Annotated in this window: 61 protein-coding genes, 1 tRNA gene and 1 pseudogene; 61 read left to right on the top strand and 2 right to left on the bottom strand. The window is 60.4% G+C overall.

Features of this window, described 5'->3' with window-relative positions; genetic code table 11:
* Positions 1 to 14 precede the first annotated feature (14 nt).
* From rpsJ to HMPREF7215_RS08335, 61 genes are all read left to right on the top strand, one after another.
* Positions 15 to 320, top strand: coding sequence for a 30S ribosomal protein S10 (gene rpsJ / locus HMPREF7215_RS08635; protein WP_009165425.1), 306 nt, complete (start codon positions 15 to 17; stop codon positions 318 to 320).
* A gap of 87 nt (positions 321 to 407) precedes the next feature.
* On the top strand, positions 408 to 1,034 hold the full coding sequence (rplC, locus tag HMPREF7215_RS08630; protein WP_009165424.1) for a 50S ribosomal protein L3: 627 nt from the start codon (positions 408 to 410) through the stop codon (positions 1,032 to 1,034).
* Between the two features lie 20 nt (positions 1,035 to 1,054).
* Positions 1,055 to 1,678, top strand: a complete 624-nt coding sequence (rplD, locus tag HMPREF7215_RS08625; RefSeq protein ID WP_009165423.1) for a 50S ribosomal protein L4 — start codon at positions 1,055 to 1,057, stop codon at positions 1,676 to 1,678.
* Positions 1,675 to 1,971, top strand: a complete 297-nt coding sequence (gene rplW / locus HMPREF7215_RS08620) for a 50S ribosomal protein L23 (RefSeq protein ID WP_009165422.1) — start codon at positions 1,675 to 1,677, stop codon at positions 1,969 to 1,971. The genes rplD and rplW overlap by 4 nt, the downstream gene beginning before the upstream one ends.
* Before the next feature lie 21 nt (positions 1,972 to 1,992).
* Positions 1,993 to 2,823 carry a 50S ribosomal protein L2 gene (rplB, locus tag HMPREF7215_RS08615; protein ID WP_009165421.1) on the top strand — a complete coding sequence of 277 codons (831 nt, stop codon included), beginning with the start codon at positions 1,993 to 1,995 and terminating at the stop codon, positions 2,821 to 2,823.
* 20 nt (positions 2,824 to 2,843) lie between these two features.
* The gene (gene rpsS / locus HMPREF7215_RS08610; protein ID WP_050768901.1) at positions 2,844 to 3,158 is read left to right on the top strand and encodes a 30S ribosomal protein S19; all 315 of its coding nucleotides are present in this window, start codon (positions 2,844 to 2,846) and stop codon (positions 3,156 to 3,158) included.
* 14 nt (positions 3,159 to 3,172) lie between these two features.
* A complete protein-coding gene (gene rplV, locus HMPREF7215_RS08605; RefSeq protein WP_009165420.1) occupies positions 3,173 to 3,502 on the top strand; it encodes a 50S ribosomal protein L22 in 330 nt (109 codons plus the stop codon).
* 14 nt (positions 3,503 to 3,516) lie between these two features.
* A complete protein-coding gene (gene rpsC, locus HMPREF7215_RS08600) occupies positions 3,517 to 4,206 on the top strand; it encodes a 30S ribosomal protein S3 (RefSeq protein ID WP_009165419.1) in 690 nt (229 codons plus the stop codon).
* The gene (gene rplP, locus HMPREF7215_RS08595) at positions 4,207 to 4,629 is read left to right on the top strand and encodes a 50S ribosomal protein L16 (protein ID WP_009165418.1); all 423 of its coding nucleotides are present in this window, start codon (positions 4,207 to 4,209) and stop codon (positions 4,627 to 4,629) included.
* Between the two features lie 2 nt (positions 4,630 to 4,631).
* Positions 4,632 to 4,847, top strand: coding sequence for a 50S ribosomal protein L29 (gene rpmC / locus HMPREF7215_RS08590; RefSeq protein WP_009165417.1), 216 nt, complete (start codon positions 4,632 to 4,634; stop codon positions 4,845 to 4,847).
* A 6-nt stretch (positions 4,848 to 4,853) separates the two neighbouring features.
* The gene (gene rpsQ, locus HMPREF7215_RS08585; protein WP_009165416.1) at positions 4,854 to 5,144 is read left to right on the top strand and encodes a 30S ribosomal protein S17; all 291 of its coding nucleotides are present in this window, start codon (positions 4,854 to 4,856) and stop codon (positions 5,142 to 5,144) included.
* A gap of 3 nt (positions 5,145 to 5,147) precedes the next feature.
* Complete coding sequence (gene rplN / locus HMPREF7215_RS08580; RefSeq protein ID WP_009165415.1) at positions 5,148 to 5,516, top strand: 50S ribosomal protein L14; 369 nt, start codon at positions 5,148 to 5,150, stop codon at positions 5,514 to 5,516.
* A gap of 12 nt (positions 5,517 to 5,528) precedes the next feature.
* Positions 5,529 to 5,858, top strand: a complete 330-nt coding sequence (gene rplX, locus HMPREF7215_RS08575; protein WP_083798306.1) for a 50S ribosomal protein L24 — start codon at positions 5,529 to 5,531, stop codon at positions 5,856 to 5,858.
* Positions 5,859 to 5,873: 15 nt separating this feature from the next.
* A complete protein-coding gene (rplE, locus tag HMPREF7215_RS08570; RefSeq protein ID WP_009165413.1) occupies positions 5,874 to 6,422 on the top strand; it encodes a 50S ribosomal protein L5 in 549 nt (182 codons plus the stop codon).
* 11 nt (positions 6,423 to 6,433) lie between these two features.
* A complete protein-coding gene (locus tag HMPREF7215_RS08565; RefSeq protein WP_009165412.1) occupies positions 6,434 to 6,619 on the top strand; it encodes a type Z 30S ribosomal protein S14 in 186 nt (61 codons plus the stop codon).
* Between the two features lie 28 nt (positions 6,620 to 6,647).
* Positions 6,648 to 7,052, top strand: a complete 405-nt coding sequence (gene rpsH, locus HMPREF7215_RS08560; RefSeq protein ID WP_009165411.1) for a 30S ribosomal protein S8 — start codon at positions 6,648 to 6,650, stop codon at positions 7,050 to 7,052.
* 14 nt (positions 7,053 to 7,066) lie between these two features.
* On the top strand, positions 7,067 to 7,606 hold the full coding sequence (gene rplF, locus HMPREF7215_RS08555) for a 50S ribosomal protein L6 (RefSeq protein ID WP_009165410.1): 540 nt from the start codon (positions 7,067 to 7,069) through the stop codon (positions 7,604 to 7,606).
* 16 nt (positions 7,607 to 7,622) lie between these two features.
* A complete protein-coding gene (gene rplR, locus HMPREF7215_RS08550; protein WP_009165409.1) occupies positions 7,623 to 7,994 on the top strand; it encodes a 50S ribosomal protein L18 in 372 nt (123 codons plus the stop codon).
* 12 nt (positions 7,995 to 8,006) lie between these two features.
* Complete coding sequence (gene rpsE, locus HMPREF7215_RS08545) at positions 8,007 to 8,510, top strand: 30S ribosomal protein S5 (RefSeq protein ID WP_009165408.1); 504 nt, start codon at positions 8,007 to 8,009, stop codon at positions 8,508 to 8,510.
* Positions 8,511 to 8,523: 13 nt separating this feature from the next.
* Positions 8,524 to 8,709: a 50S ribosomal protein L30 gene (gene rpmD, locus HMPREF7215_RS08540; protein WP_009165407.1), complete on the top strand. Its 186-nt coding sequence runs from the start codon at positions 8,524 to 8,526 to the stop codon at positions 8,707 to 8,709.
* A 13-nt stretch (positions 8,710 to 8,722) separates the two neighbouring features.
* Positions 8,723 to 9,169: a 50S ribosomal protein L15 gene (gene rplO / locus HMPREF7215_RS08535; protein WP_009165406.1), complete on the top strand. Its 447-nt coding sequence runs from the start codon at positions 8,723 to 8,725 to the stop codon at positions 9,167 to 9,169.
* Position 9,170: 1 nt separating this feature from the next.
* The gene (gene secY, locus HMPREF7215_RS08530; RefSeq protein ID WP_009165405.1) at positions 9,171 to 10,457 is read left to right on the top strand and encodes a preprotein translocase subunit SecY; all 1,287 of its coding nucleotides are present in this window, start codon (positions 9,171 to 9,173) and stop codon (positions 10,455 to 10,457) included.
* A gap of 12 nt (positions 10,458 to 10,469) precedes the next feature.
* On the top strand, positions 10,470 to 11,120 hold the full coding sequence (locus tag HMPREF7215_RS08525; protein ID WP_009165404.1) for an adenylate kinase: 651 nt from the start codon (positions 10,470 to 10,472) through the stop codon (positions 11,118 to 11,120).
* A complete protein-coding gene (gene map, locus HMPREF7215_RS08520) occupies positions 11,117 to 11,887 on the top strand; it encodes a type I methionyl aminopeptidase (RefSeq protein WP_009165403.1) in 771 nt (256 codons plus the stop codon). The genes HMPREF7215_RS08525 and map overlap by 4 nt, the downstream gene beginning before the upstream one ends.
* Before the next feature lie 31 nt (positions 11,888 to 11,918).
* Entirely contained in the window at positions 11,919 to 12,140 is a 222-nt protein-coding gene (gene infA / locus HMPREF7215_RS08515; protein WP_009165402.1) for a translation initiation factor IF-1, read from the top strand.
* A 65-nt stretch (positions 12,141 to 12,205) separates the two neighbouring features.
* A complete protein-coding gene (gene rpmJ / locus HMPREF7215_RS12880) occupies positions 12,206 to 12,331 on the top strand; it encodes a 50S ribosomal protein L36 (protein ID WP_009165401.1) in 126 nt (41 codons plus the stop codon).
* Between the two features lie 5 nt (positions 12,332 to 12,336).
* Positions 12,337 to 12,717 carry a 30S ribosomal protein S13 gene (rpsM, locus tag HMPREF7215_RS08510; RefSeq protein WP_009165400.1) on the top strand — a complete coding sequence of 127 codons (381 nt, stop codon included), beginning with the start codon at positions 12,337 to 12,339 and terminating at the stop codon, positions 12,715 to 12,717.
* 18 nt (positions 12,718 to 12,735) lie between these two features.
* Positions 12,736 to 13,119, top strand: coding sequence for a 30S ribosomal protein S11 (gene rpsK / locus HMPREF7215_RS08505; RefSeq protein ID WP_009165399.1), 384 nt, complete (start codon positions 12,736 to 12,738; stop codon positions 13,117 to 13,119).
* A 92-nt stretch (positions 13,120 to 13,211) separates the two neighbouring features.
* Entirely contained in the window at positions 13,212 to 14,219 is a 1,008-nt protein-coding gene (locus HMPREF7215_RS08500; protein ID WP_040551000.1) for a DNA-directed RNA polymerase subunit alpha, read from the top strand.
* A gap of 6 nt (positions 14,220 to 14,225) precedes the next feature.
* Positions 14,226 to 14,579, top strand: coding sequence for a 50S ribosomal protein L17 (rplQ, locus tag HMPREF7215_RS08495; RefSeq protein WP_009165397.1), 354 nt, complete (start codon positions 14,226 to 14,228; stop codon positions 14,577 to 14,579).
* A gap of 27 nt (positions 14,580 to 14,606) precedes the next feature.
* Positions 14,607 to 15,434: an energy-coupling factor transporter ATPase gene (locus tag HMPREF7215_RS08490; protein ID WP_009165396.1), complete on the top strand. Its 828-nt coding sequence runs from the start codon at positions 14,607 to 14,609 to the stop codon at positions 15,432 to 15,434.
* Positions 15,410 to 16,270, top strand: coding sequence for an ATP-binding cassette domain-containing protein (locus tag HMPREF7215_RS08485; protein ID WP_009165395.1), 861 nt, complete (start codon positions 15,410 to 15,412; stop codon positions 16,268 to 16,270). Before HMPREF7215_RS08490 ends, HMPREF7215_RS08485 begins: the two co-directional genes overlap by 25 nt.
* Complete coding sequence (locus tag HMPREF7215_RS08480; RefSeq protein WP_009165394.1) at positions 16,267 to 17,076, top strand: energy-coupling factor transporter transmembrane component T family protein; 810 nt, start codon at positions 16,267 to 16,269, stop codon at positions 17,074 to 17,076. The genes HMPREF7215_RS08485 and HMPREF7215_RS08480 overlap by 4 nt, the downstream gene beginning before the upstream one ends.
* On the top strand, positions 17,076 to 17,819 hold the full coding sequence (gene truA, locus HMPREF7215_RS08475) for a tRNA pseudouridine(38-40) synthase TruA (RefSeq protein ID WP_009165393.1): 744 nt from the start codon (positions 17,076 to 17,078) through the stop codon (positions 17,817 to 17,819). Before HMPREF7215_RS08480 ends, truA begins: the two co-directional genes overlap by 1 nt.
* 92 nt (positions 17,820 to 17,911) lie before the next feature.
* On the top strand, positions 17,912 to 18,955 hold the full coding sequence (gene mreB, locus HMPREF7215_RS08470; protein WP_009165392.1) for a rod shape-determining protein: 1,044 nt from the start codon (positions 17,912 to 17,914) through the stop codon (positions 18,953 to 18,955).
* Between the two features lie 5 nt (positions 18,956 to 18,960).
* Positions 18,961 to 19,467: a YkgJ family cysteine cluster protein gene (locus HMPREF7215_RS08465; protein WP_050768900.1), complete on the top strand. Its 507-nt coding sequence runs from the start codon at positions 18,961 to 18,963 to the stop codon at positions 19,465 to 19,467.
* Positions 19,467 to 20,702, top strand: coding sequence for a DUF3084 domain-containing protein (locus HMPREF7215_RS08460; protein ID WP_009165390.1), 1,236 nt, complete (start codon positions 19,467 to 19,469; stop codon positions 20,700 to 20,702). The genes HMPREF7215_RS08465 and HMPREF7215_RS08460 overlap by 1 nt, the downstream gene beginning before the upstream one ends.
* Positions 20,699 to 21,379, top strand: coding sequence for a ComF family protein (locus HMPREF7215_RS08455; RefSeq protein ID WP_009165389.1), 681 nt, complete (start codon positions 20,699 to 20,701; stop codon positions 21,377 to 21,379). Before HMPREF7215_RS08460 ends, HMPREF7215_RS08455 begins: the two co-directional genes overlap by 4 nt.
* Before the next feature lie 394 nt (positions 21,380 to 21,773).
* Positions 21,774 to 23,069 carry an L-cysteine desulfidase family protein gene (locus HMPREF7215_RS08450; protein ID WP_009165388.1) on the top strand — a complete coding sequence of 432 codons (1,296 nt, stop codon included), beginning with the start codon at positions 21,774 to 21,776 and terminating at the stop codon, positions 23,067 to 23,069.
* 345 nt (positions 23,070 to 23,414) lie between these two features.
* Positions 23,415 to 24,737: an argininosuccinate lyase gene (gene argH, locus HMPREF7215_RS08445; RefSeq protein ID WP_009165385.1), complete on the top strand. Its 1,323-nt coding sequence runs from the start codon at positions 23,415 to 23,417 to the stop codon at positions 24,735 to 24,737.
* Positions 24,734 to 25,468, top strand: coding sequence for an aspartate/glutamate racemase family protein (locus HMPREF7215_RS08440; protein WP_009165384.1), 735 nt, complete (start codon positions 24,734 to 24,736; stop codon positions 25,466 to 25,468). The genes argH and HMPREF7215_RS08440 overlap by 4 nt, the downstream gene beginning before the upstream one ends.
* 28 nt (positions 25,469 to 25,496) lie before the next feature.
* Positions 25,497 to 27,014, top strand: coding sequence for a transporter substrate-binding domain-containing protein (locus HMPREF7215_RS08435; RefSeq protein ID WP_009165383.1), 1,518 nt, complete (start codon positions 25,497 to 25,499; stop codon positions 27,012 to 27,014).
* Between the two features lie 125 nt (positions 27,015 to 27,139).
* Positions 27,140 to 27,910: an amino acid ABC transporter permease gene (locus HMPREF7215_RS08425; protein ID WP_083798304.1), complete on the top strand. Its 771-nt coding sequence runs from the start codon at positions 27,140 to 27,142 to the stop codon at positions 27,908 to 27,910.
* A complete protein-coding gene (locus tag HMPREF7215_RS08420) occupies positions 27,897 to 28,619 on the top strand; it encodes an amino acid ABC transporter ATP-binding protein (RefSeq protein WP_009165381.1) in 723 nt (240 codons plus the stop codon). Before HMPREF7215_RS08425 ends, HMPREF7215_RS08420 begins: the two co-directional genes overlap by 14 nt.
* A gap of 24 nt (positions 28,620 to 28,643) precedes the next feature.
* Complete coding sequence (locus HMPREF7215_RS08415; RefSeq protein WP_009165380.1) at positions 28,644 to 29,513, top strand: polysaccharide deacetylase family protein; 870 nt, start codon at positions 28,644 to 28,646, stop codon at positions 29,511 to 29,513.
* On the top strand, positions 29,506 to 30,342 hold the full coding sequence (locus HMPREF7215_RS08410) for a polysaccharide deacetylase family protein (protein ID WP_009165379.1): 837 nt from the start codon (positions 29,506 to 29,508) through the stop codon (positions 30,340 to 30,342). The genes HMPREF7215_RS08415 and HMPREF7215_RS08410 overlap by 8 nt, the downstream gene beginning before the upstream one ends.
* A gap of 152 nt (positions 30,343 to 30,494) precedes the next feature.
* Positions 30,495 to 30,582: transfer RNA gene (locus HMPREF7215_RS08405), tRNA-Ser, on the top strand.
* A gap of 466 nt (positions 30,583 to 31,048) precedes the next feature.
* Positions 31,049 to 32,182 (top strand): acyl-CoA dehydrogenase family protein, encoded by a 1,134-nt coding sequence (locus HMPREF7215_RS08400; protein ID WP_009165378.1) that lies wholly within the window; start codon positions 31,049 to 31,051, stop codon positions 32,180 to 32,182.
* A 28-nt stretch (positions 32,183 to 32,210) separates the two neighbouring features.
* On the top strand, positions 32,211 to 32,996 hold the full coding sequence (locus HMPREF7215_RS08395) for an electron transfer flavoprotein subunit beta/FixA family protein (protein ID WP_009165377.1): 786 nt from the start codon (positions 32,211 to 32,213) through the stop codon (positions 32,994 to 32,996).
* 13 nt (positions 32,997 to 33,009) lie between these two features.
* Positions 33,010 to 34,008, top strand: coding sequence for an electron transfer flavoprotein subunit alpha/FixB family protein (locus HMPREF7215_RS08390; RefSeq protein ID WP_009165376.1), 999 nt, complete (start codon positions 33,010 to 33,012; stop codon positions 34,006 to 34,008).
* A 58-nt stretch (positions 34,009 to 34,066) separates the two neighbouring features.
* A complete protein-coding gene (locus HMPREF7215_RS08385) occupies positions 34,067 to 35,323 on the top strand; it encodes a CaiB/BaiF CoA transferase family protein (RefSeq protein ID WP_009165375.1) in 1,257 nt (418 codons plus the stop codon).
* A gap of 486 nt (positions 35,324 to 35,809) precedes the next feature.
* The gene (locus HMPREF7215_RS08380) at positions 35,810 to 37,246 is read left to right on the top strand and encodes an FTR1 family iron permease (RefSeq protein ID WP_009165373.1); all 1,437 of its coding nucleotides are present in this window, start codon (positions 35,810 to 35,812) and stop codon (positions 37,244 to 37,246) included.
* Between the two features lie 72 nt (positions 37,247 to 37,318).
* Positions 37,319 to 37,915 carry an iron transporter gene (locus tag HMPREF7215_RS08375; RefSeq protein ID WP_009165372.1) on the top strand — a complete coding sequence of 199 codons (597 nt, stop codon included), beginning with the start codon at positions 37,319 to 37,321 and terminating at the stop codon, positions 37,913 to 37,915.
* Between the two features lie 68 nt (positions 37,916 to 37,983).
* Positions 37,984 to 39,291 (top strand): Fe-S-containing protein, encoded by a 1,308-nt coding sequence (locus HMPREF7215_RS08370; RefSeq protein WP_009165371.1) that lies wholly within the window; start codon positions 37,984 to 37,986, stop codon positions 39,289 to 39,291.
* Positions 39,292 to 39,306: 15 nt separating this feature from the next.
* Positions 39,307 to 40,593 (top strand): ABC transporter permease, encoded by a 1,287-nt coding sequence (locus tag HMPREF7215_RS08365; protein WP_009165370.1) that lies wholly within the window; start codon positions 39,307 to 39,309, stop codon positions 40,591 to 40,593.
* Positions 40,583 to 41,791 carry an ABC transporter permease gene (locus HMPREF7215_RS08360; protein ID WP_009165369.1) on the top strand — a complete coding sequence of 403 codons (1,209 nt, stop codon included), beginning with the start codon at positions 40,583 to 40,585 and terminating at the stop codon, positions 41,789 to 41,791. The genes HMPREF7215_RS08365 and HMPREF7215_RS08360 overlap by 11 nt, the downstream gene beginning before the upstream one ends.
* 2 nt (positions 41,792 to 41,793) lie before the next feature.
* On the top strand, positions 41,794 to 42,486 hold the full coding sequence (locus tag HMPREF7215_RS08355; protein ID WP_009165368.1) for an ABC transporter ATP-binding protein: 693 nt from the start codon (positions 41,794 to 41,796) through the stop codon (positions 42,484 to 42,486).
* A gap of 13 nt (positions 42,487 to 42,499) precedes the next feature.
* Positions 42,500 to 42,913: an FMN-binding protein gene (locus tag HMPREF7215_RS08350; RefSeq protein ID WP_009165367.1), complete on the top strand. Its 414-nt coding sequence runs from the start codon at positions 42,500 to 42,502 to the stop codon at positions 42,911 to 42,913.
* Between the two features lie 12 nt (positions 42,914 to 42,925).
* Positions 42,926 to 43,351 carry a DUF4418 family protein gene (locus tag HMPREF7215_RS08345; RefSeq protein ID WP_050768899.1) on the top strand — a complete coding sequence of 142 codons (426 nt, stop codon included), beginning with the start codon at positions 42,926 to 42,928 and terminating at the stop codon, positions 43,349 to 43,351.
* Between the two features lies 1 nt (position 43,352).
* Positions 43,353 to 44,561, top strand: coding sequence for an ABC transporter permease (locus tag HMPREF7215_RS08340; protein ID WP_009165365.1), 1,209 nt, complete (start codon positions 43,353 to 43,355; stop codon positions 44,559 to 44,561).
* A gap of 1 nt (position 44,562) precedes the next feature.
* The gene (locus tag HMPREF7215_RS08335; protein WP_009165364.1) at positions 44,563 to 45,249 is read left to right on the top strand and encodes an ABC transporter ATP-binding protein; all 687 of its coding nucleotides are present in this window, start codon (positions 44,563 to 44,565) and stop codon (positions 45,247 to 45,249) included.
* 107 nt (positions 45,250 to 45,356) lie between these two features.
* Here the strand turns inward: HMPREF7215_RS08335 and HMPREF7215_RS08330 are convergent, their stop codons facing one another.
* The gene (locus HMPREF7215_RS08330) at positions 45,357 to 46,061 is read right to left on the bottom strand and encodes a 2Fe-2S iron-sulfur cluster-binding protein (RefSeq protein ID WP_009165363.1); all 705 of its coding nucleotides are present in this window, start codon (positions 46,059 to 46,061) and stop codon (positions 45,357 to 45,359) included.
* Positions 46,058 to 46,354, bottom strand: a pseudogene (locus HMPREF7215_RS08325) (hypothetical protein); the annotation flags it as partial. The pseudogene HMPREF7215_RS08325 and the gene HMPREF7215_RS08330, both read right to left, overlap by 4 nt.

The following is a 46,354-nucleotide window of genomic DNA, read 5'->3' as shown; positions in this document are numbered from 1 at the left end:
GCGGAGGCCGCGTCGTGTCCAAAAAAATCAGAATTCGTCTCAAAGCGTTCGATCACCGCGTGCTCGATACCTCCGCCGCCCAAATCGCTGAAACCGCGGCGCGCAGCGGCGCCAAGGTCGCCGGTCCGATCCCGCTTCCTACGGAGATCAACAAGTTCTGCATCCTTACATCCCCTCATGTCAACAAGGATGCCCGTGAGCACTATGAAATGAGAACCCACAAGCGTCTCATCGACATCCTCGATCCGACGCAGAAGACGATGGAAGCATTAATGCAGCTGAATCTTCCCTCTGGTGTCGATATCCAGATCAAGCTCTAACCGAGCGGGAAGCTCTGAGCCAATAAAGCTGAATCTCCCCCCCCCCTTCTGGTGGGGGAGCTCTGAGCAAAGGAGAGTGTAGGTAGTATGAGTCTTGGTATTCTTGGACAAAAGCTGGGCATGACCCGCGTATTCAATGAGGCGGGGCAGTCCGTCCCGGTGACTGTGATCGCTGCTGGTCCTTGTCCTGTGGTCGATGTCCGTACCCCGGAGAAAAACGGTTATAGTGCCATTCTTCTTGGGTTGGGCGAACGGAAGCCTCGCAAGGTGACCAAGCCGCTTCAGGGGATGTATGATCGTTGCGGCGTAAGGCCATGCCGTTGGCTACGCGAGTTCCGCATTGAGAATTCCGCCGAGTATAAAGCTGGCCAAATTGTTGACGTGGCCGTCTTTGCCGAGGGCGAGACGGTCAGCGTCACTGGAACCAGCAAAGGGAAGGGATTCGCTGGCGTTATGAAGCGCTGGAACTTTGGCGGTCTTCAGGCGAGCCATGGCGTGTCCGTGTCGCATCGTAAGCCGGCCTCAAGCGGGGCCAGCAGCTATCCGAGCCATATTTTCAAGGGCAAGGCGATGCCCGGGCATCTCGGCAACGAGCGCGTTACCATCAAGAATCTGACCGTCGTCGCAGTTGATAAGGAGAACAACCTCCTTCTCATCAAGGGTGCGGTTCCTGGCGCCAAAAACGGTCTCGTCCTGATTCACAAGCAGGGCTAGACTGAAGGAGGATCAACGAAATGCCTGTTATCAAGATTATGAATATCAGCGGAGAAGTCGTCGGGGAGAAAACACTTTCTGACGAAGTCTTCGGCGCTTCTGTTCATGTTTCTGCGATGCATCAGGTTGTAGTCGCCCAGTTGGCTCATGCCAGACAAGGGACGGCCAGTACGAAGATGCGCGGCGAAGTTCGCGGCGGCGGCAAGAAACCTTGGAAACAGAAGCATACCGGTCGCGCGCGCGCGGGGAGCAGCCGTTCGCCTCTCTGGGTCGGCGGCGGTGTGGTTCACGGCCCCAAGCCTCGTTCCTACGACCTGAAGGTCAATAAAAAGGTCCGTGCCTTGGCAATGCGCAGTGCTCTTTCCATGAGAGTGATTGAGCAGTCGCTCTGTGCGGTGGAGAACTTTGGTTTTGAGGCCCCTTCCACGAAGAAGATGAAAGGTTTCATCGACTCTCTGAAAGCCAAAAAGATCCTGTTCCTGCTTGACCAGAGAGATGAAAATGTTGTCAGATCCGCCAGCAACATTCCTGGCGCTAAGGTCCTTCATGTTGACAGCATCAACGTACTTGACCTGGTTCATCATGATCATGTCGTGGCCACGCCGGCGGTTCTTGAAAAGCTTGAGGAGGTGTACGCTCGATGAATCTTGTAGCTCATGACATCATCATCCGTCCTGTGGTTACCGAGAAGAGCAGCCGCTTAATGGAAATGAACAAGTACACCTTCGAAGTTCATCCTATGGCCAACAAAATTGAGATTCGCAAGGCCGTCGAGGTTGTCTTCAAGGTTAAAGTCAAGAGCGTCCATACGGTGAAGGTCCATTCCAAGCCCAAACGTATGGGAGCATTTCTCGGCAAGAGCCGCGCGTGGAAAAAGGCCATTATCACGTTAGCCGAGGGAGAGCGCATCCAGTTCTTCGAAGGCGCTGGCGCCTAGCGATTGGAGGAAATCTGAAAAATGGCAATCAAGGAATTCAATCCCTACACCGCCAGTAGACGTCATATGACGATCCTGAGCCGTGAAGACATCACGAAGCAGAAGCCTGAGCGTTCACTGCTTGCTGGAAGAAAGAAGAGAACCGGTGGTCGCAACAACTATGGGCGGAGAACCATGCGTTTCATCGGTGGCGGTCACATTCGCCGTCTGCGCATCGTCGATTTCAAACGCGATAAGATTGGCATCCCCGGTCGCGTTGCGGCAATCGAATATGATCCCAACCGCTCTGCTCGTCTGGCGTTGATTTTTTATGTCGACGGCGAGAAGCGCTATATCCTCTGCCCTGATCAGCTTCATGTCGGCGATACGATCATGGCCGGTCCCGAGGCGGATATCCGCCCCGGCAACGCTAAAAAGTTCAAAAACATTCCTGACGGCACCTTGGTTCACAACATCGAACTCGAACCCGGCCGCGGCGCGAAGCTGGTCCGCTCTGCCGGCGTCAGCGCTCAGCTGATGGCTCGAGAAGGAAAGTTTGCGTTCGTGCGCATGCCTAGCGGTGAGCTTCGCAAGTTCCTGCTCGAATGCACCGCCACCATTGGCGTGGTTGGCAACGGCGAACACGAGAACATCTCGCTCGGCAAGGCCGGCAAGACTCGCTGGTTGGGACGCAAGGGACGCATTCGCGCTATGATTCAGAACCCCGTCGACCATCCCATGGGCGGTGGAGAAGGCACCACGAAATCGCATCATCATCCCTGTTCGCCTTGGGGTACCCCTGCGAAGGGCTATCGTACTCGTGTGCGTAAGCCTTCTGACAAGTTCATTGTCAGACGTCGTTACGCCAAGTAGTAGGGTAAGGAGGACAAAATATGGCACGTTCTGCTAAAAAAGGGCCCTACGTCGAGGCGAGACTCCTCAAGAGGGTCGAGGAACTGAACGGGAGCGGCACCAAGAAGGTTCTCAAAACTTGGTCGCGCGCTTCCATGATCGTTCCGCCTATGGTTGGTCATACAATTGCCGTTCATAACGGCCGTACCCATGTTCCTGTCTACATCAGCGAGAACATGATCGGTCACAAGCTGGGTGAGTTCGCGCTGACCCGTCGTTTTACCGGTCACAGCGGTCAGGAGCGCTCAGTTCCGACAGCGGCGGCGGCACCTAAGGCTGCTCCGGCGGCTAAGTAAAGGGGGACGTTGACGTGCAGGCTTATGCAGTTGCCAAGGCGGTTCGCATTTCGCCTTATAAAGTTCGTCAGGTACTGCCTTTGATTCGCGGCAAGAAAGTTGGAGATGCCATGATGGTTCTCCGCTACACCCCGAAGAAAGCTGCCCGACTGGTGGAGAAGGTGCTGAAGAGCGCCGTCGCCAACGCTGAATTCAACTTCGGCATGGATGTTGAGAAACTGAAGGTCGTCGAAGCCAAGGCTGATCAGGGGCCCAGCATGAAACGTTTCCGTCCCGCGTCCATGGGGCGGGCTCATGCGTATGTGCATCGTACCAGTCACATCACTGTGACGGTCGCCGAGTAAGGAGGAAAGGACTTATGGGTCAGAAAGTTCATCCGATCGGTTATCGCATCGGCGTGATCCGTGACTGGGAATCCAAGTGGTATGCGGTTGGTAAAAACTACGTGAAAAATCTTCACGAGGATATCAAGCTGCGCTCTTGGATTAAAAAACGCTGGGAAGGCGCGGGCATTTCTCGAGTTGAGATCGAGCGTGTGGGCAAGGTCATCCGTTTCACGCTGTGGACAGCTCGTCCTGGCGTGGTGATCGGCAAACAGGGCGCCGAGTTGACGAAGGTGAAAGACGAGCTTCAGGCTCTGACTGGCACTCGGGTAATGCTGAACGTTCAGGAAATCAAAAATCCCGACGTTGACGCCCAGCTTGTGGCCGAAGGCATCGCCTCCGCTCTGGAGCGGCGCGTCAGCTTCCGCCGCGCTATGAAGCAGGCTATGTTCCGCACCATGAAGGCTGGCGGTCTGGGCATCAAGATCCAGTGTTCCGGACGTCTTGGCGGGGCTGAAATTGCCCGCACGGAGTGGTATAACGATGGACGCCTCCCCCTTTCCACTCTCCGCGCTGACGTGGACTACAGTTGCGTCAAGGCCGTGACCATGTACGGCGCTATTGGCGTGAAGTGCTGGATCTACCGTGATGAAAAAGCCTTGAACACGGCAGCGCCTCGCCCTGTTCGCAGCAGGGCGAACAAAAGGGAAGGAGGCCGGGCTTAAATGTTGATGCCGAAGAGAACAAAGTTCCGCAAGCCTCATCGCGATTGCCTTGTGGGCGAAACGAAAGGCGGAGCTTACGTGGCTTTTGGCGAGTTCGGCGTGCAGGCGATGGAATGCGCTTACATCACCGCCCGCCAGATCGAGGCGACCCGCGTCGCCATCAACCGTAAGATGCGCAAGGGCGGCAAGCTCTGGATCCGCATCTTCCCCGACGTGCCTTATACGAAGAAGCCTCTTGAAACTCGAATGGGAAAGGGAAAGGGTGCTCCTGAGTTCTGGGTCTCTGCCGTTCGTAAAGGCCGTATTATGTTTGAGCTTGGCGGGATTCCCCGCGAAGTCGCTGAGGAAGCGTTCCGCACGGCTTCTCACAAGCTTCCTATCAAGGTGCGGCTTGTGACCCGCGACAGTTTGGATGGTGAATAGTAATGGACGCCAAGAGTCTGCGTGAAATGACCGTTGAAGAGCTCATGAACAAGCACGACCAGTTCAAAGAAGAGCTTTTTAACCTGCGCTTCCAGAATGCTGTTGGCCAGTTGAAGAACACCAGCAGAATCAAAGAGGTCAAGAAGACCATCGCGAGAGTCCTTACCATTGTTCACGAAAAAGAACAGGGACTGAACGTGAACACCGGAAGGAGGTAAGGCTCAATGGAAGCGAAAACCCCTCATCGCAAGATGAAAATCGGAATCGTTGTCAGCGACAAGATGGAGAAGACGATCTCTGTCCGTGTGACCCGGCATGCCATGCACCCCGTTTACGGCAAGCGTATCATCAAGTCCAAGAAGTTCCTCGTGCACGACGCCGAGAACGCCTGCCGCATGGGCGACAGAGTCCAGTTTGCCGAAACTCGTCCTATGAGCAAGAACAAGCGCTGGACCCTCGTCAAGATCATTGAGAGAGCCCCCATCCTGGGCGGATCTGTCGAGGAGGATGTTTAACCGATGATTCAGTTAAATACAGTGCTTAACGTCGCTGACAACACTGGTGCGAAACGCGTCAAATGCATCCAAGTGCTCGGTGGCAGCCGTCGCCGTTTCGGCTCGCTGGGCGATATCATTGTCTGCGCCGTAAAGGAAGCCATTCCCAACAGCAATGTTGCCAAGGGCAGCGTCGTCAAGGCTGTGATCGTTCGTACTAAAAAGGAGCGCCGCCGCGCTGACGGTTCCTACGTGCGCTTTGACGACAACGCAGCCGTTCTGATCGACGGTAACGGCGATCCTAGAGGAACCCGTATTTTTGGCCCAGTCGCCCGTGAGCTTCGCGCGAAGAAGTACATGCGCATCATCTCGCTGGCGCCCGAAGTTGTATAGGAGGCCTGCGTGATGAGCAAAATGCGTTTGAAGAAGGGTGACCGCGTCAGAGTCATCTCCGGTAAGGACAAGGGCAAAGAAGGCAAGATTCTTGTCTCCTTCCCCGCGGAAAACAAGGTTATTGTCGAAGGCGTAAGCGTCGCTTCGCGTCACAGCAAGCCCACTCAGGCCAATCCGCAGGGCGGCATCGTCAAGAAGGAGACGCCCATTTACGCCTCCAAGGTCATGCTGATTTGCCCCAACACCGGAAAGCCCACCCGCGTTGGTCATGCTTTCTTGGAAGACGGCCGCAAGGTACGCGTGGCCAAAGTTTCCGGTGAAGTCGTCGACCAGCTCAAGTAGTGGAGGAGGCAAACTATGACCGTACGTGTGCTGGAAAAATACAAGAGCGAGGTTGTGCCTGCGCTTCGGGCGCGGTTCGCCTATAAAAACCCCATGATGATGCCCAAGATCGTCAAGGTTGTCATTAACATCGGCGTCGGCGATGCCAAGAGCGACAGCAAGTTTATCGATGCGGCCGCCGCTGAGCTTGCCACGATCAGCGGGCAGCGTCCGATGATCAAGAAGTCGAAGAAGTCCATTGCGAACTTCAAACTTCGTGAGGGTTCTCCCGTGGGCTGCAGCGTGACGCTTCGCGGCGTGCGCATGTGGGAATTTCTCGATCGACTGCTGAATCTTACTCTTGCCCGCATCAAGGACTTTCAGGGCGTTTCGAGAACGTCCTTCGACGGACGCGGCAATTACAATCTTGGCCTCAGGGATCAGCTGATTTTCCCCGAGATCAATTACGATAAGGTCGTAAAACTGCGCGGCATGAACGTTACCATCGTTACCACTGCGAATACTGACGAAGAGGCGTTTGTCATGCTCGAGAAGCTTGGTATGCCTTTTGCGCATGCTGAATAGGAGGGGTTGAGATGGCGAGAAAAGCTCTTAAGAACAAGGCTGCACTGACCCCGAAATTTTCGACCCGCGGCTACAACAGATGCCCGATCTGCGGCCGTATGCACGGTTACATGAGAGATTTTGACATGTGCCGCTGCTGCTTCCGGAACCTTGCCCGCGAAGGCAAGATCCCTGGAATTGTCAAGTCGAGCTGGTAAATTACCGCTCTGAGAAAGGGGAACTTTCATGTACGTTAACGATCCGATTGCGGATATGCTCACGAGAATTCGCAATGCGAACATGGTTTACCATGAGAGCGTTGATATCCCGATCAGCAAGATGAAGCTGGGGATTGCGAAGATCCTGAAAAGTGAAGGTTACATCCGCAACTACAAGGTCCTCAACGACCCCAAAAAGCCCGCGGGCACCATCAAGGTTTTTATGAACTATGGTCCCAACCGCGAGCGCGTCGTGCAGGGCCTTCGCCGCATGAGTAAGCCCGGCCGCCGTGTCTATGTCGGCAAGGATAAACTGCCTAAAGTCATGGGAGGCTTAGGAATTGCCATTATTTCTACCTCTCAGGGGTTGAAGACCGACGCCGAAGCCAGGCTGCTTGGCCTTGGCGGAGAAGTCGTCTGCTATGTCTGGTAAGGCGAGGGATTAACATGTCAAGATTAGGACGTAAACCCGTCACGGTCCCGCAGGGTGCCAGCGTAGAAGTTAAGGAAGACAGAATCGTTGTCAAGGGCAAGAACGGTCAGCTGTCCATGCCTCTCGTGGAAAACATTTCCGTCGAGGTCAAGGACGGCGCCGTTCACGTAGCCCGCGCCAACGAAGAGAAGCCAACAAAGGCCGCGCACGGCATGGTTCGCGCCATGATCAACAATATGGTTGTCGGCGTTACCGAAGGCTACACCAAGACGCTTGAAATCGAGGGTGTCGGCTATCGTGCCGCTATGAAAGGCAAAAATCTCGGACTGAGCCTTGGATTTTCCCATCCGGTTGAAGTGGTTCCTCCCGAAGGGATTAGCTTTGCCGTGGAAGGCGCAACCAAGATTTTCGTCAAGGGCATTGACAAACAGGTTGTTGGCCAGATCGCTGCGATCATTCGCGGATACCGCGCGCCCGAACCTTACAAGGGCAAGGGCATTCACTATCTCGGCGAACATATCCTGCGCAAGGCCGGCAAGACCGCTACGAAGTAAGACGAGGTGAGCCGATATGATTAAGACCAAGAGTAGAAATGAAATGCGTCTCCTTCGGCACAGCCGTCTTCGCAAGAGCGTTTCCGGCACCGCTGAGAGACCGAGACTGTCTGTTTTCCGTAGCCTGAAAGACATCTACGTTCAGGTGATCGACGACACCGTCGGTCATACGCTGGTTTCCGTTTCCACGAAGGAAAAGTCCGTGGCGCAGACCCTTGAGTGCGGTCATTGCACGGTAGCTGCCGCCAAGGTTATTGGCAAGCTTGTTGCGGAGCGCGCGAAGGAAAAGGGGATCACCGAGGTCGTCTTTGACCGTGGTGGCCATGTGTATCACGGCCGCGTTCAGGCTATTGCCGACGCCGCTCGTGAAGCCGGTTTGAAGCTCTAAGGAGGAATTTCAATGACCGAAAAACAGTCTGCGAGCGGTACCGAGCTGAACGAGCGCGTTGTCTTTATCAACCGTGTCAGCAAGACCGTCAAGGGCGGCAAGAGATTCCGTTTCAGTATCCTTCTTGCCGTCGGTGATGGTGAAGGCAAAGTAGGCATCGGCATGGGCAAGGCCCGAGAAATTTCCGAGGCGGTCCGCAAGGGGATGGAAGACGCGAAGAAGGATATGATCCTCGTGAAGCGCAACGGCAAGACCATCCCTCATCCGGTGATGGGACGATACGGTTCCGCCGCGGTCCTTCTTCGTCCAGCGGCCGACGGTACCGGAGTCATTGCCGGCAGCGTTGTCCGTGCCATTATGGAGCTGGGCGGAATCAAGGACGTTATGACCAAGGTTGTCGGCCATACGAGCAATCCCGTTAACGTTGCCCGCGCTACTCTGGCCGCTGTCGCCGCCTTGCGCACTCGTGACGAGATCATGACGTTGCGCGGCAAGAAAAAGTCGGAGAGCGCTTAGGAGGAAAAGGAGTATGGCTAAACTTCGTATTGTTTGGAAGAAGAGCGACATCGGCCGTCCTGAGCGTCAGTCGCGCACGATCAAGGCGTTGGGATTCCATAAGCTGAACTCGGTAGTTATTCACGAGGATACGCCCCAGATCCGCGGCATGGTTCGCGCTGTGGCTCACCTTGTCGAGTGCTCTGAAGTGAACGAGTAAGGGGGCACAATTAATGAATCTTAGTGATTTGCGTCCGGCCGAAGGCGCCAAGCACAAAGCGAAGCGCGTTGGCTGCGGCATCGGCAGCGGCAACGGCAAAACTGCCGGGAGAGGCACCAAGGGTTACGGCTCCCGTGCCGGCAGCGCTATCCGTCCCGGCTTTGAAGGCGGACAGATGCCTCTGGTTCGCCGCACGCCCAAGCGCGGCTTCAACAATTACAACTTCGCTAAGGTGTATCAGATTGCCAATCTCGGTGACATTGCCGAAATCTTCAAAGAAGGGGCCGTCATTACGGTGAACGAGCTCTTTGCGTACGGCTTGGTCCGGAACATGGATACTCCGGTCAAGATCCTTGGCGATGGCGAGCTCGACAAACCGCTGACGATCAAGGCGGAAGCCTTCAGCAAGTCCGCCGCTCAGAAGATTGCAGCCGCGGGCGGAACTGCTGAGGTGATTTAAAGTGGCTGATACCTTCCGCGACGTATTCAAACTTCCGGATCTCAAAAGGCGCATTCTCTTCACGTTGGGAATGCTGTTCGTTTTCCGCCTGGGAGCTCACATTCCTACGCCGGGCATCAACTCGGCGGCGATGTCCCAGCTCTTTGAAGGAAGTGGCGTTCTTGGTTTTCTTGACCTGTTTGCCGGTGGTGCGCTGAGAAGGTTCAGTCTTTTCTCGCTTGGTGTAGCCCCTTACATCAACGCAAGCATTGTTCTGCAGTTGGCTGCTGTCATTTTCCCGGCGCTTGAGCGTCTTCAGAAAGAAGGGCCCCAAGGGCAGAAGAAAATGACTCAGTATACGAGGTACGGAGCGATTTTCTTCGCTTTTGTGCAGGCGATCGGCATGGCCATGTGGCTGCGCCGCGCCGGCGTTCTGGCCGCGTCGGGGCTTGATTTCTTTGTCGCCGTCATTACGGCGGTGACAGGATCGGTGGCCGTGATGTGGCTTGGCGAAGAAATGACCGATCACGGCATCGGCAACGGCATTTCCTTGCTGATCTTTGCCGGTATCGTTGCCCGTCTTCCCGAGGCCGTGATTCAGACGTTCTCGATGATCAGCTCCGGTGAAATGAACGTTGTCACGCTGATTCTGGCGCTCGCCGTCATGGTTGCGGTTCTTGCGGGAGCGGTGCTTCTTGAACAGGGACAGCGCCGTCTTCCCGTTCAGTATGCGAAGCGCGTCGTCGGTAATCGCGTGTACGGAGGACAGAGCAGCTTTATTCCGCTGCGCGTCAACATGGGCGGCGTCATGCCGATCATTTTTGCCTCGTCGCTGCTGATTTTCCCCTCGACGGTGCTTCGTCTTTTCCACGGCACAGAACGGTTGGCGAATTACTTTGCCCCTGGCAGTTGGCTTTACACGGTCCTGTACGTGGTGCTGATCGTGTTCTTCGGCTTCTTTTACACAGCCATGGTGTTCAATCCGAGCGACATCGCGGATAACATGAAGAAAAACGGCGGCTTCATCCTTGGCATCCGTCCGGGGAAGCCTACGTCCGATTACATTGAGAAGATCGCTTCCCGCATCACGCTGGTGGGATCGGTATTTCTCGTCGTGGTCGCTCTTGTCCCCGATCTTCTGACGAACGTCTTCGGCATCACAAGCTTCTATTTTGGCGGAACGTCCGTCCTGATCATCGTCGGCGTGGCGCTTGAGATCGTTGAGCAGGTCAACAGCCAGCTTTTGATGCGCAATTATGAGGGCGTCCTCAAGCGTGCCAAGGGCGGCCGGGGATTGCTTCGTTTCTAGGGAGGACTGGAGATGAGAATTATTCTTGTCGGACCTCCGGGCGCAGGCAAAGGCACTCAAGCCGAGAAGATTGTCGCGAAATACGGTGTCGCTCACATTTCCACGGGCGACATCCTTCGCGCTAACGTCAAGGCTGGCACGGAGCTGGGCAGAAAAGCCAAATCCTTCATGGACGCCGGCGCTCTTGTGCCCGACGAGGTGATCGTCGGCATGATGCGCGGACGGCTCGCCGAAGACGACTGCCGAAAAGGGTTTATCCTTGACGGTTTTCCCCGCACGGTCCCCCAAGCGGAAGCGCTCACTTCGCTTCTTGCGGAAATGGAGATCAAGCTTGACGGCGTGATCCTGCTCGACGTGGACGACGAAACGGTCGTCAAGCGCCTGTGTGGCCGCCGCATGTGCAAGAAGTGCGGCAGAATCTACCATGTCGCTTTCAAGCCCTCTTCAAGAGGTGACCATTGCGATTCGTGCGGCGGCGATCTCTATCAGAGGGACGACGACAGGGAAACGGTGATTCGCCAGCGTCTGGCGGTGTATCATGACCAGACGGCTCCTCTTGTCGATTATTACGACAAGGCGGGGCTTTTGCTCAGGATCGACGCCGCCGAAGCCGGCGACCATGTTTTAAGCCGTATCGAAGCCATGCTTGAGAGGCGTGCATGATCTCTCTCAAGTCCGCTGGCGATATTGAGAAGATGCGTCGCGCCGGCGCGATCCTTGCCGATCTTCTGATGAATCTGAAGGGGATCGTCAAGCCTGGCATGACGACTGCCGACATCGATCGATACGCCGAAGACTTTATCAGGAAAAACGGTGCGGTCCCTTCCGAAAAAGGATATGCGGTACCGGGGATCCCCGAGCCTTATCCTGCTTCGGTCTGTACGTCGGTCAACGATGAAGTGGTTCATGGGATCCCCAGCGATAAACGGATCCTCAGAGACGGCGACATTGTCAGTGTCGATGTCATGGCCTGTTATCAGGGGCTCCACGCTGACGCGTGCTACACCTACGCGGTGGGCGGCATTTCGCCGCAGAGGCAGGCGCTGCTTGACGTAACACGGGAAAGTTTGGATCGCGCGATCGCCCAGGTGAAAGCCGGGGCGACTCTCGGAGACATCGGAAACGCGGTGGAATCTTTCGTGATTCCCAAAGGATATGGCATAGTGCGGGAATATGCAGGACACGGAATTGGGCGTCATCCCCATGAGGCCCCGTCGGTCTTGAACTACGGTGAGCCCGGCACAGGAGTAACTCTTTTGAAGGGTATGACGATCGCCATCGAGCCCATGATCATGTGCGGCGGCGAGACTCTGAAAGACGGAAAGGACGGTTGGCTTGTTTCGACGGCCGACGGTTCTGACGCGGCCCATTTCGAAAAAACCGTCCTTGTCACTGTGGACGGAGCAGAAATCCTGACTCCCTGGCACTAGCCGGGATCTTTGAGGAGGTTCGTAAGGTTCCATGGCTAACAAGGACGATGTGATCGAGGTCCACGGCGAAGTCGAAGAGCCCTTGCCCAACGCCATGTTTCGCGTTAGGCTTGAGACGGGGCAGGTGATTCTGGCTCATGTTTCGGGAAAAATGAGGATGCATTTCATCCGCATTCTTCCCGGCGACAAGGTTCTGTTGGAGCTGTCGCCTTACGACCTGACCAGAGGGCGGATCACTTACCGCTACAAGTAGTCGATATGCTGCCTTTCCGGCTGTTTGCGGCCGGGAGCGGAATGTCCATGAGGAGTGTGCAAACTATGAAGGTTAGATCATCTGTTAAACCCATTTGTGAGTATTGCCGAGTGATCAAGCGCAATGGCGTCATTCGCGTCATCTGCAGCCGCGATCCTCGTCATAAACAGCGTCAGGGCGCTAGGAGGTAACTGGTATGGCTCGAATTGCAGGAGTTGATCTTCCCCGCGACAAGCGTGTTGAGATCGGCCTCACCTACATCTATGGCATCGGTCTGAGCACGGCTCGCGAGATTCTCAAGAAGACCGGCGTGAACCCGGATACGCGCGTCAAGGATCTCACCGAAGAAGAAGCCCAGCTGCTTCGTTCCGAAATCGTCAACAATCACAAGGTGGAGGGCGACCTTCGCCGTGAGGTGTCCATGAACATCAAGCGGTTGATGGACATCGGCTGCTATCGCGGTATCCGTCACCGCCTGGGACTGCCCTGCCGCGGTCAGCGCACCAAGACGAATGCCCGTACGTGGAAGAACCGCAAAGGACGTTCACGTCCCGTCGCCGGTAAGAAGACCGCATAACCAAGGGAGGTAACGTTCGTGGCCAATCGCACACAGCGTAAAAAGGAAAAGAAGAATATCAGCTACGGAGTCGCCCATATCTTCTCGACGTTCAACAACACCATCGTGAGCATCACCGATAAAGGCGGCGCTCTTCTGGCTTGGGCGTCGGGCGGCAACGTCGGCTTCAAGGGCGCCCGCAAGTCGACCCCCTTCGCCGCGCAGGTCGCTTCTCAGCAGGCCGCCAAGACGGCGCAGGATCACGGCCTTCGTGAAATCGACGTCGTCGTCAAAGGCCCCGGTCCCGGCCGTGAGTCTGCCATCCGCGCCCTTCAGGCCGTCGGCCTGCAGGTCAACTCCATCAGGGACGAGACCCCCATACCTCACAACGGATGCCGTCCTCCCAAAAGACGCCGCGTCTAATACTTGTATTTTGTTGTTAAAGCTGCGTAGAATCCGTCGTAGCCTCAATCGGCTATGGAGTTATAGGAAGGGTGTGGGGATCTTTGGAGATTATGCGGCCTGAGATTCAAGTTGAAGAGTGTTCCAGTACCGCCGCGCGGCTGGTTATTGGTCCGCTCGAACGCGGTTATGGTCAGACGATAGGTAACGCTCTCCGTCGTGTACTGCTTTCTTCGATCAAAGGGGCGGCGATTAGCGCGGTTCGCGTTGAAGGCGCTCAGCACGAGTTTACGACGATCCCTGGCATGAAGGAAGACGTTATCGAGCTGCTGCTGAATCTCAAGCACGTGCCTGTCCGCTCCCATAGCGCCGAATACCGTACACTGAAGCTGGATGTGGAAGGCGGAAAGAAGGTTACGGCAGCCGATTTTCAGGAGGACAGCGACATCGAGTTCATAGATCCCGACGCGTACATCTGTACGCTGGCTGAAGGGCATTCGCTTTCGCTCGAAGTTTACATCGAGCAGGGCGTGGGCTACGCCACTGTGGATCGGCCGCGTCCGAGCTATTTACCGGTAGACGCTCTTATGATCGATGCCATTTACTCTCCGATCCTTCGTGTCAAGTACGAAGTTCAGAATGAGCGCGTCGGCCAGAAGACGGACTATGAAAAAATCGTGATGAACGTCACCACGAACGGCGTCGTCGCTCCCGATATCGCCGTCGCCGAAGCGGCGAAACTGCTTCGCGAATATTTCGATATCGTCATCCAGGAGCTTCGCAAGCTTCATCCCGCCGAGCCCGGGCTGTTCGACGACGAAAGCGCATCCCAGCCGTCCGGGAACGGTCAGGCCGGAGACGGTGCCGATAATCCGCCGGAAAATGCCCTGCTGAACAAACCGGTCAGGGAACTTGAACTTTCAATCAGAAGTGAAAACTGCCTGCTTCGCGGTGGCATTCATACCATTGGCGATCTTGTCAGCCGCAGTAAGGATGACTTGCTGAAGATCCGCAACCTGGGCAAGATCTCTCTTCGCGAGATCGAGGAGAAGATGACCAAGTACGGTATCGTCCTCAGTGACGACAAGGCAAGCGCAGAGAACTCAAGCAAGGAGGACTAAGTCCCTATGAGACATGGAGTTGCCCAGAGAAAGCTCGGCCGCAACGGCAGCCACAGACGCGCGATGCTGGCCAATCTGGTCGCGAGTCTGATCCTGGAAGGCAGCATCGAGACCACCGTGACGCGCGCGAAGGAAGTTCGCCGCGTCGCCGAGCGTTTGATCACGCGCGCCAAGGGCGGCACGTTGCACGATCGCCGTATCGTCATTTCGCGTATGAACTATAAGGAGGCCGTCATCAAGCTGTTCGACGACGTCGCCCCCCGCTTTGCGGATCGTCCCGGCGGATACACCCGCATTATCCGTACCCGTTTCCGTGTCGGCGACGCTTCGCCTATGGCTGTCATTTCGCTGGTTGACTAAAAACGCCGGAAAATGGAACAACCGAATATGATCTCCCTGAGGGGTGTTGGCTATTCTTACTCCGACACGGGGAGGCCCGCGCTTGAGAACGTCAGTTTCGAAGTGCGGCAGGGCGAGTGGATCGCCCTGGTCGGCAGCAATGGCTCTGGGAAGTCCACGCTGGCCAAACACCTTAACGCCCTGCTCGTTCCGATGCAGGGCGCTTGTTTTATTCTGGGGCTGGATTCTCGTCGGGAAGAGAATTTATGGAAAATCCGCTCTTCCGTGTCGATGGTTTTTCAGAATCCCGAAAATCAGATCGTTTCGACGGTCGTGGAGGACGACGTGGCGTTCGGTCCGGAGAATCTCGGCCTGCCGGCGGCGGAGATCCGCCGCCGCGTGGACGAAGCCCTCAAAGTCTGCGGCCTTGCGGAAAAAGCCGACAAAGCGGTTTATACTCTGTCCGGCGGGCAGAAGCAGCGTTTGGCCATCGCCGGCGCGTTGGCCATGGGCACGCGGTGTCTGGTGCTCGACGAGCCGACGGCCATGCTCGATCCCGAGGGGCGCCAGGAAGTGGTGGCGCTGCTGCGCGAGCTGCACGGGCGCGGCATCACGATCGTTCAGGTGACGCACCGCCTTGAAGAGGTGATCGGCGCCGATCGCGTGATCGTTCTCGATCAGGGGCGTTTCGACTGGGAGGGCACACCGGCCCAGCTTTTCCGCCTGAAAGACATCGGCGCCCGCTGGGGGCTGGAAGCGCCGCCCATCGTGATTCTTCGGGAGCGGCTCGTCGCCGCCGGCCTCATAACCAAGGATACTCCGCCCTCGGCGGAGGGGATAGGAACGGCTTTATGTCTATCGTCATCGAAAATTTGAGCCATATTTACCATGAAAACACTGCCCTCCAGACGGCAGCTCTGGAGGGCGTTTCGCTGTCGATCGAACGCGGCCATTGGACGTCGTTCATCGGGCATACAGGCAGCGGCAAGTCGACGCTGGCTCAGCATCTGAACGCGATCCTGCGTCCCACGTCGGGGTCGGTGACGGTGGACGGCATGACGATCCTGCCGGAGAAAAAGCGGGAAAAAACGGACTTTCGCGAGATCCGCCGCAAGGTGGGGCTGATCTTTCAGTATCCCGAGCAGCAGCTTTTCGAGGAAACGGTGCGCGAGGAACTGGCTTTCGCGCCGCGCAACTGGGGCATACCGGAATCCCGGATCGGCGAGCTGACGGCGAAGTCGATGCGCGCGGTGGAGCTTGACGATTCCTATCTCGACCGCAATCCTTTCGGCCTCTCCGGCGGCGAAAAGCGGCGCGTGGCGATCGCTTCGGTGCTGACCTGCGCGCCGGATTATCTGGTGCTCGACGAGCCGACGGCGGGGCTGGACGAGCGCGGCCGGGCGGCGCTGCTGAAGCTGCTGGACCGCATCCATCGCGAAGGCACGGGGATCGTTTTGATCACTCACGATCTGGAGATCGCCTTTTCGCGCAGCGACCGCATTCTCGTGCTCGAGCACGGGCGCTGCGCCGGGCTGGGCACGGCGGACGAGATCGCGATGCGGCTGTACCGGCGGCCGGTCGCGGGGCTGCTGCTGCCCGAGGTGATGCTGACGGCGCTGAAGTTGCGCGAGCGCGGCGTGCGCGCGCCGCTGACCTGCGACGCGGAAAGGCTCGCGCAGGCGCTGATCCGCGAGAGGAGGCGGAGCCGTTGAGATTTCTCGAAAACATGAGTTTCGGGCAATACGTTCCCGCCCGTTCGTGGGTGCATCGCCTCGACCCGCGCGCCAAGGTGGGGGCGCTGGCGCTGCTGCTGACCGGCGTGTTCATGGCGGCGCGTCCCTACGACTGGATCCTCTGGGCGGCGGTGCTGTGGCTCTGCGCGGCGCTGGCGCGGACGAGCGTGTCCTTTTTGCTGCGCTCGATCCGCACGGTGCTGTTCCTGATCGTTTTCACGGCGCTGCTGAATCTGTTTTTCGCGTCGGGGGAGCCGTTGTGGCAGTGGAGGATCTTCCGCGTCAGCCGGGAAGGCGTCGAACTGGCCTGGACGATGGCGCTGCGGCTGACGCTGCTGGTGCTGTTCGCCAATCTGCTGACGCTGACGACCAGTCCGATGGCGCTGTCCGACGGGCTGGAAAGCATTTTTTCGCCGTTCAAGCGCTTCGGTTTCCCGGCGCACGAGCTGGCGATGATGATGACGATCGCGCTGCGCTTCATCCCCACGCTGCTGAGCGAGACGGACCGCATCCTCAAGGCGCAGCTGGCCCGCGGCGCGGACCTCGACCGCGGTTCGATCGTCAGGCGCATGAAGGCGTTTATCCCCGTGCTGGTGCCCCTGTTCGTGATCGTCTTCCAGCGCGCCGACGATCTGGCGGTGGCGATGGAAGCGCGCTGTTATCGCGGCGGCGAGGGGCGGACGCGCATGAAACCGTTTCGCTGGCGCGCGGCCGACACGGCGGCGCTGGCTTTCTGCGCGCTGCTGATCGCCGCTCAGAAGCTGCTGAACTGGGTGGTCGGCTGATGCCGCGCTATTCCTGCGTGATCAGCTACGACGGCGGCAAATTCTGCGGCTGGCAGACGCAGCCCAACGGCGCCACCGTGCAGGAGTCGCTGGAACGGGTCCTGTCGCTGCTGAACGGCTCGCCGGTGAAGGTCACGGGCGCGGGGCGCACCGACGCGGGGGTGCATGCGCGCGGGCAGACGGCCTCGTTCCTGCTGGATCGGGAGTGGGAGCCGCGGCGGCTTTTGCTGGCGCTGAACGCGAATCTGCCCGAGGGCGCGGCGGTCGCGTCGGTGCGGGAACGACCAATCGGATTCGACGCGCGGCGCGACGCGCTGTGGCGCGAATACGCTTTTTTCGTGTGGCGCGGTCCGTTCTGCTACCCGATGATGAAGCCCTACGTGTGGTGGAAGAAAAAGGACGACTGGGACCACGACCTGATCCGTCGCGGCTGCGCGCTGCTGGAAGGACGGCACGATTTCAGCGCTTTCTGCCGCGCCGGCGATCTGCCGGAGAACGCGGTGCGGCGCATGCACTTTGTGCGCTATATTCGCCGCGGCCGGCTGTCGGCGTTCCGCATCCGCGGCGACGCTTTTTTGACCAACATGGTGCGGATCATGATCGGCAATCTGGACGCCGTCGCTTCGGGGCGCCGGACGCTCTCGTGGCTTGAAGGTCTGCTGGATGGCGCGAGCCGCGGCGACTCGGCCATGACGGCGCCGCCGAACGGATTGTTTTTCTGGAAGGTTGGCTACAAGGACTAAAATAGGGTACAATAAAACAGTTTCGGAGAATGCGCTTTGACCCCGCGAGATTCAAAAGCTGACCAACTTCAGAAGGGAGGCTCCTCCTCAAAATGTTTTCCCTGGGCAACGACATCGGCATCGACCTCGGCACGGCGACGGTGCTTATCTATATGAAGGGCAAGGGCATCGTGCTGCGCGAGCCGTCGTGCGTGGCGGTCGATCAGGATACGGGACGCATCCTGGCCGTCGGCTACGAGGCGAAGAACATGGTGGGACGCACGCCCGGCAACGTAGTGTCGGTGCGCCCGCTGCGCGACGGCGTGATCGCCGATTATTCGATGACGGAAGCGATGATGCGCTACTTCATGAAGAAGATCAACCGCGGCCTGCACCGCTATTTCCGCAGCCGCGTGATGATCTGCGTGCCGTCCGGCGCGACCGACGTGGAACGCCGCGCCGTGCTCGAAGCGGCGGTGGAAGTGGGCGCCCGCGACGCCTATCTGATCGAAGAGCCGATGGCCGCGGCTATCGGCGCCGACCTGCACGTGGAGGAATCGCGCGGCAAGATGGTGGTCGACATCGGCGGCGGCACCACGGACATCGCCGTGATCTCGCTGGGCGGCTGCGTCATCTCAAAATCGCTGCGCATCGGCGGCGACAAGCTCGACGAGTGCATCATGCGCTATCTGCGCAAGCAGTACAATCTGGCCATCGGCGAGCAGATGGCGGAGAACCTGAAGATCATGATCGGTTCCTGCCTGCCCGACGGCGAGGAGAACAACATGACGCTGAAAGGCCGCGACCTGGTTCAGGGGCTGCCCCGTCAGATCGAGATCAACAGCCGCAGCGTGTGCTCGGCCATCATCGAGCGCATCCAGGCCATCGTCGACGGCGTCAAGAACGTGCTGGAGATGACGCCGCCCGAACTTTCCGCCGACATCATCGACCAGGGCATCGTGCTCACCGGCGGCGGCGCGTTGCTGCGCGGCCTGCCCGAACTGATCAGCCGCAGCACCGGCATCAAGTGCGTCGTGGCCGATCGCCCGGCCGAGTGCGTGGCGATGGGCACCGGATTGGCGCTGGCCAACATCGGCAAGCTTTCGGAGAAGGGACAGGGCAGTTTTCTGTTCTCGGCCCGCCGTCAGAGAAAATGATTGACATGACCTCGCAGGATATTGAAGGGATCATTTCAGGCCCCCGCAGAACCGCTCAGGAACTTCCCTGGTGGGCCTGCGGGGGCCTTCGTTTCGGCTGTCTGGGCTGCGGCCGCTGCTGCCGCGGCGCTTCCGGCGGGATCTTCATGCGCCCCTGCGAGGAACGGTGCATTGCCGCGGCGTTGTGCCTGACGGCGGAGCAACTGCGGTCGCGCTTCGAGACGTCGCGCTGGCGCTTCCCAAGCCTGAAAGAGACGGGCTGCGGCCGCTGCGTCATGAACGGCGACGACGGACGCTGCCGCGTTTACGCTTGTCGTCCCGTCGAGTGCCGCACCTGGCCGTTCTGGCCGGAGCTGCTCGAATCGCCGCAGGCCTGGCAGGCGGCGGCGCGCCGCTGCCCCGGCATGGATTCCGGGCCGCTGTGGAGCCCGCGACGCATCGCCGTCGTGCTGGCGGCTCACGAAGATTACGTGAAGAAACTCTCCCGCGAATGGGGAAAGGAGGTCCGCTGATGGAAGAAAGCCTGTGGGAACTGCTCACTGAAGTCAACTGGAAGATGATCGCGCTGACGCTCCTGGCCGGCGGCGTCCTGTCGATCATCGGCGACCGCGTCGGCATGAGATTCGCCAAGCGCCGCGTGACGCTGTTCAATCTGCGTCCGAAATACACCTCGTCGATCCTGACCGCCTGCACGGGCATGCTGATTTCGCTGTGCGTCATCGCCATTCTGGCCGTCGTCTCCGAATCGGTGCGCACCAGCCTGTTTTCCATGCAGTTCATCCAACGCCAGATCGTGGACCTGACGCGGCAGCTGCAGGACAGCCGCAACGAGCAGCAAGTTTCTTCGCTGCTGATCGTCGAGGCGCAGCAGCAGCTCACCAGCAAGGAAAAAGAGCTGGACGACCTGCAGGCTCGGGCCGACGCGCTGCGCAAGACCACGGAAGAGATGCAGGCCGAACGCGACCGCCTCACCCAAGAGCGCGCCACGCTCGAAGAGGACGTGAACCGCATCCGCACGACACTGGGCAAACTTCAGGAGGGACGTATCGTCGCGTTCTCCGACGAGCGCCTCGGGCAAGAAGTGATTCCCGAAGGCGTCACGACCGAAGCGGAAGCCCGCAGGTACCTGGACCGCCTCAACGAGCGCGTGCGCTTCGAAGTGGCCCGCCGTTCCGACGCCGTGCCCGCCTCGATCTCACTCGAAGAGGATCCCGAGTCGTTGCGGAACGCCATGCAACGTATCCTCGCCTACGACAGCCGCAAAGTCGTGCGCGCCATGGTGCCGCAGAACATCGCCGCCGGCGAGACGGTGCGCCTCGTCTACCGCGTTTACGAGAGTTCGCTGGTTTTCCGCAAGGAAGAAACGCTGATCACCCGCGTGCTGCGCTTCAAACCGAGCGCCGAGCAGGCCGAGACCATGCTCAGCTACATGTTGCGCGAGCTGAACCGCATGGCCACCTCCAGCGGCATCCTCAACGATCCGCTCACCGGCATGGTCGGCGGCATCCCCGCCAACGACTTTTACGACGGCGTCGAGCGCCTCGCCGCCGCGAAGGCGCCGCTGCGCGCTACCCTGCTGGCCGCTCGTGACATCTACAGCGAAGGGCCCGTGAGCGTGAAAATCGTCGTGGAACAGAACGTGAGCGTTGACAATCTCGATCCACTGGACGAAGATCTGCCCGATCTTGCCGTCGCCGCGGAGCGGGGAAATCCTTCCGCGCTGGCGAAGACGACGGCCCGGAAATGAACTGGGCTCCTGTCGTCGAACTGCTGGGCCATCTGCTGATGCCGGAAAGCTGCCCCGTCTGCGGAAAGCTGGCCTCCCCGCTCTGCCCCGAATGCCTGGGGAAAATTTCCGCCCCCGAGCCGCCCCTGCCGCACTGCCTGCGCTGCGGCGGCGCTTCGCCCTGTGAACGCCACGGTCGCCGCTATGAAGCGCGCGCCCTGACGCTGCACAAAGGCGAAGCGCGCGAGCTGCTGCTGACAGTCAAGTACGGCGGCTCCGGCGTGGCGGCGCAAAAAATGGGGGCCGCGTTGGCCCGGCTGGTCGGCGAAAATGAGCGTCAGAGCGGATGGGCCATCGTCCCCATTCCGCCGCATCCGCGCGCATGTTTTTTCCCGCGCGGCGACAGCCACCTGCAGTGGATGGCCCGCGGCCTTGCCGGCGCCCTCGGCGCTCCCGTGCGGGAGTGCCTGCGCTGGAAGGAAAAACGCACGCCGCAGAAACAGCAGCCCGATTCGCAGTCGCGCCGCGCCATGCCCGAAGACAGCTTCGTCTGCGCCGGCGCGGCGCCGGAACAAGCGTTGCTGCTCGACGACGTCAGCACCACCGGCACCACGCTGCTGCGCGCCGCCCAATGCCTCTACGCCGCCGGCGCGAAAGAAGTGCTCAGCCTGTGCTGGAGCGTCGCGTCGAAAAGATGAATCCGCATCGTTCGGAAAGCGCAGCCTGAGGCTTCCATAGAGAGAATATGATCGCTGCGCAGTCTGCGTAACTTGCTGTGCGGATCTTCCTTGAGAATCTTTGAGTGAGAAGCAAAAAGCGAATTTTTCGCACTTTTTTTTCAAAAAATTCTTGTCTTGTACGATCGGTAAAAAAGTTTAGGATAAAATCTGTGTTTCCGCATCGCATCGTGGTCAGTATTTGTCATGACGCGTTAATTTTTGTCGGGGGGAGAAGTTCATGATGGAATTGTCAATGATAGCAGCAATTGCGGCGGGCGCTGGTGGAACCTCTGTTGAGGATGGGGACGGCAAATGTCCCCGCAGATGTTGTTGTAACTGATTATCGGAAACCGGAAGAAAGGGCCATACATTCATGTTTACAGTCACCGAGTTCCTGCATCAGGAAGTCAAACCGGCGCTGGGCTGTACCGAACCGGGGGCCGTGGCGCTGGCCGTGGCCAAGGCGTGCGAGCAGCTGAGCGCTCCGGCTGAGCGTTTGGACGTGATCGTCAGCGACAACATCTTCAAAAACGGCATCGCCGTCGGCGTCCCCGGCACTAACGGCGCTCGCGGCAACGAAATCGCCGCGGCGCTGGCTGTGTTCTGCGGCCATAGTGCCTACAATCTTGAAGTGCTCAAGGATGCAACCGACGAAGACCTGGATAACGCCAAAGAGTTTATTGCCGAAGGGCGGCTGAAATTGACGGCCAGCGGGCAAGGCGGCGTCTACGTGAAAGCCATGGCCTCCCACGGCGACGAAACCGGCGTCGCCGTGATCGAGCAAGCGCACGGCAACATCACGCTGGTAAAGAAGAATGGAAAGGTCGTCTTTCAGGCGGTACCTCACTGCGACGAAACCGTTTCTGCCGCTGCGGCTTCTTCGGTCTCGATCCCTGACCAGGTAAAGATGATGAATTTCGAGGAGCTCGTCGCGCTTGCCGGGCAGTTGTCGCCTGAAGACATCGATTATGTTTGGCAGGGTGTGAACATGAATTTGCGAATCGCCGATTACGGCTTTGAGAACGACGTCGGCCTTGGCTTGGGGCGGACTGTCAGAGCCGCAGCCGGGAACAATTACGAGAACGACCTGGCCGCCCAGGTAAAAGCCGTTTCCGCGGCGGCTTCCGACGCGCGCATGGACGGCGTGTCGCTGCCCGTCATGAGCAGCGCCGGCAGCGGCAACCACGGCATCACTGCGATCCTTCCCGTTTACGTCGTCGGCACGGCGAAGCACAAGTCCCGTGAGGAAATTGCCCGCGCGGTGGCATACAGCCATCTGGCGACGAGTTTCGTCAAGAGCCGCATGGGACGTCTGAGTCCCGTCTGCGGCTGCGCCGTGGCGGCCGGAGCCGGAGCGGCGGCCGGCATCGTCAACGTCATGGGCGGTACGGACGCTCAGGCCAAGAAAGCCATGGAACTCGTGCTCGGCAACATCACCGGCATGCTCTGCGACGGCGCCAAAGAATCGTGCGCGCTCAAAGTGGGCACCGGTGCGACCGAAGCGTTTTACGCCGCGCAGATCGCCTTGTCCGGCGGCGGCATGACCGTGTCGCAGGGCGTCGTCGACGTGAACAGCTTCACCCGCACCGCCGAGAACGCGGCGAGATTGAACCGCGAAGGCATGAAGGACGTCGATCACACCATCATCGACATCATCACGCACCGTTAGAAATGATGGTCATAAAAGCCGACCTTGAACCGTGCAAAAAACGGTGCAAGGTCGGCTTTTTTGTTGAGCCGCGTTTCATCGAGTTTGATGAAACGCGGCTCCTTCGTTGAAAAAGACGTCATGCCGTACCGTTATTATGCCACAACGGGCGGAGCGGAGCCACGGCGGCGCAAAAAGCGTTTCTTTGAAGAATTTTTTTCGTTTGTGAAACTTTGGTTTTTTCATTTTGGATTGGCCTTATAAAAATTTATCTTGACAGCGCTCAAAGGCAATGCTAATATCGCTTCAGTTTTTATTTACTGCTGAATAATAGTTTATTCATGCATCGTATTGAGGTGAAAAAATATGAATTTATGGGGAGGACGCTTTCAAGGCGCCGAAGACGAACTGATGAAGGCCTTCGACAATTCGCTGCCGCTGGGCAAGCGTTACTGGAAGGAGGACATCGAAGGCAGCCTCGCGCACGCGGCCATGCTCGGCGCCTGCGGGATCATCACGAAGGAAGACGCCGAGGCGATCCGGAAAGGGCTGAAAGAGATCTTGCGCGACATCGAAAGCGGCGCGCTCGCGATCGGCGACGAGGGCTACGAGGACATTCACAGCTTTGTGGAGCTGAACCTGACGGAGCGCATCGGCGAGGCGGGCAAAAAGCTCCACACGGCGCGCAGCCGCAACGACCAGGTGGCCGTGGATTCGAAGCTCTTCGCCAAGAACGCCGCCGCGCGGGTGGAGGAAAAACTGGACAAACTGTGCGGCGCGCTCAAAGCCACGGCCGACGCCAATCCATGGCTGATGCCCGGCTACACGCACCTGCAGCGCGCGCAGGCCGTCACCTTCAAACATACGCTGATGGCCTTCGAGCGCATGTTCCAGCGCGACCGCAAACGCCTGCGCAACGCCGTGGAGATCATGATGGAGGACTGCCCGCTGGGCTGCGGCGCGCTGGCGGGGACCACGCATCCCATCGACCGCGGCATGACCGCCGCGGCGCTGGGGTTCCAAAAGCCCTGCGACAATTTTCTCGACGGCGTCAGCGACCGCGACTATTTCTGCGAGCTGCTCGGCGTCTTTGCGATAATTCTCATGCATCTCAGCCGCCTGAGCGAATCGATCATCCTCTGGTGTTCGCAGGAATTCCATTTCGTCACGCTCAGCGACGCCTATTCCACGGGCAGCAGCATCATGCCCCAGAAGAAGAACCCCGACAGCGCCGAACTGATCCGCGGCAGCGCGGGGCTGGTCTACGGCTCGCTGATGGCGATGCTGACGGAGATGAAGGGGCTGCCGCTGGCCTACAACAAGGACATGCAGCTCGACAAGCGGGCCTTTCTGCCGGCGCTGGACGACACGCTGATGTGCCTCGAGATCATGAGCGGCCTCGTCGCCACGATGACAGTCCACCCCGAGGCGATGAAAAAAGCGCTTCACGACGGTTTTCTCAACGCCACCGAGCTGGCCGACTACCTTGTCAAACGCGGCGTGCCCTTCCGCGACGCGCATGCCATCGTCGGCGCGGCGGTGCTGCTGTGCGAGAAAAAAGGCTGCGCGATCGAGGACCTGCCGCTGGAGGAGCTGCAAAAACTCAGCCCCGCGATCGGCGCGGACGTGTACGGCCAGCTGGATTACGAAAACACGATCAAGCTGGGCGTCAAGAGCCTGATGCTATGAAGATCTGCGTCGTCAATCCCGACAGCGGCCTCGACGCGGCGGGGCTGAAGCTGAGGGTCGAGCGGCTGCGCCCCTTCGCCCGCCCCGATACGGAGATCGTCATGATCTGCCCGCGCAAGAACAACCTCTGCGTCGATTCGTGCCTCGACGCGGCGCTGGACGCGCCGGAGATCGCGGAGATGGCGCTGCGGGCGCAGGCGGACGGCGCCGACGCGGTGTGCCTGTACTGTTTCAGCGATCCCGGCTTCGACGCCTGCCGGGAACTTCTTCACGTCCCCGTCGTCGGCGGCGCGCAGGCCGCGGTGCTGCTGGCCAGCCAGCTGGCCCTCGGCTTTTCGGTGCTGACCACGTCGGCGCGGCGCATCCCGCAGAAAAAAAACTTTCTCCGCGCGCTGGGCGCCGATCCCGCCAGGATCGCGAGCGTGCGCGGCGTCGAACTGCCGCCGGGCGCCTCGCGGGAACGGAGCGAAATCATTGAAATTCTCGAAGCGTGCGGACGGCGGTGCGTCGAAGAGGACGGTGCCGACGCCGTGATCCTCGGCTGTCTCGGTTTCGCCGGCATGGGCGCGGAACTGACGGAACGGCTCGGCGTGCCGGTGATCGATCCCGCCGCCGCGCTGATCGCCACGGCCGAATCTTTGGTCGTTCAGGGGCTGAGCCACAGCAAGCGGAGCTGGCCCGATCCACCGGCGGCGCGGCGCTTCTGGGGCGCGGGAACCGTCGAAAATTGAACTATGTATCGAAGGAGGAACGAAAAACATGAAATTCAGCGTCAAAAAATTTGCCGCCGGCGTTGCGGCGGCCATGCTGTGCGCCGCGTCGGCCTTGGCGGCCAAGCCGCTCGAAGGGCAAAAGCTGAAGATGGCGGTCAGCCCCACGTTCCCGCCTTTCGAGTTCGAGCGGCTCGACGAGCAGGGCAACGCCCGCATCGTCGGCTACGACATCGACATGGTGGACGCGATCGCCGCGGAGCTCGGCTTTACCTACGAGCTGGTGCACACCAACTTCAAGGGGCTGATGGGCGAGCTGGCCAGTCATCGCGTCGACTTCGTCGTTTCCGGCATGTCGCCCACCGAAGAGCGCAGGAAGACGGTCGACTTTTCCGTGCCCTACTATTATTGCCAGACTTCGATCATCCAGCACAAGGGAGCCAACATCAAGACCGTGGCGGACCTAAAGGGCAAGCGGATCGCCGCTTCCTTCGGCACGCAGTACGCCGACTTCGCCGAAGCGGCCGGGGCCGTCGTCGCCGCGATGGACAGCAGCACGTACAGCATGCAGGAGCTCCTGGCCGGCCGCGCCGACGGCGTGGTGCAGGACGCCGCTTCCGCTTCCATCCGCGTCAAGCAGCATCCCGGGCTCGAATACTTCGTGCTGCCGCAGGACGAACTCGACAAGGTGCAGGGCGGCAACGTCTCCGACTGTTTTGCCGCCGTGTTCCCCAAGGGCTCGAAACTGGAACCGCTGTTCACCGGGCAGATCGAGAAGATGCAGGCCGACGGCACGATGAAGGCCATTTACGAGAAGTGGATAGGCCCATGGCCCTACGGCGACGCGGCGGCCAAGCCGCTTCAGGGCGAGCATTACAAGCTGGCGATCAACGCCACCTTCGCGCCGTTCGAGTTCGCTCAGGTGAACGACACAGGCGAGAGCGTCATCACCGGTTTCGACATCGACGTGCTCGACGCCATCGCCGCGGCGCTCGGCTTTACCTACGAGATCAAGGACATGAACTTCTCCGGCCTGATCGGCGAGCTGCACAGCGGCCGCGCCGACTTCGTCATCTCCGGCCTGTCGGACACGGAAGAGCGCCGCAAGAGCGTCGATTTCTCCGTTCCCTATTATTTCTGCAAGACCGCCATCGTCTCGCCGGCCGCCGCGCCGCTGAAAAACATGGCGGAGATGAAGGGCAAAAAGATCGCCACCGTGTTCGGCACCGAGTACGCCAAGGTGGTCGAGGCTTCCGGCTCAATTCCCACGCTGCTCGACAACAGCACCATGGTCACTCAGGAACTGCTGAACGGGCGCGTCGACGGCGCCGTCATGGACGCCTCGCAGGCCAAGACGAAGTGCGAGCAGAACGGGGGCTACGTGTATCACGTCATCCCCAACGAAGACCTCGAAAGCGCGCATTACGTTTCCGGAGCGTATTCCATCGCCTTCCGGAAAGGTTCCGGGCTGATCCCCCTGTTCAACGAACAGATCGGGAAGATGTTCGCCAGCGGGCGGATGAACGAGCTGATCGTCAAGTGGATGGGCGAGGAGTTCGTCAAGTAACTTTTTCCCAAAAAAGAGCGGCCGAAGGACTCGCCGCCGCGCGCGGAGATCCCTTCGGCCCTGTGTGGCGGGCGCGCCGCGCGTCGCCGCGGCGGCTTTGCGAAACGCCGCAGGAAGGAAGAAATATGAGAAAATCGCTTTTTGGCCGCAAAAGAGCGCCGCTGCTGGCCCTCGCGGCCGTGCTGGCTCTGGCGGGGCTGGCCTGGGCCGCGCCAGCCCCGGCGCGCCGGTTCGCGCTGCATTTCGAACGCATCTGGCCCTATTACAAAGTCTTTTACAACGGCATGATCAATTCGCTCGAGGTGACCTTCATGTCCGTGATCATGGGCTCGATCTGCGGCACTGTGCTGGCGCTGCTCAAAGTCTCGCGCCTTGGGCCGCTGTCGTGGTTCGCCACGGCCTACACCTCGGTGTTCCGCGGCACGCCGCTGATGGTGCAACTGTTCCTCGTCTATTTTGCCACGCCCCAGCTCTTCGATTATCAGATCCCGGCCTTCAACGCCGTGGTGCTGACCTTCGGGCTCAACTCCGCCGCCTACGTGTCCGAGATCCTGCGCGGCGGCATCCAGTCCATCGACGTCGGCCAGCGCGAGGCCGCCATGGCCCTGGGCGTGCCCTACCGCGCCATGATGTTCGACATCGTCATCCCTCAGGCGCTGCGCACCGTGCTGCCGTCGCTGGTCAACGAGCTCATCGCCCTGCTCAAGGACACCTCCATCGTCGCCACCATCGGCATGCTCGACATGATGCGCGCCGCCCAGACCGCCATGAACTCCACCTATCTGGCTTTCGAGCCGTTCATCGTCGTCGCCGGCATGTACTACGTGCTCGTGATGATCTTCACGGCCGTCGCCTCGCGCCTGGAGAGGAGGCTGCACAAAAGTGATCGAAATTAAGGATCTGAAAAAACAATTCGGCTCCCTCGAGGTGCTTCGGGGCGTCAACCTGAAGATCGACGACGGCGAAGTGGTGTCCGTCATCGGCCCCTCCGGCTCGGGCAAGTCGACGCTGCTGCGCTGCATCAACCTGCTCGAGACGCCCACGTCGGGGCAGGTCGTCATCGACGGGCTGGACATCACCCAAAGAGGCGTGGACATCCAGAAAGTGCGCGAGAACGTGGGCATGGTGTTCCAGCACTTCAACCTGTTCCGGAACAAGAACGTGCTCCAGAACATGATCTACGCGCCCATGAAAGTGCGCGGCCTTCCCGAGGCGCAGGCCGTCGAAAAGGCCATGCGGCTGCTCGATCGCGTCGGTCTGGCCGACAAGGCCCGCGCCTATCCTTCCATGCTTTCCGGCGGACAGCAGCAGCGCGTCGCCATCGCCCGCGCCCTGGCCATGGAGCCGCGCACGTTGCTTTTCGACGAACCGACCTCGGCGCTCGATCCCGAGATGGTCAAGGAAGTGCTCGACGTGATCCGCGGCCTGGTTTCCACCGGCATCACCATGGCGATCGTCACCCACGAGATGGGCTTCGCCCGCGAGGCTTCCGACCGCGTCTGCTTCGTCGACGGGGGCGTGATCGCCGAAGACGCCGCGCCGTCGGAGTTCTTCTCGTCGCCGAAGTCGGCGCGCGCCCGGCAGTTTTTGGAAAAAGTGCTTTAGACGCAGAGAAACGGAGACTGAAAAATGGAAGACCGGCTGCATTGGAAAAACGGCGCCCGCTGCGCCGTGATGCTGACGTTCGATCTCGACGGGGACACCACGTGGAAGAACGGCAACGCCCACTACGAAGGCGGCGACAAGTTCCTGAAAGCCCGCTCGGTAGGGCTTTACGGCCCCAACCGCGGCGCTCACGCCATCCTCGACCTGCTGAAAAAATACGGCGTCCCCGGCACCTTCTTCGTGCCCGGCAAGGTCGCCGAGGACAACCCCGGGCTGATCCGCCGCATCGACGCCGAAGGGCACGAGATCGGCCAGCACGGCTACACGCACGAAATGTTCTTCAACTACGGCCGCGAGCGGCAGATTGAGATCATAGAAAAATGCCAGAACATCTTCTGCGACCTGATCGGCAAGCCCGCCCGCGGCTTTCGCACCCCGTCCGGCGACTGGTCGCTGGACACGCCGCGCCTGCTGTACGAGCGCGGCGTCGACTACAGCAGCTCGATGCGCGGCAACGACCGCCCCTATCACACCGCGATCGACGGCGAAAAGACCGACTTCATCGAAATCCCCACGCGCTGGGAACTGGACGATTACGTCGCCACCGCTTACAATTACTTCCCCGCCGAGCCCGACGGCCAGGACCGCATCTCCGGCTACGACCTCGTTTACGACAATTTCTCGCGCGAGTTCGACGGCTATTACGAATACGGCCTGTGCTTCGTCAGCATGATCCATCCGCAGGTCACCGGCACTCCCGGCCGCCTGCGCATCCTCGAAAAGCTGATCGGACACATCAAAGAACGCGGCGACGTCTGGTTCGCGCGCGGCGGCGAGGTGGCGCAGTGGTACCGCGAGCATTACGACCGCGAGGAGGTCCTGAAAAATGTCTGAAATCGAGTGGAAGGACGGCGCCCGCTGCGCCGCTCTGATCACCGTCAACCTCGACGCCGAAAACTTCTGGCTGGCCGTCGATCCCGACGTCGGGGAGCGTCCCAAGACTCTGTCCATGGGGCAGTACGGCATGGACCGCGGCCTGCCGCGCCTGCTGGATCTGCTCGACGAGCTGGAGGTCAGGGCGACGTTTTTCGTGCCCGGCTCGACCGCCGCGGCCTACGCCGAAAAAGTGAAAGACGTCGCGTCCCGCGGACACGAGATCGCCCTGCGCGGCTGCGAACTGCTCAACTGGGGCCTGCTGCCCGCCGAACGGGCCGCGGCCGACATGGAAAAAGGCGCCGCCGTCCTCGAAAACGTCGTCGGCGCGCAGCCCAGAGGCTACCGCGCCCCCATCGCCGAGTTTACCCTCGACACCCTGCGCGCCGCCCGCGCCAACGGCGCCGTGTATTCCAGCAACCTCAGCAGCGACGACCGCCCCTTCTGGCTCGATCTGGAAAACGGCGAAAAACTACTGGAAATCCCCGTCCACTGGGCCCTTTACGACCTGCCGTACTTCGCCTTCAACTACCACCCGCCCATGCCGAAGGGGCAGGGGCGGATCGCCAACTCCGCTCAGGTCTTCAACAACTTCCGCGAAGAATTCCTCGGCTGCGCCGAGCGCGGCCTCTGTTACGTGCTCCAGCTCGACCCGCAGACCGCCTGCACGCCCGGGCGCATGCCGCTGCTGCGCGGGCTGCTGACGGAGATCAAGGAGAGCGGAGCGGCTTGGCTTGCCACCGGCGGCGAAATGTACGACTACTGGTCCGCCGTTTATCCCGCGAAGTAGCGCCTTCCTGCGAAACAGGAACGGATGTGCCTGCGGGACCGGAAGTTCGCATCCTCTTCCCCGCCGCCATTTTTGCGCGGCGCGTTTCCGTCGAGGCCGCGGCCGCGGCTTGTCAAAAAACGCCTGCCTGTGTTATAATGCGCTTTGTTCGCGGAGGGGTGTCCGAGTGGTCGATGGTGCTTGCTTGGAAGGCATGTGTACCTTTGGGTACCGGAGGTTCGAATCCTCTCCCCTCCGCCAATGCTTCTTCATGAACCCGAGAAAGATGAAATCCAGCGTGAAATCGACGAAACTCTTCAAGGCCCTGCATTTTTTATTTGCAGGGCCTTGAGTCGTATTTAAAGCCGGCTTTCCGCAGACTGCGCCGCCCGCTTTGCGAATCTCCCTCGCAGCGCCCTCGCGTTCGGCTTTTTGATCGGGAAACAGGATGAAAATGCCGCGCAGACACGCGCCGCGCCGCGATAACGTGCGGCGCGGGATTGAAAAAATCGCCGCTGACGGCTTCCCGGAAAGCGCCGGGGCACGGTTCCCGTGTGGCCGCGGGGCTATTGCGAAAATTCAGGCTTTTGCCCGAGGCCGTTTTACGGTAAATTAATGTGCGCGTTCATGATATAATAAAATCAGCCTAAAAAAGTAACGATCTTTTTATTATGGCAAAGTCGCGTCTTTTGCACTCAAATATTCATTTAAAAATGGAGGGATGCAGATGATTCAGTTCAGCGAGGCTCAGGTGATGATTCGCGACATGGTCCGCGAGTTCACGAAGAACGAAGTCGCTCCGCGCGATCAATGGATGGACGAGAACGGATTCGATCACGATCTGCATAAAAAGCTGACGGAAGCCGGTCTGATGGCCATTCATATGCCGGAAGAGTACGGCGGAGGCGGCGGCGACGCGATCACCAGCGAGATCGTGATCAACGAAATCGCCAGGGGCAGCGCTTCCGTGGCGCTGTTCCTCGACGCTCATTGGCTGGCGGCCGACATGATCCTCCTTCACGGCAGCGAGGCGCAGAAGAAAAAATATGTTCCGCAGTGCGCCGAAGGCAAGGTTTTCGCTTTCGGTCTGACGGAATCCAACGCGGGCTCCGATGCGGCGGCGATCAAATCGGTGGCGGAGAAGCAGCCTGACGGCGGCTATATCCTCAACGGAAGCAAGGCGTGGATCACGAACTCCGGCGTCGCGGATTACTACCTGATCATGGCGAAAACGGATCCCGCGGCCGGCAACCACGGCATTTCCGTGTTCGTCGTTCCCAAAGACGCCGAAGGGCTGACCGTCGGCAAATTCGAGAAGAAGATGGGCATGAGGGGCACCGCCACCTGCGAACTTTCTTTCGACAACGTCAGGCTTCCCGCCGATTCTTTGGTCGGCGACGAAGGCAAGGGATTCATGATCGCCATGCAGGCTCTGGACGGGGCGCGCATCTCCATCGGCGCCATCGCTTCGGGGCTGATGCAGCACGCCATGGATAAGGCCGCCGCGTATGCCAGGGAACGCACGACGTTCGGCAAGCCCATCGCCAGGCACCAGGCGGTCGGATTCAAGTTCGCCGATATGGCGGCCAAAATCCGCGCCACCGACCTGATGGTCTGGGATACCTGCGAGCTCAAGCGGCAGGGGAAGCGATTTTCCGTCGAAGCGGCGGAGCTGAAGCTCCTGGCCTCCCGATGGGCATGCGAAGTGTGCGACGACTGCATTCAGATCTTCGGCGGCAACGGCTACAGCGCGGAATTCGACGTCGAGAGATTCTATCGCGACGCCAAGCTTTTGGAAATCGGCGAAGGCACGAGCGAGATCCTGCGTCTGGTCATCAGCAGCTCCGTCCTCGGCCGATAGCCCCGCGTCCATCGAGGCATGGAATCCGATGAAAATCCTCGTTTTTGTCAAGCAGGTTCCGGATACTGACGACGTCGCGCTCGACCCGAAAACGGGACGGCTCGTGCGGGAAGGCGTGGAGAGCAAACTCAACCCGGTCGATGCGAACGCCGTTGAAGCGGCTGTACAGCTCAAAGAAAAGCACGGCGGCACGATCGGCGTTATCAGCATGGGGCTGCCCCAGGCGGAAGACGTTCTGAAAAAAGCGCTGGCGCTTGGCTGCGACGAGTCGTATCTGTTATCGGACCGTCCGCTGGGCGGCGCGGACACGCTGGCAACGGCGTATACTCTGTCCCTGGCGGCACGCCGGATCGGCGGCTATGACCTGCTCCTGTTCGGGCGCAACGCTATCGACGGCGATACCGCGCAGACGGGGCCCGCCACGGCGGCCTTCCTCGGCATCCCGCAGATCACGCTGGCCTCTTCCATAGACGTCGAGGACGGCTGGGTCGTCTGCGAGCGACGTCTGGAGGACTGCACGCAAAAAGTCAGAGCCAGAATGCCCGCTCTCGTGACCGTCACGGCGGAGATGAACAAACCGCGTTATCCCAGGCCCGTCGATATCGTGAAGGCGCTGAAGAAGCCGCGGCACACGTGGACCGCTCAAGACCTGTGGGCGGATCCCTCCCGGATCGGGATGAACGGCTCGCCGACGTCGACGCGCGGACTGATGGAGCCGCCGAAACGCAAGGCCGACACGAAGTATTTTCAGGGGCAGCCGCGGGAAATCGCGACGCAGATCGCCGATCTGCTGCACAACGAGCGCCTGATTTAAGGGGGCGAAGCTCATGGCACAGGAAGACTGCAAGGGAATATGGGTGTTTGCCGAGCAGCAGAACGGAGAATTGAACGACACGGTTTTCGAAATTCTGGCACAGGCCCTCGATCTGAAAAAACACACCGGAGAAGAAGTCACGGCGGTGCTTCTGGGCAAGGGCGTGACCGCGTTGGCCCCGGTCCTTTTCGAGTACGGAGCCGACGCCGCGATCGTCGCCGAGAACGACGCCCTGGCGCAGTACAGCGCTCGTCCTTACGAAAAAGCCCTGACGCAGCTGGCTCAAAAGTATCGGCCTTCCATCCTGCTCTACGGGGCCACCTCGCTGGGGAGAGATTTGGCTCCGCGCGTGATGGTCTCTTTGCGCACGGGGCTGACCGCCGACGCGATAGACCTGGGCTTCGACGAGGACGGAGTGTTTTATCAGACGACGCCGGCATACGGCGGCAACATCCTTGCCCGCATTGCGATCCTCGAAAAGAGGCCGCAGATGGTCACCGTCCGTCCGAAGATGTTCGATCCCGTCGAGCCGCGCCCCGGCGCCGCGGGCAGGATGATTGCCGAAACGGTGGACGTCGCGGCGGACGGCGATTACGAAGTTCTTGAAACGATGGCGCGGCAGGATTCCGGCGAATCCATAGAAGATGCGGACATTCTGGTTTCGGTCGGGCGAGGGATCAAGAGCGAAGCAGACCTGGAGCGTTTGAACGAGCTCGCCGCCCTTCTGGGTGGGCGTCTTGCGGCGTCTCGTCCGCTGGTCGACAACGGATGGCTCCCGCATGACCGGCAGATCGGCCAGAGCGGCACGACCGTGAAGCCCAAGTGTATCTTCAACGTCGCGATTTCAGGTTCGGTCCAGTACCAGGTCGGCATGCAGAAAGCCGGCTGCATCATCAGCGTCAACCATACCAAGGGCGCTCCGATTTTCGACATCTCCCACTACGGCGCGGTGACCGACTACAGGACGCTGGTACCGGCCCTGATCGAGGAGATCAAAAGGAGGAAAGCCTGAAGGTTTGGGTCCGCGCTTCGTCCGGAGATTTATAACACTCTGAAGGAGGATTTTGTCCATGAGCGATCGTACGTTTATCATCCCGGAATTCGGCCCCCTTGCGGGGATGAGGATCATCGACAGCGGCTCTCTCATCGCGATGCCCTTTGCCGCCACGGTATTGGCCGATTTCGGGGCCGAAGTCATCCACATCGAACGCCCCGGCGTCGGCGACACGCTGCGTTTGATGGCCCCGTTCGCTACCGTCAACGGCAAGAAAGTTTCCACGGCCTGGGCGCAGGACGCGAGAAACAAACTGTCCATGACGCTCGAGCTCAACCTCAAGCACGAAGAAGTCAAGGAAATCTTCTACGGGCTTCTCAGGGAAGCCGACGTCTTCATGGAGAACATGGTCTGGCTGGAGAAACTCGGCATCTACGACGAAGAACTGCTGAAGGTCAATCCGAGACTCGTCATCGTTCACGTCAGCGGACTCGGGCACAAGGAATTCGGCGGCGTCCCGTCGGTCTGCAACAGGGCTTCGTACGACATGATCGGGCAGGCGTTTTCCGGCTGGCTGTACCTGCAGGGCGACCCCGACCGCGATCCGGCCGTGTCCAAGCCCTATACGAACGACTTCGTTTCGGCCTATGCCGTTCTCTTCGGCATGCTGGCCGCGTATGTCAACGTTCAGAAAACGGGCAAGGGGCAGGTCGTCGACGTGGCGCAGTTCGAGGCGATGGCGCAGTACATGTGCGGCACCTATGCTACGTACACCATGGCTGGGAAAATCACCGAAAGAAGCGGCAACGCGTCGCCGGCGTTCCAGCCTTACAACATCTTCAAGTCGAAGGACGGTTTCCTTGTGGCGCTCGGCGCATTCGGCCCGGGCGTGTACAAGAGATTCATTCAGGGGGCCGGATTCGATCTTGACTACTTCAACTACAACGACTGTTCGTCCGGCATAGAAGCCGTTGCCTCGCCCAAGGGACGCGAGCTGAACCGGAAGGTCATCGAATGGTGCGCCTCCCTGACGGCCGCGGAGATCGAGCGGAAGATGGAGGAGGCGCGGGTTCCCTGCGCCATGCTGAACACGGCCAAATCCGCCTTCGAGAACGAACATTTCAAAAGCCGAAACGACTGGATCACGTACGAGGATCAGACCGTCGAAACCGAAATCACCGCCTTCGGCATCGCCCCGAAGATGTCCGAGACGCCGGGCAAAGTCTGGCGCGGGGCGCCGAAACTCGGGCAGGATACCGAAAACATCCTCAAGACCATCCTCGGATACGACGACGCCAAGATTTCGTCGCTGCGAGAGAAGGGGCTTATCTGAACCAGACTCGGGCTTGTGCCGAGAAAAACTGTGCGAGAGAACCACGCAAAAAGCCGGAAAGAGCGCCACGCTCTTTCCGGCTTTTTGCGGCGGCGACGGTCCCGCCCTCGTGTTCGGCTTTTTGATCAAGAAATAGTATGATTTGTCGTTCCCGATCGAGTATCAGAATGATGCGCCATGGCCGGGAGAGAATGTTTTTAATTGCTCTAAGGGGATTTTTTTGAAAAAACGCTTGACAGGATGGTTAGAGATGTTAAACTAACGGCGTATTAGTTAGCAACAACTAAGAAAAGTCGGGAAACACACGGTCCGAGACTTACAGGGAGTCCAGTCCGCAGCGCATATTTTTCACGGGCAAGATCTTTGGCGGAAACGCAGCGGATCTTGATGAGCAGAGTCGGCGCGCGGAGTTTTTTCTCCGCGCGGGGAGTTGCGTCCTCGGCAAGGGCCGAAGGCTGGAAATTTAAATTCTAAGGAGACGGCACGATGCAGACAAAGAACAAGGTGTGGCGCGGGTGGTCCTTGGGGCTGCTCGCAGTCGCTGTTCTCTTCCTTCTTCTCTTCTCTTTGGCGCAGGACGCTTCCGCGGCCAAGAAGAAGAAATACGACACGTGGAAAGCGGTGGCGGCGGACATGGCGATCGAGTTCTCGCGCGCCCGCGAGAACGTCGAGAAGGGCGAGTACAAGGCCGCTCACAAGAACATGAACGACGCCTATTTCGGCTATTACGAGATCCAGGGCTTCGAGAAGAACGTCATGGTCGCCATCTCCTCGGCCCGCGTCAACCACATCGAGGGCAAGTTCTCGGCCATCAAGCACGTGCTGCTCGGCAACAACGATTCGATGGACAAAGCGACGCTCGTCAACGAGATCGAAGACCTGAAAGTGAAGGTCTACAAGGACGCCATGGTCCTGGACGGTGACATCAGCGACACCGATCCGGACAGTCTCGGCGAAGCCGTCTACGGCTCGGCGGGCAAACCGGCGCCGTACGGCGCTGAGGCCGTCGCAGCGGACAAACAGGCGGCGCCGGAAACGCCTGCGGTCGCTCCCGCCGACCAAGGCGCGCAGCCGGCCCGGAGCGCCGCTCCCAAGAGGGCGCCGGTCAGCCGCGACTGGCTGACGTTCCTGACGGCGTTCGGGCTTTTGGTCCGCGAAGGGCTCGAGGCGATCCTGGTCATCGTCGCCATCGTCGCCTATCTGATCAAGACGGGCAACAAGCCGATGATCAGGAGCGTGTACCTCGGCTGCTTCGCCGCCATTCTCGCCAGCGCGGCGCTGGCCTGGTTCCTAGAGTACATGATGGGCGACGCCAGCGGCGTGGCGCGCGAGCTGCTCGAAGGCTGGACGATGTTCCTGGCGGTGGCCGTGTTGTTCTACGTCAGCAACTGGATGCTGTCCAAAGCCGACACGGAGCGCTGGGAGAATTACATCGGCGGCAAGGTGCGGCAGTCGATCGACAGCAAGAGCCGGTGGACGCTGATCTTTGCGGCGTTTATCGCCGTGATGCGCGAGGGCGCCGAGCTGATCCTGTTCTACAAGGCGGCCTTCACGGGCGGCATGAACAGCGTCCCGCATATCGTCTACGGCATCCTCGCCGGCACGGCGGTGCTGGTCGTCGTCTGGGTGGCGTTCCGTTACTTCAGCGTCAAGCTGCCGCTCAAGCCGTTCTTCCTGTTCACGAGCGTCCTGCTGTTTTTGATGTGCATCTCCTTCATGGGCAAGGGCGTGGTGGAACTGACGGAGGCCGACGTGATCACGGGACGCACGGTGATCCCCGCGATGAAGGGGTTCTCGATCGAGATCCTCAGCATTTACGACCGCGCCGAGACCCTGATCCCGCAGGTCATGCTGCTGATCGCCTCGCTGTGGGTAACGCTGCCCCACCTGTTCAGCAAAAAGAAGAACGGGGAAGCGAAGTAGTTTTCGTTTTCGGAAAGATTCCGCGCCGCGCGGAACTTTTATAGAACAATATCTTTAAAGGAGGAAGTTTTTATGAAAAAGTCTTTCGTCGCAATGCTGGCCGGTCTTGCCGTGATGGCTCTGGCGGCGTCCGCCATGGCCGCCCCCGCGGTGGAGAAACCCGGTGAGAGCGGCTTTGCCGAGATCTCCATCGGCGAAGAAAAGCAGGTCGGCCCCTACAACGTTGCCGCCGTGTACTTCCAGGCCGTCGATATGTATCCCGCCGGCAAGAATCCTTCCAAGGAAGAGTCCGACATGCACCTCGAGGCCGACATCCACCTGCAGCCCGAATACGCCGTGCAGTACGGCTTCGGCGCCGGCGACAACATCTGGCCCGCGTACCTGACCGTCAAGTACGAGATCCTCGACAAGAACAACAAGATCGTCATGTACGGTTCTTTCATGCCCATGAACGCCGATGACGGCCCCCACTACGGCGCCAACATCAAGAAGGGCCTGAAGGTCGGCACCTACACGCTGCGCTTCACCATCGAGCCGCCCACGGATTATCTCCTTCACATCGATCCCGAGACCGGCGTACCCGCCAAGGAGAACGCCAAGGATTACTTCAAGACCTACACCTGCGATTTCAAGTGGAAGTACACCGCTGAACAGCTTCAGAATCAGTAAATCAGAGTCGTAAGCGAAAAAAGAAGTCGAATAATGCGCGGGGGCCGGGCTGCTGAAGGGGCGGAACGGTGCCCCGCTTTGGTTGTTTATTGAGATCGGGGGTCAGTCCCATTTTAAAATATCTTGTTGCGGTCACGGATCATCTTGCCTCTCTATCGTTTTTGACCGGCCTGATCCTCAGCTTCGTGATGCGGAGCAGAGAGAAAATCGACCGTCTGATCGCCTGGGGCGGAATGGCGGCGGGGATCCTTCTCGGCTTTGTGGTCTTTGGAGTGCGCATGTACGATCCCAAGGGCATGAATCTGCCCCTGACGCGGTTCAACCGCTGGGTCGTCGTCGCCATTGCCGCGGCGGCGGCCGCCGCTCTCCTGTGGGCGTTGTTCTCGTTGCTGCTGCGTCGCGTCGGGGGCGTCTGGCGGACGCTGGGCGTCGTTCTGCTGACAGCGCTGACGGGTATCGCTTTCATGTATCTGGCGCCGTCCGTGATCCAGTTCACTCAGGAGTTCGTCTATTTCGGCGAGAGCGGCCTCAGCACCAAGGCGCTGCTGCGCGCGATCGGCTTTGCCCTCGGTCTCGTGCTGTGCCTGCTGCTGGCCCTAAGTTCGTTCAAGGTCCACCGCGCTTTGGGCGAGCGCGGCAGCATGGTATTCCTCGGCGCGTCCGTGCTCTTTTTCTTCGTCGAGTACGGTTTCAACGCCGTCGCTTCGCTGCAGAGACTGAAGATGATCCCGCTCAGCGACCTCGTGTTCGAGATCATGGTCCTGGGCGACGAATACGAAAATTATTTCCTCTTCGCGCAGCTGTTGCTGGGGCTGGTCATGCTGCTGTGGGTGATCGCCACGCACCGGCGCCCCGAAGGGGAGTTCGCCAACCGCGCTCTGCTGCGCAAGGAGAAGGCCCGTCTGCGCAACTGCCGTCGCTGGTCGTGGAGTCTGTTCAGCTGGTCGCTGGCGGCCGTTCTGACGGTGACGGTGCTCCATTATTACGACACCAAGCCTCCGGCGGAAGTGCAGCCGGAAGCGTATGACATCAGCGACGGCATCATTGCCATCGACCTGGAAAAGGTGTCCGACGGGCATCTGCACAAATTTTCCTACGTTACGCCGAACGGCTACGACGTGCGCTTTCTCGTCGTGAAAAAGCCCGTCGGCACGGCTTACGGCGTCGGTCTGGACGCCTGCGAGATCTGCGGTATCGCCGGATATTTCGAGCGCGGCGACGACGTGGTCTGCCGCCGCTGCGACGTGGTCATGAACAAGAACACGATCGGCTTCAAGGGCGGCTGCAATCCGATCCCCTTTCCATATGAAGTGATCGAAGGCCGGATCTACGTCGATGTCAGGGAACTCGAGCGCCACGAACGGCGCTTCAGGTAGGAGGCGAGAGCGGACATGTTCTGGAGAATGATTTGGCGGACGCTCGTCCGCCAGAAGAGCAAGATGCTGATGATCGCTTTCACCGTTATCCTCGGCGTGTCGCTGTCCACGGCCATGATGAACGTCATGCTGGGCGTCGGCGACAAGGTCAACCGCGAGCTGAAAGTCTACGGCGCCAACATCACCGTGCGCCACAAGGAAGCGGCGCTGATGAACGATCTCTACGGCCTCAGCGAGGGGCTGGGCGTCACCGACAAGTTCCTGTACGAAGAGGACGTGCTCAAGCTCAAGACGATCTTCTGGGGCTTCAACATCATCGACTTCGCGCCGATGCTCGACGGCCGCGCGCAGGTCAACGGCGGCGAGGAAGTTCCGCTGCTGGGGACCTGGATGCAGAAGCATGCCGTGCTGAACACCGGCGAGGAGATCGACACCGGCCTGCGCCCGCTGCGCAACTGGTGGCAGATCGACATGAAGGGCGATTGGCTCGGCGAGGACGACGACGATTTCGTCATGGTCGGCGGGCCTCTGGCCGAACGGCTTCAAATCGGCGTCGGCAGCGAACTGACGCTGACGCATAACGGCGCGGCGAAGAAAGTGACCGTCAAGGGCATCTTCGACGACGGCGGCGCGGCCGACGGCCAGATCGTCGGCACGCTGAAAATGGTGCAGGAGCTCATGGACCTGCCCGGCAAAGTCTCGCGCCTCGAAGTTTCGGCGCTGACCACTCCCGACAACGATCTGGCGCGCAAGGCCGCCCAGGATCCGCGCAGCCTCTCGCCCGACGAGTACGAGACGTGGTACTGCACGGCTTACGTCAGCGCCATCTGCCATCAGATCCAGGAGGTGGTGCGCGACGGCGTGGCCAAGCCCGTCCGCCAGGTGGCGGAGTCTGAGGGGACGATCCTCAACAAGACGACGCTGCTGATGATCCTGATCACGATCCTCAGCTCCATCGGCTCGGCGCTGGCGATCTCCAACCTGATCACGGCCAGCGTGATCGAGCGCAGCCAGGAACTGGGGCTGCTCAAGGCTCTGGGGGCCCACAACTATCAGATCGTGCTGCTGGTGCTGGTTGAGGTGATGGTGACCAGCCTGTTCGGCGGCGCGCTGGGATATTTTCTCGGCATCGGCTTCGCGCAGATCGTCGGCCGGACGGTCTTCGGCTCCTCCATCGAGATCGCTCAGATGGTGGTCGTGATCGTGGCCGTGATCCTGTTCTTCGTGACGCTGTTCGGTTCGATCCCCGCGATCCGCTACCTGCTGAACCTGAAACCGACGGAGGTCCTCCATGGCAAATAAAAGACGGAAGATGTACCTCAAGATGGTGACGAGTTCGCTGATCCGGCGCGCCTCGCGGCTGGTCATCGCCGTGCTGGCCGTCGCCATCGGCGCCACCATCCTCTCGGGTCTGGTGACGATCTATTACGACATCCCGCGACAGCTGGGGCGCGAATTTCGCTCCTACGGCGCCAATCTGCTGATCCTTCCCAAGGGAGATTCCAAAATCGAGCGCGGGGACCTCGAGCAGGTGCGCGGCATCATCGGTTCCGACCGCATCGTCGGCATGGCGCCGTACCGCTACCAGACGGTGAAGATCAACGAGCAGCCCTACATCATCGCCGGCACCGACCTGCCGCAGGCGAAGAAGAACAGTCCCTTCTGGTACGTGGAAGGCGACTGGGGCAGCGCCGCCGCGCCCGGCCGGGTGATGGTCGGCAAGGAGATCGCCGAGACGCTGAATTTGTCCATCGGCGACACGTTCACGGTGCGGGGCGTCAAGTACGGGCGCCGCGCCGAAGCCTCGGGGCAGAACCTGTCGGCGGAGGAGAACCGCGTCCGCGACGAGGGCGAACAGAATTTCGCCAAGAAATTGACCGTCTGCGGCATCGTCACCACCGGCGGCGCCGAGGAAGGCTTCATCTTCGCCGACGTGAGCATGCTCGACGGTCTGATCGGCGACAGCTTTCGCGGCGACGTGGTGGAATGCAGCGTCGTGGCCGATTCGGAACAGATGGAAGAGCTGATCGCCGGTCTGGAAGCGAAGATGCCCGGCATCCAGCCGCGCGCCGTGCGTCGTCTCACCCAGTCGCAGGATATCGTGCTGGGCAAGCTGCAGGCGCTGGTGCTGCTGGTCACGACGGTGGTGCTGATCATCACGATGATCTCGGTTTCCACCACGATGATGGCCATGGTCGCCGAACGCCGCCGCGAGATCGCCCTGAAAAAAGCGCTCGGCGCCGAAAACCGCCTCGTCATGGGCGAGCTGCTCGGCGAGGGCGTGCTGCTGGGATTTATCGGCAGCGTCGTCGGCGTGTTCCTCGGCTTCGAGTTCGCGCAGCGCGTCAGCCTCAACGTCTTCGGCCGGGCCATCGACTTCCAGTGGCCCCTTATCCCCGTTACCATCGCGATCTTCATCGCGATCACCGTGCTCGCTTCGATCCTGCCGGTGCGCCGGGTAATGGACATTCATCCTGCGATCGTGCTCAGGGGGGAATAAAATTGGCTAAGATTCTCGAATTGAAAGATGTTTCCAAGATCTACGGCGACCTGCACGCTTTGTCGCACGTCAACCTGACGGTGAACGAGGGCGAATGGCTGTCCATCATGGGCCCTTCCGGCTCCGGCAAGACGACGATGCTGAACATCATCGGCTGCATGGACACGCCCTCGGAGGGCAGCGTCGTCCTCGACGGCGCGGACATCAGCCGCGAGACCGCGGCGAACCTGACGAAGATCCGCCGCGACAAGATCGGCCTGATCTTCCAGCAGTTCCACCTGATCAGCTACCTTTCCGCGCTCGAAAACGTCATGGTCGCCCAGTACTATCACAGCATGCCCGACGAGAAAGAGGCCATGGAGGCGCTGGAGAAAGTCGGTCTGGGACAGCGCGCCCATCATCTGCCCACGCAGCTTTCCGGCGGCGAGCAGCAGCGCGTCTGCATCGCCCGCGCGCTGATCAACTCGCCGCGCATCCTGCTCGGCGACGAGCCGACGGGCAACCTCGACGAGGAGAACGAGCGCATCGTCGTGGACATTTTCCACCGTCTGCACGACGAGGGCGTCACGCTGGTCGTCGTCACCCACGACCCGGAAGTCGGCGACGTGGCGCAGCGCAAGATCGTGCTGGAGTACGGCAAGATCGTTCAGGACATCGACCAGCGCGCCAATTTCAGCGGCGTGCTGAGAGCGTAAAGGAGAGCGCATCGTGAAGAAAGCACTGATTTTGGCGGCCGTCCTCGCCGTGATCGGCGGCGGCGTTTTCGCCATGAAGGACAAGATCTTCGGCGTCACGTACCGCGACGGCGTCTACGAGGGCGAGTACCAGGCCGACGACGGCGAAAACACCAAAGTGATCCTGACGCTCAAGGACAACCGGATCGTGGCCTGCGTTCTCGAAGCCCGCGACGCCATGGGCAACATCAAGGACGAAAATCACGGCAAGGACGGCTCGGCCGAGGATTTTCGCCAGGCGCAGCGCGCCGTGCGCGAGATGAAAAAGTATCCCGACATGCTGATCGAAACGCAGGATGTCGACAAGATGGACAGCATTTCCGGCGCGTCCGTCACGTACAAGGCCATGCAGATTGCCGTGCACGAAGCGTTGAATAAGGCTAGGTGATATTATATGAGAATGTTGTTGAGCGCACTGAACGCCCTGTTGGGACTGGTTCTGACTCTGACGCCGTTCTGGCTGGCGCCCGTCTGTTCGCAGATGGCGCCTCACGGCGGACCCATGAAGTGTTATTATTCCGGACTGTTTGTTGTCGGCATGGGCGCGGTCATTCTGTTTTTCGCGCTGATTGCGCTGCTGCGCCGCGGCCGCGGCTGGCTTGCGGTTCTGGCTTCGCTTGTCGCCATTGCGGCGGCGGTCGCTTGCCTGCTCGTCCCTGCCGGCGTGATTCCGCTGCGCGGCGCCGGATGGGTCTGCGGCCTGTGCGGCGACCCGACGCACGCCTGCCGCGCCGTGACGATGCCGCTTGTGCGGAAAATCGCCGCCGCCATCGTCGCGGTGAACGCGTTTTCGTTGGTTTGGGCTTTCGTCAAGGGATCGCGCTGAGATGCCGGGCGCTTCCCTGAGCACGGCGGCCGTCGCGCGCAAAAACATCCGCCGCCGCCCCTGGCGGAGTTTCTGCCTCGTGCTCACGGTGCTGCTGTTCTCGTTCTTCCTGTACGCGGGCACGGTCATGTCGGTCAGCCTGTCCGGCGGCGCGCGCAGCACCGCCGACCGCCTCGGCGCCGACGTCATCGTCGTGCCGGCGGGGTACGACCCCCACATCGACAGCGTGATCCTCTCGGGCAAGCCGTCGATGTTCTATCTGCCCAAGGACATCCTCGAGCGCCTGCGGGACGTGGAGGGGATCGACCGCATGTCGCCGCAGACTTTTCTGGCGACGGTTCGCGCCTCTTGCTGTTCTTATCCGCTGCAGATCGTCGGCGTCGATTACGAGAGCGATTTCATCGTGCGCCCGTGGCTGGAAGCGACGCTGGGGCGCGGCCTCGAAGACGGCGAGCTGATCGTCGGCTACCGCGTCAACGGCGAAGCGGGCGAGCGGCTGCACTTCTTCGGCGTCGATCTGCCCGTCGCCGGGAGGCTGGAACAGACGGGCATGGGCTTCGACTCCACGGTTTTCGTGACGCGCAAGACGGTGACCGACCTGGCCAAGGCGGCGGAAAACATCTTCAAACATCCGCTCGCCAGCGACGGCAGCCGCGTCTCGACGGTGATGGTCAAGCTGAAGCCGGGTTACGATTCGGTGAAGGTGGCGCAGGAGATCAACCGCCGCTTTGGCGACGACGATATTTTCGCGCTGTTCAGCAAGAAGTTCGTCAACAGCATCGCTTCCTCGCTGACGCTGGTCTCGTGGATGATCCGCGGCGGCATCGGTCTGGTCTGGCTGCTGGCGGTGATCGTCGTCGCGCTGCTGTTCGCCGTGACCATGAACGAGCGCAAAGGCGAGATCGGCGTGCTGCGCGCCGTCGGCGCCAGCCGCGGCAAAATCCTGGCCCTGGCGCTGACCGAAGCGCTGCTGATCAGTTTTTACGGCGCGGCGCTGGGCACGTGCCTTGGCGCGGCGGCCGTGGCCGTCGTCAGCCCGATGGTGGCGGACGCGCTGAAACTGCCGTTCCTTCTGCCGTCCTGGACGGCGCTGGCCCTGCTGGGCGTCGCGTCCGTGGCGGTCTCCGTCCTTACGGGCGTGATGAGCGCGCTGTTTTCGGCGCGCCGGGCCAGCCGCGCCGACATTTACGACGCGCTGAGGGGGAACTGAGATGGGCGCCGTTTTGAATCTGAAAGATCTGTGCAAAGAGTATTCGCGCGGCGGCCGTTCGTTCTTCGCCGTGGACCATGTGTCGCTGACCGTCGAGAGCGGAGATTTCGTCAACGTGGTAGGGCGTTCCGGCAGCGGCAAGTCGACGCTGCTGAACCTGGCGGCGGGGATGCTGGCTCCCGCGTCCGGCTCGGTCGAACTGGACGGCGTCGAGCTGGCCGGCAAAAGCGACGCGGAACTGTCGCGGCTGCGTTGCGACCGCATCGGCTTTATCCCCCAGGGCGCGGCGGCGCTGCCCAATCTGACCGTGCTGGAGAACGTGATGCTGCCGTTCTGCCTCTATCCGCGCGGCGGCGACGGCGAAGGCGCGGCCCGACTGCTGCTGGAGCGCTTCGGCATCGGCGCGACGGCCGACTCGTACCCGGGCGAACTGTCCGGCGGCGAACTGCGGCGGGCGCTGATCGCCCGCGCGCTGATCAACCGCCCGCGGCTGGTGATTGCCGACGAGCCGACGTCGGATCTCGACGTCGAGTCCAGCCGCGGCATCATGGAGGAGTTCTCGCGCCTCAACGCCGAGGGCGCGACGCTGCTGATCGTCTCGCACGACCTCGACTCGCTGAAATACGGCAAGCGGGTCTTCACGATGAGCGAAGGCAAGCTGCGCGAGGGCAACTTGTTCGAGGCGTAAACGGGAACTGCGGGAAAAAATGGAACGCAAAACAAAAAACCGTGCGGACGAACGGGAAGAATTCCATTCGTCCACGCGGTTTTTTATTCGCTCCTTTTTGGTGCGGCTCACGATCGCCTTCGCCAGACGGCGGCGGCGTTGCTGCGGGAGATCAGTTCGTCAACGGGGATGCCGGCGGGGCAGATGGCGCGGCAGGCCAGCGACGTGCCGCAGCCCGAATAGTAACTTGCGACGTACCGTTTCGCCGCTTCGGCGCGGTGGGCTTCGTCGCTTTCCTGATTGAACATGCGGTAGGCGCCGACGGCCGCCAGCGCGCCGGCGAAGCCGCCGCCGGCGCGGAAATTCGGGCAGATCTCGAGGCAGCAGCCGCACATCAGGCAGCGGGACGACTGAAAGCGCAGTTCGTGGGTCTTTTCGCGCGTCACGGCCGCGCCGGAGAGCCACAGATGGATTTTTTTCAGTTGTTCGAAGATGACGCCGCGGTCGACGACGAGATCGGCGACGAGCGGGAACTTGCTCAACGGCTCGAGCGTGACCGTTTGTCCCAGCGGGCCGAGAAAGGCTTTGCAGGCCAGCGTCGGCAGGCCGTTGACGCGCATGGCGCAGGCGCCGCACTTGCCGCAGGCGCAGCCGCATTCCCAGCGGACGGGCGGCGCTTCGCGGCCTTCCAGGTCGGTCAGCGGCGTGCGCGCGTTCAGTTCGCGCAGCGCGGCGGCGACGGAGTCGGATTCGTGGCCTTCGTAGGCGAATTCCTGCCAGACGGCGGGCGCGGCGGGGCCGGCGGCGCGTTTGACGCGGATGACGAAGTTCACGGCTGCTCACTCTCCTTTCCGACGTCCTCGAACGTCACGGCGACGCGCGCGCCGTCGAAGCGCGCCGCGCTGGTGCGGCGGAACTTTGCGTCGTCGCGTTCGGGGTAGTCGCTGCGAAAGTGCGCGCCGCGGCTTTCCTCGCGCGCCAGAGCGCTCTGCAGCAGAGACCGGGCCAGCAGCGGCAAAGTTCCGTTGAGTTTTTCCAGTTCGTTCAGCCCCCGGCGCATGGTCTCGCCGTCGCGGACCACGCCGAGGCAGCGCGCGGTGATTTCGCGCATGGCGTTCACGTCCCG

The organism is Pyramidobacter piscolens W5455 (genome assembly GCF_000177335.1).
In the GTDB taxonomy this organism is placed as follows: Bacteria; Synergistota; Synergistia; order Synergistales; family Dethiosulfovibrionaceae; genus Pyramidobacter; species Pyramidobacter piscolens.
The sequence above is the reverse complement of the archived record's forward strand: the minus strand, read 5'-3'. Positions and strand labels throughout refer to the sequence as shown.

Coding starts and splice junctions, on each gene's coding strand:
- rplC (WP_009165424.1), top strand. CDS start 408: ATGAGTCTTGGTATTCTTGGACAAAAGCTGGGCATGACCCGCGTATTC.
- rplD (WP_009165423.1), top strand. CDS start 1,055: ATGCCTGTTATCAAGATTATGAATATCAGCGGAGAAGTCGTCGGGGAG.
- rplW (WP_009165422.1), top strand. CDS start 1,675: ATGAATCTTGTAGCTCATGACATCATCATCCGTCCTGTGGTTACCGAG.
- rplB (WP_009165421.1), top strand. CDS start 1,993: ATGGCAATCAAGGAATTCAATCCCTACACCGCCAGTAGACGTCATATG.
- rpsS (WP_050768901.1), top strand. CDS start 2,844: ATGGCACGTTCTGCTAAAAAAGGGCCCTACGTCGAGGCGAGACTCCTC.
- rpsC (WP_009165419.1), top strand. CDS start 3,517: ATGGGTCAGAAAGTTCATCCGATCGGTTATCGCATCGGCGTGATCCGT.
- rplP (WP_009165418.1), top strand. CDS start 4,207: ATGTTGATGCCGAAGAGAACAAAGTTCCGCAAGCCTCATCGCGATTGC.
- rpmC (WP_009165417.1), top strand. CDS start 4,632: ATGGACGCCAAGAGTCTGCGTGAAATGACCGTTGAAGAGCTCATGAAC.
- rpsQ (WP_009165416.1), top strand. CDS start 4,854: ATGGAAGCGAAAACCCCTCATCGCAAGATGAAAATCGGAATCGTTGTC.
- rplN (WP_009165415.1), top strand. CDS start 5,148: ATGATTCAGTTAAATACAGTGCTTAACGTCGCTGACAACACTGGTGCG.
- rplX (WP_083798306.1), top strand. CDS start 5,529: ATGAGCAAAATGCGTTTGAAGAAGGGTGACCGCGTCAGAGTCATCTCC.
- rplE (WP_009165413.1), top strand. CDS start 5,874: ATGACCGTACGTGTGCTGGAAAAATACAAGAGCGAGGTTGTGCCTGCG.
- HMPREF7215_RS08565 (WP_009165412.1), top strand. CDS start 6,434: ATGGCGAGAAAAGCTCTTAAGAACAAGGCTGCACTGACCCCGAAATTT.
- rpsH (WP_009165411.1), top strand. CDS start 6,648: ATGTACGTTAACGATCCGATTGCGGATATGCTCACGAGAATTCGCAAT.
- rplF (WP_009165410.1), top strand. CDS start 7,067: ATGTCAAGATTAGGACGTAAACCCGTCACGGTCCCGCAGGGTGCCAGC.
- rplR (WP_009165409.1), top strand. CDS start 7,623: ATGATTAAGACCAAGAGTAGAAATGAAATGCGTCTCCTTCGGCACAGC.
- rpsE (WP_009165408.1), top strand. CDS start 8,007: ATGACCGAAAAACAGTCTGCGAGCGGTACCGAGCTGAACGAGCGCGTT.
- rpmD (WP_009165407.1), top strand. CDS start 8,524: ATGGCTAAACTTCGTATTGTTTGGAAGAAGAGCGACATCGGCCGTCCT.
- rplO (WP_009165406.1), top strand. CDS start 8,723: ATGAATCTTAGTGATTTGCGTCCGGCCGAAGGCGCCAAGCACAAAGCG.
- HMPREF7215_RS08525 (WP_009165404.1), top strand. CDS start 10,470: ATGAGAATTATTCTTGTCGGACCTCCGGGCGCAGGCAAAGGCACTCAA.
- map (WP_009165403.1), top strand. CDS start 11,117: ATGATCTCTCTCAAGTCCGCTGGCGATATTGAGAAGATGCGTCGCGCC.
- infA (WP_009165402.1), top strand. CDS start 11,919: ATGGCTAACAAGGACGATGTGATCGAGGTCCACGGCGAAGTCGAAGAG.
- rpmJ (WP_009165401.1), top strand. CDS start 12,206: ATGAAGGTTAGATCATCTGTTAAACCCATTTGTGAGTATTGCCGAGTG.
- rpsM (WP_009165400.1), top strand. CDS start 12,337: ATGGCTCGAATTGCAGGAGTTGATCTTCCCCGCGACAAGCGTGTTGAG.
- HMPREF7215_RS08500 (WP_040551000.1), top strand. CDS start 13,212: ATGCGGCCTGAGATTCAAGTTGAAGAGTGTTCCAGTACCGCCGCGCGG.
- rplQ (WP_009165397.1), top strand. CDS start 14,226: ATGAGACATGGAGTTGCCCAGAGAAAGCTCGGCCGCAACGGCAGCCAC.
- HMPREF7215_RS08490 (WP_009165396.1), top strand. CDS start 14,607: ATGATCTCCCTGAGGGGTGTTGGCTATTCTTACTCCGACACGGGGAGG.
- HMPREF7215_RS08485 (WP_009165395.1), top strand. CDS start 15,410: ATGTCTATCGTCATCGAAAATTTGAGCCATATTTACCATGAAAACACT.
- truA (WP_009165393.1), top strand. CDS start 17,076: ATGCCGCGCTATTCCTGCGTGATCAGCTACGACGGCGGCAAATTCTGC.
- mreB (WP_009165392.1), top strand. CDS start 17,912: ATGTTTTCCCTGGGCAACGACATCGGCATCGACCTCGGCACGGCGACG.
- HMPREF7215_RS08465 (WP_050768900.1), top strand. CDS start 18,961: ATGACCTCGCAGGATATTGAAGGGATCATTTCAGGCCCCCGCAGAACC.
- HMPREF7215_RS08460 (WP_009165390.1), top strand. CDS start 19,467: ATGGAAGAAAGCCTGTGGGAACTGCTCACTGAAGTCAACTGGAAGATG.
- HMPREF7215_RS08455 (WP_009165389.1), top strand. CDS start 20,699: ATGAACTGGGCTCCTGTCGTCGAACTGCTGGGCCATCTGCTGATGCCG.
- HMPREF7215_RS08450 (WP_009165388.1), top strand. CDS start 21,774: ATGTTTACAGTCACCGAGTTCCTGCATCAGGAAGTCAAACCGGCGCTG.
- argH (WP_009165385.1), top strand. CDS start 23,415: ATGAATTTATGGGGAGGACGCTTTCAAGGCGCCGAAGACGAACTGATG.
- HMPREF7215_RS08440 (WP_009165384.1), top strand. CDS start 24,734: ATGAAGATCTGCGTCGTCAATCCCGACAGCGGCCTCGACGCGGCGGGG.
- HMPREF7215_RS08435 (WP_009165383.1), top strand. CDS start 25,497: ATGAAATTCAGCGTCAAAAAATTTGCCGCCGGCGTTGCGGCGGCCATG.
- HMPREF7215_RS08425 (WP_083798304.1), top strand. CDS start 27,140: ATGAGAAAATCGCTTTTTGGCCGCAAAAGAGCGCCGCTGCTGGCCCTC.
- HMPREF7215_RS08415 (WP_009165380.1), top strand. CDS start 28,644: ATGGAAGACCGGCTGCATTGGAAAAACGGCGCCCGCTGCGCCGTGATG.
- HMPREF7215_RS08410 (WP_009165379.1), top strand. CDS start 29,506: ATGTCTGAAATCGAGTGGAAGGACGGCGCCCGCTGCGCCGCTCTGATC.
- HMPREF7215_RS08400 (WP_009165378.1), top strand. CDS start 31,049: ATGATTCAGTTCAGCGAGGCTCAGGTGATGATTCGCGACATGGTCCGC.
- HMPREF7215_RS08395 (WP_009165377.1), top strand. CDS start 32,211: ATGAAAATCCTCGTTTTTGTCAAGCAGGTTCCGGATACTGACGACGTC.
- HMPREF7215_RS08390 (WP_009165376.1), top strand. CDS start 33,010: ATGGCACAGGAAGACTGCAAGGGAATATGGGTGTTTGCCGAGCAGCAG.
- HMPREF7215_RS08385 (WP_009165375.1), top strand. CDS start 34,067: ATGAGCGATCGTACGTTTATCATCCCGGAATTCGGCCCCCTTGCGGGG.
- HMPREF7215_RS08380 (WP_009165373.1), top strand. CDS start 35,810: ATGCAGACAAAGAACAAGGTGTGGCGCGGGTGGTCCTTGGGGCTGCTC.
- HMPREF7215_RS08375 (WP_009165372.1), top strand. CDS start 37,319: ATGAAAAAGTCTTTCGTCGCAATGCTGGCCGGTCTTGCCGTGATGGCT.
- HMPREF7215_RS08365 (WP_009165370.1), top strand. CDS start 39,307: ATGTTCTGGAGAATGATTTGGCGGACGCTCGTCCGCCAGAAGAGCAAG.
- HMPREF7215_RS08360 (WP_009165369.1), top strand. CDS start 40,583: ATGGCAAATAAAAGACGGAAGATGTACCTCAAGATGGTGACGAGTTCG.
- HMPREF7215_RS08345 (WP_050768899.1), top strand. CDS start 42,926: ATGTTGTTGAGCGCACTGAACGCCCTGTTGGGACTGGTTCTGACTCTG.
- HMPREF7215_RS08340 (WP_009165365.1), top strand. CDS start 43,353: ATGCCGGGCGCTTCCCTGAGCACGGCGGCCGTCGCGCGCAAAAACATC.
- HMPREF7215_RS08335 (WP_009165364.1), top strand. CDS start 44,563: ATGGGCGCCGTTTTGAATCTGAAAGATCTGTGCAAAGAGTATTCGCGC.